43 protein-coding genes are annotated in these 42,480 nt (G+C 68.6%); 12 read left to right on the top strand and 31 right to left on the bottom strand.

The features are described from left to right. Positions 1 to 406 precede the first annotated feature (406 nt). Positions 407 to 1,024: a nuclease PIN gene (locus AC5RUH_RS12445; protein WP_494001951.1), complete on the top strand. Its 618-nt coding sequence runs from the start codon at positions 407 to 409 to the stop codon at positions 1,022 to 1,024. Then, on the top strand, positions 1,025 to 2,035 hold the full coding sequence (locus AC5RUH_RS12440) for an inorganic phosphate transporter (RefSeq protein WP_494001950.1): 1,011 nt from the start codon (positions 1,025 to 1,027) through the stop codon (positions 2,033 to 2,035). Between the two features lie 87 nt (positions 2,036 to 2,122). Here AC5RUH_RS12440 and pstB read toward each other — a convergent pair whose 3' ends face one another. The 4 genes from pstB to pstS all read right to left on the bottom strand — a co-directional run bounded on the left by pstB (position 2,123) and on the right by pstS (position 6,232). Continuing rightward, positions 2,123 to 2,902, bottom strand: coding sequence for a phosphate ABC transporter ATP-binding protein PstB (pstB, locus tag AC5RUH_RS12435; protein WP_494001949.1), 780 nt, complete (start codon positions 2,900 to 2,902; stop codon positions 2,123 to 2,125). A gap of 26 nt (positions 2,903 to 2,928) precedes the next feature. Next, complete coding sequence (pstA, locus tag AC5RUH_RS12430; protein ID WP_494001948.1) at positions 2,929 to 4,044, bottom strand: phosphate ABC transporter permease PstA; 1,116 nt, start codon at positions 4,042 to 4,044, stop codon at positions 2,929 to 2,931. After that, entirely contained in the window at positions 4,044 to 4,970 is a 927-nt protein-coding gene (pstC, locus tag AC5RUH_RS12425) for a phosphate ABC transporter permease subunit PstC (protein ID WP_493978329.1), read from the bottom strand. The genes pstA and pstC overlap by 1 nt, the downstream gene beginning before the upstream one ends. Before the next feature lie 149 nt (positions 4,971 to 5,119). Then, entirely contained in the window at positions 5,120 to 6,232 is a 1,113-nt protein-coding gene (pstS, locus tag AC5RUH_RS12420) for a phosphate ABC transporter substrate-binding protein PstS (protein ID WP_494001946.1), read from the bottom strand. A gap of 273 nt (positions 6,233 to 6,505) precedes the next feature. On the opposite strand from pstS, the gene AC5RUH_RS12415 reads away from it, so the two are divergent. The 3 genes from AC5RUH_RS12415 (at position 6,506) to disA (ending at position 10,207) form a co-directional block, all read left to right on the top strand. Continuing rightward, a complete protein-coding gene (locus AC5RUH_RS12415) occupies positions 6,506 to 7,633 on the top strand; it encodes an FUSC family protein (RefSeq protein ID WP_494013364.1) in 1,128 nt (375 codons plus the stop codon). Positions 7,634 to 7,662: 29 nt separating this feature from the next. After that, a complete protein-coding gene (gene radA, locus AC5RUH_RS12410) occupies positions 7,663 to 9,030 on the top strand; it encodes a DNA repair protein RadA (RefSeq protein ID WP_493978326.1) in 1,368 nt (455 codons plus the stop codon). A 103-nt stretch (positions 9,031 to 9,133) separates the two neighbouring features. Next, a complete protein-coding gene (disA, locus tag AC5RUH_RS12405; RefSeq protein WP_494001944.1) occupies positions 9,134 to 10,207 on the top strand; it encodes a DNA integrity scanning diadenylate cyclase DisA in 1,074 nt (357 codons plus the stop codon). Between the two features lie 16 nt (positions 10,208 to 10,223). Here disA and AC5RUH_RS12400 read toward each other — a convergent pair whose 3' ends face one another. Next, a complete protein-coding gene (locus AC5RUH_RS12400; protein ID WP_494049147.1) occupies positions 10,224 to 10,853 on the bottom strand; it encodes a hypothetical protein in 630 nt (209 codons plus the stop codon). 86 nt (positions 10,854 to 10,939) lie between these two features. On the opposite strand from AC5RUH_RS12400, the gene AC5RUH_RS12395 reads away from it, so the two are divergent. Then, positions 10,940 to 11,905 (top strand): HhH-GPD family protein, encoded by a 966-nt coding sequence (locus AC5RUH_RS12395; protein WP_494128727.1) that lies wholly within the window; start codon positions 10,940 to 10,942, stop codon positions 11,903 to 11,905. 105 nt (positions 11,906 to 12,010) lie between these two features. On the opposite strand, the gene AC5RUH_RS12390 is transcribed toward AC5RUH_RS12395, so the two are convergent. The 21 genes from AC5RUH_RS12390 to dacB all read right to left on the bottom strand — a co-directional run bounded on the left by AC5RUH_RS12390 (position 12,011) and on the right by dacB (position 33,575). Then, the gene (locus tag AC5RUH_RS12390; RefSeq protein WP_494128726.1) at positions 12,011 to 12,178 is read right to left on the bottom strand and encodes a hypothetical protein; all 168 of its coding nucleotides are present in this window, start codon (positions 12,176 to 12,178) and stop codon (positions 12,011 to 12,013) included. A 98-nt stretch (positions 12,179 to 12,276) separates the two neighbouring features. Beyond that, a complete protein-coding gene (locus tag AC5RUH_RS12385; RefSeq protein WP_493988474.1) occupies positions 12,277 to 12,786 on the bottom strand; it encodes an amino-acid N-acetyltransferase in 510 nt (169 codons plus the stop codon). 9 nt (positions 12,787 to 12,795) lie between these two features. Then, positions 12,796 to 14,916 (bottom strand): S9 family peptidase, encoded by a 2,121-nt coding sequence (locus tag AC5RUH_RS12380; protein ID WP_494128725.1) that lies wholly within the window; start codon positions 14,914 to 14,916, stop codon positions 12,796 to 12,798. A gap of 154 nt (positions 14,917 to 15,070) precedes the next feature. Then, on the bottom strand, positions 15,071 to 17,569 hold the full coding sequence (locus AC5RUH_RS12375; RefSeq protein ID WP_494001939.1) for an ATP-dependent Clp protease ATP-binding subunit: 2,499 nt from the start codon (positions 17,567 to 17,569) through the stop codon (positions 15,071 to 15,073). A 164-nt stretch (positions 17,570 to 17,733) separates the two neighbouring features. Continuing rightward, the gene (locus AC5RUH_RS12370; RefSeq protein ID WP_493978319.1) at positions 17,734 to 18,066 is read right to left on the bottom strand and encodes a histone-like nucleoid-structuring protein Lsr2; all 333 of its coding nucleotides are present in this window, start codon (positions 18,064 to 18,066) and stop codon (positions 17,734 to 17,736) included. A 222-nt stretch (positions 18,067 to 18,288) separates the two neighbouring features. After that, positions 18,289 to 18,447, bottom strand: coding sequence for a hypothetical protein (locus tag AC5RUH_RS12365; protein ID WP_493978318.1), 159 nt, complete (start codon positions 18,445 to 18,447; stop codon positions 18,289 to 18,291). Positions 18,448 to 18,449: 2 nt separating this feature from the next. Beyond that, positions 18,450 to 19,967: a lysine--tRNA ligase gene (gene lysS / locus AC5RUH_RS12360; RefSeq protein WP_494013370.1), complete on the bottom strand. Its 1,518-nt coding sequence runs from the start codon at positions 19,965 to 19,967 to the stop codon at positions 18,450 to 18,452. A 66-nt stretch (positions 19,968 to 20,033) separates the two neighbouring features. Then, positions 20,034 to 20,939: a pantoate--beta-alanine ligase gene (panC, locus tag AC5RUH_RS12355; RefSeq protein ID WP_494128724.1), complete on the bottom strand. Its 906-nt coding sequence runs from the start codon at positions 20,937 to 20,939 to the stop codon at positions 20,034 to 20,036. Next, on the bottom strand, positions 20,936 to 21,853 hold the full coding sequence (locus AC5RUH_RS12350) for a Rossmann-like and DUF2520 domain-containing protein (protein WP_494128723.1): 918 nt from the start codon (positions 21,851 to 21,853) through the stop codon (positions 20,936 to 20,938). The genes panC and AC5RUH_RS12350 overlap by 4 nt, the downstream gene beginning before the upstream one ends. Then, positions 21,837 to 23,480, bottom strand: a complete 1,644-nt coding sequence (locus tag AC5RUH_RS12345; protein ID WP_494128722.1) for a PH domain-containing protein — start codon at positions 23,478 to 23,480, stop codon at positions 21,837 to 21,839. The genes AC5RUH_RS12350 and AC5RUH_RS12345 overlap by 17 nt, the downstream gene beginning before the upstream one ends. Beyond that, on the bottom strand, positions 23,477 to 23,989 hold the full coding sequence (locus tag AC5RUH_RS12340) for a PH domain-containing protein (RefSeq protein ID WP_494013374.1): 513 nt from the start codon (positions 23,987 to 23,989) through the stop codon (positions 23,477 to 23,479). The genes AC5RUH_RS12345 and AC5RUH_RS12340 overlap by 4 nt, the downstream gene beginning before the upstream one ends. Continuing rightward, positions 23,982 to 24,479: a DUF3180 domain-containing protein gene (locus tag AC5RUH_RS12335; protein ID WP_494001933.1), complete on the bottom strand. Its 498-nt coding sequence runs from the start codon at positions 24,477 to 24,479 to the stop codon at positions 23,982 to 23,984. Before AC5RUH_RS12335 ends, AC5RUH_RS12340 begins: the two co-directional genes overlap by 8 nt. A gap of 22 nt (positions 24,480 to 24,501) precedes the next feature. Next, positions 24,502 to 25,011: a 2-amino-4-hydroxy-6-hydroxymethyldihydropteridine diphosphokinase gene (gene folK / locus AC5RUH_RS12330; RefSeq protein ID WP_494128721.1), complete on the bottom strand. Its 510-nt coding sequence runs from the start codon at positions 25,009 to 25,011 to the stop codon at positions 24,502 to 24,504. Next, positions 25,008 to 25,391: a dihydroneopterin aldolase gene (gene folB / locus AC5RUH_RS12325; protein WP_494049153.1), complete on the bottom strand. Its 384-nt coding sequence runs from the start codon at positions 25,389 to 25,391 to the stop codon at positions 25,008 to 25,010. The genes folK and folB overlap by 4 nt, the downstream gene beginning before the upstream one ends. Before the next feature lie 8 nt (positions 25,392 to 25,399). Further along, positions 25,400 to 26,305, bottom strand: a complete 906-nt coding sequence (gene folP, locus AC5RUH_RS12320) for a dihydropteroate synthase (protein WP_494128720.1) — start codon at positions 26,303 to 26,305, stop codon at positions 25,400 to 25,402. A gap of 25 nt (positions 26,306 to 26,330) precedes the next feature. Next, entirely contained in the window at positions 26,331 to 26,939 is a 609-nt protein-coding gene (folE, locus tag AC5RUH_RS12315) for a GTP cyclohydrolase I FolE (RefSeq protein ID WP_494001929.1), read from the bottom strand. Between the two features lie 10 nt (positions 26,940 to 26,949). After that, on the bottom strand, positions 26,950 to 28,989 hold the full coding sequence (gene ftsH, locus AC5RUH_RS12310; RefSeq protein WP_494001928.1) for an ATP-dependent zinc metalloprotease FtsH: 2,040 nt from the start codon (positions 28,987 to 28,989) through the stop codon (positions 26,950 to 26,952). 156 nt (positions 28,990 to 29,145) lie between these two features. Further along, a complete protein-coding gene (hpt, locus tag AC5RUH_RS12305; protein WP_494001927.1) occupies positions 29,146 to 29,697 on the bottom strand; it encodes a hypoxanthine phosphoribosyltransferase in 552 nt (183 codons plus the stop codon). Between the two features lie 15 nt (positions 29,698 to 29,712). Then, the gene (tilS, locus tag AC5RUH_RS12300) at positions 29,713 to 30,825 is read right to left on the bottom strand and encodes a tRNA lysidine(34) synthetase TilS (protein ID WP_494128719.1); all 1,113 of its coding nucleotides are present in this window, start codon (positions 30,823 to 30,825) and stop codon (positions 29,713 to 29,715) included. Then, positions 30,822 to 31,985, bottom strand: coding sequence for a zinc-dependent metalloprotease (locus tag AC5RUH_RS12295; RefSeq protein WP_494001925.1), 1,164 nt, complete (start codon positions 31,983 to 31,985; stop codon positions 30,822 to 30,824). The genes tilS and AC5RUH_RS12295 overlap by 4 nt, the downstream gene beginning before the upstream one ends. A gap of 174 nt (positions 31,986 to 32,159) precedes the next feature. Beyond that, complete coding sequence (gene dacB, locus AC5RUH_RS12290; protein WP_494001924.1) at positions 32,160 to 33,575, bottom strand: D-alanyl-D-alanine carboxypeptidase/D-alanyl-D-alanine endopeptidase; 1,416 nt, start codon at positions 33,573 to 33,575, stop codon at positions 32,160 to 32,162. 166 nt (positions 33,576 to 33,741) lie between these two features. Between dacB and AC5RUH_RS12285 the strand changes: the two genes are divergently transcribed. The 3 genes from AC5RUH_RS12285 (at position 33,742) to AC5RUH_RS12275 (ending at position 35,581) form a co-directional block, all read left to right on the top strand. Continuing rightward, positions 33,742 to 34,227 (top strand): inorganic diphosphatase, encoded by a 486-nt coding sequence (locus tag AC5RUH_RS12285; RefSeq protein WP_494001923.1) that lies wholly within the window; start codon positions 33,742 to 33,744, stop codon positions 34,225 to 34,227. A 200-nt stretch (positions 34,228 to 34,427) separates the two neighbouring features. Continuing rightward, a complete protein-coding gene (locus AC5RUH_RS12280; RefSeq protein WP_494128718.1) occupies positions 34,428 to 35,054 on the top strand; it encodes a hypothetical protein in 627 nt (208 codons plus the stop codon). Between the two features lie 101 nt (positions 35,055 to 35,155). Continuing rightward, a complete protein-coding gene (locus AC5RUH_RS12275; RefSeq protein WP_494001921.1) occupies positions 35,156 to 35,581 on the top strand; it encodes a DUF1761 domain-containing protein in 426 nt (141 codons plus the stop codon). A 94-nt stretch (positions 35,582 to 35,675) separates the two neighbouring features. Here AC5RUH_RS12275 and AC5RUH_RS12270 read toward each other — a convergent pair whose 3' ends face one another. Both AC5RUH_RS12270 and serS read right to left on the bottom strand, forming a co-directional pair. Continuing rightward, positions 35,676 to 36,581 carry an HAD family hydrolase gene (locus tag AC5RUH_RS12270; protein WP_494024890.1) on the bottom strand — a complete coding sequence of 302 codons (906 nt, stop codon included), beginning with the start codon at positions 36,579 to 36,581 and terminating at the stop codon, positions 35,676 to 35,678. A 124-nt stretch (positions 36,582 to 36,705) separates the two neighbouring features. Further along, positions 36,706 to 37,995 carry a serine--tRNA ligase gene (gene serS, locus AC5RUH_RS12265; RefSeq protein WP_494128717.1) on the bottom strand — a complete coding sequence of 430 codons (1,290 nt, stop codon included), beginning with the start codon at positions 37,993 to 37,995 and terminating at the stop codon, positions 36,706 to 36,708. Between the two features lie 98 nt (positions 37,996 to 38,093). On the opposite strand from serS, the gene AC5RUH_RS12260 reads away from it, so the two are divergent. Then, positions 38,094 to 39,188: a diacylglycerol/lipid kinase family protein gene (locus AC5RUH_RS12260; RefSeq protein WP_494128716.1), complete on the top strand. Its 1,095-nt coding sequence runs from the start codon at positions 38,094 to 38,096 to the stop codon at positions 39,186 to 39,188. 96 nt (positions 39,189 to 39,284) lie between these two features. On the opposite strand, the gene AC5RUH_RS12255 is transcribed toward AC5RUH_RS12260, so the two are convergent. The 3 genes from AC5RUH_RS12255 to AC5RUH_RS12245 all read right to left on the bottom strand — a co-directional run bounded on the left by AC5RUH_RS12255 (position 39,285) and on the right by AC5RUH_RS12245 (position 40,949). Continuing rightward, a complete protein-coding gene (locus AC5RUH_RS12255) occupies positions 39,285 to 39,614 on the bottom strand; it encodes a hypothetical protein (protein ID WP_494013383.1) in 330 nt (109 codons plus the stop codon). An 82-nt stretch (positions 39,615 to 39,696) separates the two neighbouring features. Next, on the bottom strand, positions 39,697 to 40,623 hold the full coding sequence (gene pheA, locus AC5RUH_RS12250) for a prephenate dehydratase (RefSeq protein WP_494024892.1): 927 nt from the start codon (positions 40,621 to 40,623) through the stop codon (positions 39,697 to 39,699). Further along, positions 40,623 to 40,949, bottom strand: a complete 327-nt coding sequence (locus AC5RUH_RS12245) for a rhodanese-like domain-containing protein (protein WP_494001915.1) — start codon at positions 40,947 to 40,949, stop codon at positions 40,623 to 40,625. The genes pheA and AC5RUH_RS12245 overlap by 1 nt, the downstream gene beginning before the upstream one ends. Before the next feature lie 131 nt (positions 40,950 to 41,080). Between AC5RUH_RS12245 and AC5RUH_RS12240 the strand changes: the two genes are divergently transcribed. Both AC5RUH_RS12240 and AC5RUH_RS12235 read left to right on the top strand, forming a co-directional pair. Continuing rightward, complete coding sequence (locus tag AC5RUH_RS12240; RefSeq protein ID WP_494023934.1) at positions 41,081 to 41,824, top strand: Type 1 glutamine amidotransferase-like domain-containing protein; 744 nt, start codon at positions 41,081 to 41,083, stop codon at positions 41,822 to 41,824. A 64-nt stretch (positions 41,825 to 41,888) separates the two neighbouring features. Further along, positions 41,889 to 42,480, top strand: a 592-nt coding sequence (locus AC5RUH_RS12235; protein ID WP_494128715.1) for an amidase, incomplete at its 3' end; no start/stop codon positions are given.

The raw sequence follows: 42,480 nt of genomic DNA, 5'->3' as shown, positions 1-42,480 counted from the left end.
GCGAGCTCGACCAGCCGGCCGTCGGCAACCCACCAACCTGCCAGCCGCCCGCGGCACCCACCCCGACCCCCGGCGGCCGTCGGCCCCGCGGTGGTGCCCGCAGCAGCAGGACCGTCCGGAGAAGATCCTCCCGGAACGACGCGCGCGTGTACCACAGATAGCCTCTGCTGACACGTTTTTCCCCGTATTTTCGCGGCTGTTGACATCCGCAGTGAGGCGTAGAAAACTGAAGGTGGTGTCGAACTGTGGCAGCCCCGGGCTCCAACTCTTAGCCGCCTCGAGCGGCCTTCCGCCGAGAGGCGCTCCCAGTTCGGCACCATTAATTTTTGTTCGCGAAGAGGCGCTAATCTAGGCACGGCGGATGCTTCCCTTCCGCCGTACGGACCAGTGAGAAACCGCCGGTGACATGAAGCTAAGCCTCTTCCCCCAGGACACCAAGAGCCTCGAATTGCTCGCCCTCACAGCAGCCGAGCTGATGGCGGGGGTCAAGACCCTCTCGGAGATCCTCGGGGCGCCTGCGGACGACTACGACAAGCTCTCCGAAGAACTGCACGACCGCGACGCGAACGTCTCCCGGCTGCGCAACGCCCTGCTGACCACGCTGCGGACTAGCTTCGTTAATCCACTCCCCCGCGAGGACATGTTCCAGCTCTCGCTGCACCTGGTGCACACCTTTGAACACCTCGACGGCGCCGCGGAACTGATCGCACTCAACCGGGTGAAGCGTCTGTCTAGCCGGGCCTCGGAGCAGCTGGAGGTCATCGGCCGGATGTCGGAGATGACCCGGGACGCCATGCCGCGGCTGAACTCCCTGGAGGACCTCGAGGAGTACTGCATCGAGATGGTCCGGCTGGCCAAGCGGGCCGAACGCACCCACCGCGTGTGGGTCTCGGAGCTTTTGTCGGAACACAAGGGCGCCACGCTGGCGCGGCACCGCGACGTGGCCGACCAGTTGATCGCCGCCACCAAGACGCTGCGCCAGGCTTCCCACCACGTAGGCCAGATTCTGGTCAAGGAATCGTAGGTGGAGCTGTTCCTCCTGGTGCTGGTGGTCGCTTTCGCCGGCTGCTTTGCCTTCATCAACGGCTTCCATGATGTCTCCAACGCCGTCGCCACCTCGGTCCGCACGCGCGCGCTCACCCCGAATGTCGCCGTCGTGCTCGCGTCCGTCTGCAACCTGGCCGGTGCGCTGATCTCCAGCACCCTGGCCCTGGTGATCAGTACCGGTTGGATCGGCCTGCCCGAGGGCCGGTCGGGGCTGGGCATCCTGTTGGCCGGGCTGCTGAGCGCCTGCGCGTGGGGAGTTTTCACGTGGTGGCAGCGGATGCCGTCGTCGTCCACGCATGCGCTGCTGGGCGGCCTGATCGGGGCGGGGGCGGCGTCCACCCTGCTGGGCGGCGAGAACATCAGTGCCACGGAGAACCCGATCTGGGGCCAGCTGATCCTGCCGCTGCTCTTGTCGCCGTTGGTGGCGTTCGTGCTCTCCTACCTGGCGATCGTCCCCCTGACGTGGCTGGCCCGCTACCGCACCCCGCGCGAGGTCGGCCGGACCACCAGGCTGGCCCAGGCGGTCTTTGCCGGTACCTTTTCGCTGGGCCACGGCCTGCAGGACGGGCAGCGCACCATGGCCGTGGTGCTGCTGGGACTGGCCGCGGCCGGTTATGCCTCCGGCGACCGGATGCCGCTGTGGGTGCAATTGTTCGCGGCGGTGCTGCTGGCCGTGGGCGCGCTCTTCGGCGGCTGGCGGATCTCGCACACGCTCGGGTCGCGGCTGGTGCGGATCGATCCCCTGCACGGCGCCACCGCACAGGGCGTCAGCTCCGCCATGCTGTTCGTCGGGGCCATCGGGCTGCACATGCCGCTCTCCAGCACGCACACCATGACGGCGGCCATCCTGGGCGCGGGGTCCACCCAGCGGATGCATGCGGTGCGCTGGCGGGTGGCCATCCGCGTGCTGGCCACATGGGTGCTGACCCTGCTGGCAACCTCGCTCGTCGGAGCCATCCTGCTGCTGGCCCTGGACCCGATGCTCTAGCCGGGCCGCCGGCCTTCCCTGGCGCCTTTTAACAGCGACGGCGGCGCCTCCCGCGAGGGGAGGCACCGCCGTCGTGCTGCCGCCGTCTTACCCGAAGCGGCCGGAGACGTAGTCTTCCGTGGCCTTCTGGGTGGGGTTGCTGAAGATCGACGGGGTATCGCCGTATTCGATCAGCTTGCCCGGCTTGCCGGTGCCGGCGATGTTGAAGAACGCCGTCTTGTCGGACACGCGCGCGGCCTGCTGCATGTTGTGGGTCACGATCACCACGGTGTACTCCGTCTTGAGTTCCTCGATCAGGTCCTCGATGGCCAGCGTGGAGATGGGGTCCAGCGCCGAGCAGGGCTCGTCCATCAGGATCACCTGCGGGGACACCGCGATCGCCCGGGCGATGCACAGGCGCTGCTGCTGGCCGCCGGAAAGGCCGGAGCCGGGCTTGTTCAGCCGGTCCTTGACCTCGTTCCACAGGTTGGCGCCGGTCAGCGACTTCTCTACCAGCGCGTCCGCGTCCGACTTGGAAATGCGCTTGTCGTTCAGCTTGACCCCGGCCAGCACGTTGTCGCGGATGGACATGGTGGGGAACGGGTTGGGGCGCTGGAAGACCATGCCGATCTGGCTGCGCACGGTCACCGGGTCCACGCCCTGGCCGTAGAGGTTGTCCCCGTCGAGCAGGACTTCGCCCTCCACCCGGGCGCCGGGCAGCACTTCGTGCATGCGGTTGAGCGTGCGCAGGAAGGTGGACTTGCCGCAGCCGGAGGGGCCGATGAAAGCCGTGACGGACCGGGCGTCGATGTTGATGTTGACGTCCTCCACGGCCCGGAAGTTGCCGTAGTAGACGTTCAGGTCCTTGACGTCGATGCGTTTGGACATGGGGGTTCCTTCTCTTTGGTTCTGGCTCAGCGGCCGGTCTTGGGGGCGAAGATGCGGGCGATCAGCCGGGCGATCAGGTTCAGCAGCATGACGAAGATGATCAGGATCAGCGCAGCGGCCCAGGCACGCTGCATGCTGGGGTCCACGTTGGTGGGCGAGGTCGGGTTCATCAGCTGCCGGTAGATGAACGTGGGCAAGGTGGTCATCCAGCCGCCGAACACGTTCCAGTTGATGCTGTTCACGAAGCCCGCGGTGACCAGCAGCGGCGCCGTCTCGCCGATGATGCGGGCGATAGCCAGGGTGACGCCGGAGGCGATGCCGGAGATCGCCGTCGGCACCACCACCTTCAGGATGGTGCGCCACTTGCGCACGCCCAGCGCGTAGGACGCTTCGCGGAGCTCGTTCGGGACGATCTTGAGCATTTCCTCGGTGGAGCGGACCACCACCGGGATCATCAGCACGGAGAGGGCGACAGCGGCCACGAAGCCGGTGCGGGTGCTGGGCCCGAAAATCAGCCCGAACAGTGCGGCAGCGAACAGGCCGGCGACGATCGAGGGGATGCCGGTCATCACGTCCACGAAGAAGGTGATACCGCGCGAGAGCGGTCCGCCCTTGCTGTATTCGACCAGGTAGACGGCGGTGAGCAGCCCGATCGGCACCGAAATGATGGTGGCCCAGAGGGTGATCAGCACGGTACCGACGATGCCGTGGTAGGCGCCGCCGAGCACGTCGGTTCCGTTGGCCGTCGTCTCGTTGTCGATCATGCCGGTCATGCCGTTCATCGACGTGAAGACCAGGTTGTAGCTGAGTCCGGCGACGCCGTTCTGCAGCACGGTCCAGATAACGGAGATCAGCGGCACGACCGCGATGATGAACGCCGCGAAGACCAGGTTGGTGGCGAAGCGGTCCTTGGCTTTGCGCGCCCCCTCGACGGAGAGCGTCACGATGTAGCCGGCAATCACGAAGATTACGGCCGAGAACAAGGCCCAGGAGACGAGGCCGAAACCGATCAGCGACGAGGCCGCGGCGCCCAGGATGAGCGAGCCGGCGGCGACGGCCCAGATGGCCCAGCCGGGCATCTGGTTTTTGGTGAGCGTGTTGCGCTTGGTCGGGGCGGGGGTTTCAGTGAGCAGTTTGGACATCAGTTGGCTCCCGAGAATTCCTTGTGCCGGCTGATGATCCAGCGGGCGACCATGTTCACGGCCAGGGTAATGACGAACAGCACCAGGCCGGCGGCGATCAGTTCGGACAAGCGCAGCCCGTACGCTTCAGGGAAGTTCAGGGCGATCTCGGCGGCGATCGTCTGGTTGCCCGACTTGATCAGGCTGGCGATGAGCCCGCCGCCGGAGAGCACCATGGCCACGGCCATCGTCTCGCCGAGCGCGCGTCCCAGGCCCAGCATCACCGCGCTGACGATGCCCGGCCGGGCGAACGGGAAGACGGCCATCTTGATCATTTCCCACCGGGTGGCGCCCATGGCCAAGGCCGCTTCCTCGTGGAGCTTGGGCGCCTGCAGGAAGATTTCGCGGCTGAGCGAGGTAATGATGGGCAGGATCATCACGGACAGCACGATTCCGGCCGTCAGCATGGTCTTGCCGGTCTGGCTGGCGGGGCCTTCGAAGATCGGGATCCAGCCGGCGTTCTCCGCCAGCCAGGTGTAGGGACCGACGAGCGCGGGAGCCAGCACGGTCATGCCCCAGGCTCCGTAGACCACCGAGGGGATGGCGGCCAGCAGGTCCACCACGTAGCCGAGGCCCTGGGAGAGCCGCCGCGGTGCGTAGTGGGAGATGAAGAGTGCGACTCCCACGCCGACCGGGGTCGCCAGCAGCAGGGCGATCGCCGCGGCGATCAGCGTGCCGATGACGATGGGCCAGATGTAGCCCCAAAAGCCGTTCCCGCCGGAAATGGCGGCCGGGTCTGCCCCGAACGTCGGCAGGGCCTGCCACAGCAGGAACGCCGCCACGCAGAACAGCACGAAGAGGATCAGGCACCCCGCGGCAAGCGCAAGGCCGGAAAAGACCTTGTCGCCGGCGCGGCCCTGGCCGGTCTCGGTCAATGTTTGGGACACTTCATAACCCTTCGGGTTCTGTACTTCGTCTAGCTGTTCTGCCAGTCTTGCGGCTTCGTTCCGTCCGGGCAATTTCGCCCCGGCCGGAACACGGCTGCGCCCCGCGCGTCAAACTGCGACGGCGCGGGGCCAACCGGACTTCGTGTGGGCTACGACTTCACCGAGATGGAGTCGATAGCCGCCTTGGCCTGCTCGCGCAGGGTCTCGGAGATCGGCGCGTTGCCGGCCGAGTCCTGCGCGGCCTGCTGTCCTTCTTCGCTGATCACGTAGTTGCCGAAGGCCTTCACCAGGTCAACGGTGTTCTGATCAGCATATGTCGAGCAGTAGATGTGGTAGGAAACCAGCACGATCGGGTAGGCCCCGGATTCGGTGGTGTCGCGGTCGAGGTCCAGGGACATGTCAAGCTCGCCGCGGCCCTCGACCGGGGTTGCAGCCTCAACGGCCTTGGACGCGGCCTCGGGGCTCAGTTCGACGTATTCCTCGCCGACCTTGACCTTCACGGTACCCAGGTCGCCGACGGCCGAAGCGTCGGCGTAGGTGATGGCCCCGTTGGTCGCGGTGGTGGCGGAAACCACACCGGAAGTGCCCTGGGCGTTCTCGGCCTGGAGCTTGGCGGGCCATTCCCCGGAGACTTCGTCGGTCCAGACGTCGCCGGCGGCGGCAGCGAGGTACTCCACGAAGTTCTCGGTGGTGCCGGACTCGTCGGAGCGGTGGACCACGGTGATGGGGGTGTCGGGCAGTTCCACGCCCTCGTTCTGCGAAGCGATGGCTTCGTCGTTCCACGTGGCGATTTCGCCGCGGAAAACCTTGGCGATGGTCTCGGCGTCCATGTTGATGGAGTCCACGCCTTCGAGGTTGAAGGCGACGGCGATCGGGGAGACGTAGCCGGGGATGTGCATGGCGCCGTCGGGGCCGCAGACCTCCTTGGCCTGCTCCCATTCTTCCTCGTCCATGTAGGCGTCCGAGCCGGCGAACTGCACGCCGCCGGCCAGGAAGGCGTCGCGGCCGGCACCGGAGCCGTCCGGCGAGTACTGCACGCTGGCCTCGGGGTTCTGCGCGCCGAAGCCGGCAATCCAGGCCTGCATGGCGGAATCCTGCGAGGAAGCGCCCGCGCCGGAGAGCGTGCCCGACACCGTTGCTGCGGTCTCGGTGCTGCCTGCGGCGGCCTGGCTGCCGGTGGCGTTGTCGGAGCCACAGGCCGTCAGCGCCAGCGCTGCAACGGAGAGGACGGCGGCCGCGCGGCCGATGCGAAGTGCCTTCACGTGTATGGTCCCTTTCAGGGTGAGAACGGATCAGGACGACCGGACGTGTTTTCGCCCTGGCGTCGTGCTCCCTCGAGGCTATGGGCGCCACGTAAAGAATGTGCACGGCCAAAGTGAACGCAAGGTGAACAAGACCGGACGGTTTACTAAGCGCCGCCGTGCAGGCCTTGCCTTTGTGAGCGCACTCATACTAGGGGCGGGGGCCCGGGGGCGGCCGTGCCGAGGCCGTGTGGGGCCGGTCTAGGCCGGGCGAGTCCCGCCTAGACTGGGAACATGAGCGCAGGCACCCCGTTGGCACAGGCCCGGTCGTTCCTGCGCAAACGCGGACGCGCCGGCTTCAGCCGCAGCAAGTCCTCCGTCATGCCCGCGGTGCGGATCACCTTCTGCGCCGTTGCCGCTTACGTCGTGGCCGAGCAGGTCCTGGGCCACGAAGGCCCGCTGTTCGCCGCCACCTCGTCCATCATTGCGCTCGGTTTCTCCACGGGGCCCCGGGCGCGCAAAGTGCTCGAAGTGGCCATCGGCTGCACACTGGGCATCGCGGTGGGCGATCTGCTGCTGCACTTCCTCGGGCCGGGCATCTGGCAGGCAGCCCTGGTGCTGCTGGTTTCCATCCTCCTGGCCCGGTTCCTGGACAGCGGCACCATCTTCACCACGCAGATGGCGCTGCAGTCGGTGCTGGTGGTGCTGCTGCCCGCCCCGGACGGGGGGCCGTTCACCCGCAGCCTCGATGCCGTCATCGGCGGCGCCTTCGCGATGCTCGTGACCATGTTGATCCCCGGCGACCCGCGCTCCGAACCGCGTTCCAAGCTGCAGACGCTCCTCGACGAACTTGCCTCGGTGCTGCGCGAGTGTTCCGTCGCCCTCGCCCACAGCGACTCCACCAAGGCCTGGCACGCCCTGGTTAGGGCGCGGGGCAGCCAGAACCTGATCGACGACGTCCGCGGCAGCTTCAGCTCGGCGCGGGAAGTGGCCCGGATTTCGCCCGCGCACCGCCGCCACCGGGACGAAGTGGGGGACCTGCAGGATGCTGCGGAGATGGCGGATTTGGCCATGCGCAACAGCCGGGTCTTCTCCCGGCGCCTGACATCCGTGATCAACCATGCGGCCATGTCCGACGAGGCGATCGCAAGCTTCTCCGAAGTGCTCCAGGAGACCGCCGACGCCGTCGAAATCCTCGCTGCCGGGCTTTCCGACCGGGACCCGGGCGCCCGCGAACGCCGGCTCTCCGGCGCCCGCAACGATCTGGCGGAGATTGCCACGCGCCTGCACCCCAAGACTCTCGGCGTTATCACCCTGGAAGGTGAGGGCCTGATCCTGGTCTTCCGGCCGCTCATGGTGGACCTGCTCAAGGCCGCCGGGCTGAGCCAGGACGACGCCACGTCCTACCTGCCCAGGCTCTGATTGTCCGGCACCCCGGTTACTGTGGGTCCATGAGCACCAAGACCCGTTCCAAGGCCCCCGCCTACCGCTGCGCCGAGTGCGGCTGGAGCACGGCTAAATGGGTGGGCCGGTGCGGCGAGTGCCAGGCCTGGGGAACGGTTGAAGAGGCCACCCAGGTGGTGGCGCGCACCACGGCCGCGGCCGCCGTCTCGCGGCCCGCGGAACGAATTGCCGACGTCGATGCCACCACCGCCGCCTTCCGGGCCACCGGCGTGGGCGAACTCGACCGGGTGCTCGGCGGCGGCTTGGTCCCCGGTGCGGTCATCCTGCTGGCCGGTGAGCCGGGCATCGGCAAGTCCACCTTGCTGCTGGACGTTGCCGCCCGGGTGGCCCGGCTGGACCGCGACGTGCTCTACGTCACCGGCGAAGAGTCGGCGGCCCAGGTGAAGCTGCGGGCCGAACGGATTTCGGCGGTGGCGGACAACCTGTACCTGACCGCCGAGACAGACCTCGGCATAGCGCTGGGGCATGTGGAGCAGCTGGAGCCGGCGCTGCTGATCGTGGACTCGGTCCAGACGCTCAGCAGCAGCGCGGTGGAGGGAGCCGCCGGCGGCGTGACGCAGGTGCGCGAGGTCGCCGCCTCGCTGATCAACGCCGCCAAGCGCAAGGGCATGACCACCATCCTGGTGGGGCACGTAACCAAGGACGGCTCGATCGCCGGGCCCCGGCTGCTGGAGCATCTCGTGGACGTCGTCTGCCAGTTCGACGGCGACCGGCACTCGCGCCTGCGGCTGGTGCGTGCGGTCAAGAACCGCTACGGCCCGACCGACGAGGTGGGTTGCTTCGACCTGACCGAGGCCGGCATCGAAGGCCTGACGGACCCGAGCGGCCTGTTCGTGTCCCGGACCAAGGATCCGGTTTCCGGCACCTGCATCACCGTGACGCTGGAGGGTCGGCGGCCGCTGGTGGCCGAGGTGCAGGCGTTGCTGGCCGAGACCTCCAATGCGCAGCCGCGGCGCGCCACCAGCGGGCTGGATTCTTCCCGTGTGGCCATGATGATGGCCGTGCTGCAGCGCCGCGCCTCCATGTCGCTGCACAAGGACGACAGCTACGTGGCGACGGTGGGCGGGGTCCGGCTCAGCGAACCCGCCACGGACCTGGCCACCGTGCTGGCCATCGCCTCGGCCAAGACCAACCAGCCGCTCCCGGCCCAGCTGATCGCCTTCGGCGAGGTCGGCCTGGCCGGCGAAGTGCGGCCGGTACCGGGAATCTTGCGGCGGATCCAGGAGGCCGAACGGCTCGGGTTCACGCACGCGATCGTGCCGGCGTCCCCCGACGGGGCAGGCCAGGTGCCGGCCGGCTTCACGGTCAAGGAAGTACACACGGTCTCCGAAGCGCTGTCCACGCTGTTCCGCTGAGCGCCGGGAGCGGATTAGCCGAGGTCCGGCCTTATCATGGACCCTGGGGCTGTCAGGACGGCGGCCTCGTCCCCATGCCCGCCGGCCCTAAGGAAACTCCCCCATGGTCAAGAGCCCCGAGGACGCCCTTAAGGCGACCCTGGCCCGTGTAGCTCCGGGAACCCAGCTGCGCGACGGGTTGGAACGGATTCTCCGCGGGCGCACCGGCGCGCTCATCGTGCTCGGCTACGACCAGCAGGTGGAAAAGATCAGCAGCGGCGGCTTCGACATCGGGATCGATTTCTCCCCCACCCGGCTGCGCGAACTGGCCAAGATGGACGGGGCGATCGTCTGCGACAAGGACGCGGCGAACATCCTCAAGGCCGCCGTGCAGCTGGTCCCCGACCCGTCGATTCCCACGCAGGAGTCGGGCACGCGCCACCGCACCGCCGAACGGGTCGCCATTCAGACCGGGCTGCCGGTCATCTCGGTCAGCCAATCCATGCAGATCATCGCGTTGTATGTGGAAGGCATCCGGCACGTGCTGGAGGGCTCGGAGCCGGTGCTCGCCCGCGCCAACCAGGCGCTGGCCACGTTGGAGCGGTACCGCGCCCGGTTGGACCAGGTCACGAGCTCCTTGTCCGCGCTGGAGATCGAGGCCATGGTCACCGTGCGGGACGTGGCGGTCACCCTGCAGCGGCAGGAAATGGTCCGCCGCATCTCGGACGAGATCTCCCAGTACGTGCTGGAGCTCGGCGTGGACGGGCGCCTGCTCTCCCTGCAGCTGGATGAACTGACCTCGGGGCTGGGCCCGGACAGCGAGATGATCCTGCGCGACTACGCGGACATCAAGGGCGGCATCGACGTCGACGCCGCCCTGCACACGCTGCGCGGTTTCACCTCGAACGACCTGATCGATCTGGGCCGCGTCGCCAGCGTGATCGGCATCCAGGTGGGGCAGGATTCCCTCGACGCCGTGGTCCAGCCGCGCGGCTACCGGCTGCTGGCCGCAGTCAAGTCGGTGCCGCGGGCGGTGGCGGACCGGCTGGTCGACCACTTCGGCGGACTGCAGTCGCTGATGGCGGCCAATATCGACGACCTGATGGCGGTGGACGGCATCGGCGAACAGCGGGCCCGCGTGATACGCGAGGGCCTGTCCCGCATCGCCGAAACCAGCCTGCTGGACCGGTTCCTCTGATCCCTTCGGGCGTGCGCTAGCGCAGTTCGAACACCGTCTTGTCGCTGGTCTTCTTGTCCAGCTTGGTGACCAGGACGTAGGTGCCCGGCTGCGGGTTGGCTTCCACCGGGGTGCAGCCCGGTGCGGTGCGGTTCCGTTCCCAGACGAAACGGGCCTGCTCGGCCTTGCCCGGTTCAAGGGTCATCATCAACGGCTCGGGGTCCACCTGGCAGTCCTTGGAGGAAAAGATCCGGTCTTCTCCGCTGGTGACCAGGAATTCCATGGCGTCGGTGCCGACGTTGACTTCGCACGGCCCCTTGCCCTCGTTGGCCACCTCCAGGATGAGGGTGGGGTTCTCCCCGCTGCCGTAGGCCGGGGCGTCCGTTTCCGCCCGGACGACGACGTCCTGGTCCTCGCAGCCTGCCGGCTCCGGGGATGCCGGGCTGGCGGACGCGGGACTGGAGGCCGCCGGTTCCGGCGCCTCCGCCGCTGCTTCGGGATCTCCCCGGCCCAGCAGGCCGGCGACCCACCATCCGGCGGCCACCAAGGCGGCCAGCAGCAGCACGGCCAGGGCCAGCACCACCAAACGACGGCGGCGGTAAACGGCAGGGCTGGGCCGCCGGACGGGAGCCTGCCCGCGGGTGCCGGATGTGCCGTTGCCTGCCATGCCTTAAGGCTAAGGACAGCGGCGGCCCGTGCCGTCACCACCACGCCGGGCAGTACAGTATTGGTTGGTCACACCGTAGGAGTTCCATGCCCCGCCCCGCCGCCGCACCGGCACCGTCCACAGAACCGGCAGAAGCCGAACTGCTGCATTCGCGTATCCGGACCTGGTTCGCGGCCAGCGCGCGGGACCTGCCCTGGCGCCGCGCGGACTGCAGCCCCTGGGGCATCCTCGTCAGCGAATTCATGCTGCAGCAGACCCCCGTGGTCCGGGTGCTGCCTGTCTGGGAGCAGTGGATGCGGCGCTGGCCGCGCCCGGCCGACCTCGCCGCCGATCCGGCCGGGGAAGCGGTCCGGGCCTGGGGCAGGCTGGGGTATCCGCGCCGTGCGCTGCGCCTGCATGCCGCAGCTGCCGCCATCGTGGACCGGCACGGCGGCCGCGTGCCGGATGACCATGCCAGCCTGCTGCAGCTCCCCGGCGTCGGAACCTACACCGCGGCCGCCGTCGCTTCCTTCGCGTTCGGGCTGCCGGAAACCGTGGTGGACACGAACATCCGTCGCGTGCACGCCCGGCTGGTCAGCGGAGCCGCGCTGCCCGCGCCGTCGCTGACTGCCGCCGAAATGCGCACGGCGCACGAGCTGATGCCGACCCAGGGCACCAAGGAGTGGAATGCCGGCGTCATGGAACTCGGCGCGCTGATCTGCACGGCGAGGTCGCCGCAATGCGATGCCTGCCCGGTGCTGGACCGCTGTGCCTGGGTCAGGGCCGGCTGGCCCGAGGCCCATTACGTGCCCAAAGGCCAGGCCTGGGCGGGCACGGACCGGCAGGTGCGCGGGGCCATGATGGCCGTGTTGCGCGAGGCCGAGTCCTCGGTTCCGCGCGAGGTCCTGCTCGGCAGCGTTGACCTGGCCGATCTGCCCGCGGCTTACCGGACGCCGCTCACGGCACTGCGCGCACTGCCTGCCGGGGACGAACAACTGGGCCGCGCCCTGGACGGGCTGATCGCGGACGGTTTGGCCGTCGCGTCGGGCGGGGGCGTCGGCCTGCCCGGGTAGGAAACCGGTTCCTGCAGCCGGCGGTGGGAGCGCAGCCCGCGCTGCGGCCCGGCGGGGCCGCTAGTTGTCCCCGCCGCCGGAAGGATCCTGCCGGCCCCCGACACTTCAGTCGGCCTGGCCGCCCGGTCCGCCGCTGCCGCCGCTCTGCTCCTGCTGGTCGTCGTCGGCATCACCGGCCTTGTCCCTGAGGCCGTCCAGCTTGTCTCCCTGCAGTTTGGCTGAGCCGTCCTGCTGCTCTGCCTTGCCGCCGCCGGGGACATCTTCCACACCCATGGTCATCCTTACCGTCGCGCCGGCGCGAGGGGCCGGCTGTTCCCTCCCCAACGCCTCCACCCTAGGGGCCCGGGCGGAACGTGTCGACGGACGGGCGATCAAAGCCTGCGGATCATCCGCGTGTTGCCCAAGGTATTGGGTTTGACCCGGGCCAGGTCGAGGAACTCCGCCACGCCTTCGTCCGTGGAACGCAGCAGCTCGGAATACACCTCGGGGTCCACCACCGACTGGTCGGCCATCACCTCGAAACCGTGCCGGGTGAAAAAGTCCACCTCGAAGGTCAGGCAGAACACGCGGCTGACGCCCAGGTCCTTGGCGGCGGCGATCAGCTCGTCGAGCAGGGCCCGGCCCACTCCCCTGCCCCGCCAGTGCGCCGCGGTGGCCAGCGTGCGGACCTCGGCGATGTCCTCCCACATGACGTGCACGGCCCCGCAGCCCACGATCTCGCCCGCCGGGGTCTCCGCGACCCGGAACTCCTGGATGCCTTCGAAGTACGCCACGGCCTCCTTCTCCAGCAGCACCCGCTTGTCGGCCAGCGGCTTGACCAGCCGGCGGATCTGGACGACGTCGGAGGTGCGGGCGGGGCGGATACTGAAGGCGTCGGTCACCCAGCCAGTCTAAAGCCCCAGTTCGGCCGGCAACTCCGTCTCCTGCTCCAGCACGTGGCGGGCGAGGAAGTTGCACACCACCGAATACCAGATCCGGGCATGTTGCGGTGAGAGCACCCAGTGGTTCTCGTCCGGGAAGTACAGGAACCGGTGCGGGGTCTTCCCGTCCGCTCCGGCGGCCAGCTGCGAGCGCGACAACAGTTCGTACCAGAGCCGCAGCCCTTCCCCGATTGGCACCCGGTAGTCCTTGTCCCCGTGCACCACCAGCATGGGGGTGTTGATGTTCTGCACGTGCAGGTGCGGGGAGTTCTCCAGGGCCATCTCCGGCGTCATCTCCCGCTCCCAGTACGGGGAGACGTCCGTCGTCGGCCCGAACTGGTCCAGCGCCCAGAGGCTGGCGTGGGTGACGATGGCCCGGAACCTGTCGGTATGCCCGGCGATCCAGTTGGCCATGTAACCGCCGAAGGAACCGCCCATCGCGGCCGTCCGCGTCCCGTCGATGTCATCACGCTGCACGGCGGCGTCGGTGATGGCCATCAGGTCCTCATAGGGCGCCTGCCCCCACTGCCCCCAGCCCCGCCGGATGAAGTCGTCGCCGTAGCCGGTGGACAGGGCCGGGTCCGGCAGCAGGACCGCGTACCCCTGCGCCACCAGCAGCCAGGGGCACCAGCGCCAGCTCCATGCGTTCCAGGAGCCGAGCGGGCCGCCGTGCACCCACAGCACCAGCGGCGCCGGCTTTTGCGCTGACGCTTCAGCGGGCAGGGCCAGCCAGGCGCGCACCGGAATGTTCGCGCCCCGGGCGGCCACCGTCGTCGTGATCTCTTCCAGCCTCCCGCCCACCTCCGGGCGGGGTGCGGGCGAGGGCAGGACCGTGGCCTCGCCGGAGGACAGGTCGATGCGCACCGGCTCGGGCGGAAACAGGTAGGAGCTGCGCAGCGCGTAGGCGAACTGCCCGTCCGGGCTGACCACGACGTCGGTGTAGGCCGCATCGTCGAGCGTCATCTGGCGCACGGCACCGGTGACGACGTCGATGCAGAACACCGGGGTGCGGCCGCCGTCGTCTGCGGTGACCAGCAGGCCCGAACCGTCGGGCAGCCAGGCTGCGGGGCTGGGCCAGCGGTCCCAGTCGGCTGCCAGCGGCCGCAACTCGCCGCCGGCCAGCGGGAGCAGGCCAAGGGTCACGGAAGGAATGGTCTGCGGCCCGGAGACGGTCTCGCAGACCACCACAACGGTGCGGTTGTCGGGGCTGACCGGGCCCGGCGCATAGTCGGTGTCCGGGCTCTCCAGCAGGATCCGCTGCACGCCGGTGGCCGTGTCCACGGCGGCCAGCACGCTGCGGGCGTCGCCCCGCGCCAGCGGCCGGCGGACGTTGACCACCAAGGTGGCGCCGTCCGGGCTCAGCTCGGCGGCGGTTTCCAGCAAGGCGTTTCCCGCCCAACCGGTGATGATGCGCAGCCGGCCTTGCGGCTCGTCGTCCACGGTTATGGTTCGGGCAGCCTCCTCCGCATTGTCCTCCAGTACGAAGTGCCGCTTCTGTCCCGGCCCCAGATCGTGGTCCCAGAAGCGCACCGGGTACCCGGAATGCAGGACCGCCGAGACCTTTTTGTCCTTCCGCGCGGCACGGCGGTCGGCGTCGTCCTCTTCGTCGACGGCCCCGCCCAACACCTGGGCGTCGACCACCACGGTGTCGGCCGCCCGCGCGCAGCGGACCGCCGCGATTCCGCCCGGGCGGGAGAGCACCATGCGGCCTTCGCCACCGGCGGCCGGCAAGCGCCACAGGGCCGGGATCGGTTCCTTCTCCGGGTCCTCGGGATCCGGGCGGGCGGACGTGAAGTACAGGTCGCCGTTGCGGGCAAAAGCCGCGCCGGACTCGCCCTTGGAGCTGCGCGTCATCCGGCGTGCCGGGCGGTGACCGGCCGGGTCGACCTCCCAGAGGGACGAGACGTAGTCGGTGCAGGCGGGGTTCAGCACGCTGACGCAGGTTACCAGGCGGCTGCCGTCCGGGCTGAGGGCCAGGGAGCCGAGCCGCGGCAACGCGATGAAGCGGTCCAGGTCGTGGAACGGGGTGGCGGCACCCTGCTGGAGGGGCAGCTCGGGCCGCATTTCGGAAGTGATTGCTTCAGAACGCATGGAGTAAGTAAACACTACTTGTGTGCCGGATCACAGGTGATGGCGGCAATTCGCGGCTTTGCTACGCCGCCTCCGGCCCCGGTATCAACACCCTCCGGTTAAGCGGGAGAACCCCGGCCGAAGCCGGGGCTCTCCCTGCGCAGTACGGTGCAGGCTACTGGGACAGTGCCGGGGTGTCCGGGACTCCCTCGATTGCCTTGGGCGCTCCGGTGCTGCTGAAGACGAACGTCGCGGCGTCGTCTTCGCCCTCGACGTCCACGTGGATGGTCTCGCCCGGGTGGAACTCGCCGAAGAGGATCTTCTCGGAGAGCTGGTCCTCGATCTCCCGCTGGATGGTCCGGCGCAGGGGCCGGGCACCCATGGTGGGATCGTAGCCGCGGGTGGCCAGCAGCACCTTGGCCGCGTCGGTCAGGTCGATCTTGAGGTTCTTCTCGGCGAGCCGCTTCCGCAGGCGCTCGACGAACAGATCCACGATCTGGACGATTTCTTCCTCGCTCAGCTGCGGGAAGACCACGGTGTCGTCGACGCGGTTCAGGAACTCGGGCCGGAAGTGCTGCTTGAGCTCATCCTGGACCCGGGCGCGCATCCGTTCGTACCCGGTCTTGGTGTCCGTGCCGGACTGGAAACCGGTCATGACGCCCTTCGAGATGTCGCGGGTGCCAAGGTTGGTGGTCATGATGATCACCGTGTTCTTGAAGTCCACGACGCGACCCTGGCTGTCCGTCAGGCGGCCGTCCTCGAGGATCTGCAGCAGCGAGTTGAACAGGTCGGCGTGCGCCTTCTCCACCTCGTCGAAGAGCACCACGGAGAACGGGCGGCGGCGGACCTTTTCGGTCAGCTGACCGCCTTCCTCGTAGCCCACGTATCCCGGAGGGGCACCGAACAGCCGCGAGACCGTGTGCTTCTCCGAGTACTCGGACATGTCCAGGGTGATCAGCGCGTCTTCCTCGCCGAAGAGGAATTCCGCCAGGGCCTTGGCGAGCTCGGTCTTGCCGACGCCGGTGGGGCCGGCGAAGATGAACGAGCCGGAGGGACGGTTGGGGTCCTTCAGGCCGGCACGGGTACGGCGGATCGCCTGCGAGATGGCCTTGATCGCCTCGTCCTGGCCGATCACGCGCTTGTGCAGCTCGGCCTCCATGTGCATGAGGCGGCTGGATTCTTCCTCGGTCAGCTTGAACACGGGGATGCCGGTGGAGTTGGCCAGCACTTCTGCCACCAGGTCCTCGTCCACTTCGGCGATCTCATCCAGGTCCCCGGACTTCCAGGCGCGTTCCTTTTCGGCCCGCTCGTCCTGCAGCCTGCCTTCCTGGTCCCGCAGCGTCGCGGCGCCCTCGAAGTCCTGGGCGTCGATGGCCGATTCCTTCTGCTTCTTCAGCTCGGCGATGCGCTCGTCGATGTCCTTGAGCTCCGGCGGTGCGGTCATCCGGCGGATGCGCAGCCGCGCCCCGGCCTCGTCGATCAGGTCGATTGCCTTGTCCGGTAGGAAGCGGTCGGAGATGTACCGGTGGGCCAGGTGCGCGGCGGCATCCAGGGCGCCGTCGGTGATGGACACGCGGTGGTGCGCCTCGTAGCGGTCCCGCAGTCCCTTGAGGATCAGCACGGCGTGCTCCACGGACGGCTCTTCCACCTGGATCGGCTGGAACCGGCGCTCCAGCGCGGCGTCCTTCTCGATGTGCTTGCGGTACTCGTCCAGGGTGGTGGCACCGATGGTCTGCAGTTCGCCACGCGCCAGCATCGGCTTCAGGATGGAGGCCGCGTCGATCGCGCCCTCGGCGGCACCCGCACCGACCAGGGTGTGGATCTCGTCGATGAACAGGATGATGTCGCCACGGGTCCGGATTTCCTTCAGGACCTTCTTCAGCCGCTCCTCGAAGTCACCGCGGTAGCGCGACCCGGCCACCAGGGACCCCAGGTCCAGCGTGTAGAGCTGCTTGTCCTTGATGGTCTCCGGCACGTCGCCGCGGACGATCGCCTGGGCCAGGCCCTCGACGACGGCGGTCTTGCCGACGCCGGGCTCACCGATCAATACCGGGTTGTTCTTGGTGCGGCGGGAGAGCACCTGCATGACGCGTTCCATTTCGTGCTCGCGCCCGATGACCGGGTCGAGCTTGGATTCACGCGCAGCCTGAGTGAGGTTCCGGCCGAACTGGTCCAGCACCACCGATCCTGCAGGAGTGCCTTCCTGCTGCTGGCCGGCGGTGACCGGCTCCTTGCCCTGGTAGCCGGAGAGCAGCTGGATGACCTGCTGGCGCACGCGGTTGAGGTCGGCGCCCAGCTTGACCAGCACCTGCGTGGCCACGCCTTCGCCTTCGCGGATTAGGCCCAGCAGGATGTGCTCGGTGCCGATGTAGTTGTGGCCGAGCTGCAGGGCCTCGCGCAGCGACAGCTCCAAAACCTTCTTGGCACGCGGCGTGAACGGAATGTGGCCGCTCGGAGCCTGCTGGCCCTGGCCGATGATCTCCTGGACCTGCTCACGAACGCCGTTCAGGGAGACGCCGAGGAACTCCAGTGCTTTGGCGGCAACGCCCTCACCCTCGTGGATCAATCCGAGGAGGATGTGTTCGGTGCCGATGTAGTTGTGGTTGAGCATGCGGGCTTCTTCTTGAGCCAGCACGACAACGCGACGGGCACGGTCGGTAAATCTCTCAAACATCTCGCACACTCCTAGCTACTGCGTACTTTGATGCTACGTGCCCGGATGGCTGTTGTGCGTTCTGTTCGCCCTAGGGGTAATGCCCCCTGCAGGACGGCAAACGGGGCGGACAGTTGCCTGTCCGCCCCGCCGATCGATCTGCCCGTGATGGAACGGGCCGCCCGTTATCCCCCGTGGGCGGCCTTGTAGGCCTCGATGATTTCAGATTGCACACGTCCGCGGTCGCTAACGTTGTAACCGTTCTCCCGTGCCCACGCGCGGATCGCCGAGGCGTCCTGGTTGCGTGTGCCGCCGGCCGGCTTGGCGGCCTTGGAGCCCCGGGCAGGAATCTTCCGGCCGGAAGAAATGTACGGCTTGAGCGCGTCGCGAAGCGCCTCGGCATGCGATGAAGAAAGATCAATTTCGTAGCTGCTGGAATCCAGGCTGAACCGGACCGTTTCATCGGCCGAGCCACCATCCAGATCATCAACCAGAATGATTTTTACTTCTTGCGCCACAGAAGGCTCCTTTTGGGTGGGTGGATCTATATGTCCGGTATAATCCGAACCATACTTATTATGTCCTACACTCCATTTCAAGGCAATACAGCCGGATTCGATCGTCCTGCAATCCAGCCATGGATCAGATCCGATTTGACCAGGTGGGAAATACCGGTATAGCGCAGTGAATGTGATTAAAGGAAAAACCCCGGACAATTGATGCTTGTCCGGGGCCTTCCCCTATTCCTCGCGGCCTTCGGCCGCGCGCCTTTCGGCCTCGCGTTCGGCCTCGGCCAGCGCTTCGCGTTCTTTCCGGTCGGCGTTGAATATGGCTTTCATCACGAAATAGAACAAAAGCCCGACACCCAGCGACGGCGCAAGTACCCACAGATATTCCATGCTCAGCCCAGCTCCGGCTTCAGCAGCGGGAACAGAATCGTTTCGCGGATTCCCGCCTGGGTGAAAAGCATCACCAATCGGTCGATGCCCAGTCCGATACCGCCCATCGGCGGCGCGCCGTATTCGAGGGCACGCAGGAAGTCTTCGTCCAGTTGCATCGCTTCCTCGTCTCCGGCCGCCGCCATTCGCGACTGCTCGGTCAGGCGTTCGCGCTGAATCACCGGATCAATCAGCTCGGAGAAAGCGGTGCCGCGTTCCATGCCCCCGATAATCAGGTCCCAGGCCTCAATCAACTCCGGATTGTCGCGGTGGTTGCGCGCGAGCGGCTGCGCTGCCGGCGGGTAGTCGTAAACGAAGGTCGGCTGCAGCAGCGTCGGTTCGACGATTTCACCGAACAGCTCGACGACCACCTTCTGGGTATCCCACTTCGGGTCGATCTTCACGCCGTGCTGTTCGGCAATGTCGCGCAGCTCTTCACCGCCCGTCTGCGGGGTGATTTCCCGGCCCACCGCTTCGGACAAACCGGGATAGACCCCCAGCCAGCGCCATTCCCCATTGAGGTCAATAGTGCCCTGCGGGGTTTCAATGACGCGCGTGCCGATGGTGTCGGCCACATTCAGGATCATTTCCTTCATGCGCTCCCCCATGACGAACTGGTCGGCATACGCCTCGTAGCTTTCCAGCGTGGTGAATTCGGGGCTGTGGGTGGAGTCAACGCCTTCATTGCGGAAGATCCGGCCGATCTCAAAGACCCGGTCTATGCCGCCGACCACCGCGCGCTTGAGGTACAGCTCCGTGGCAATGCGCAGGGTCATGTCCTGGTCAAAGGCGTTTAGGTGTGTCTCGAAGGGACGGGCCGTCGCGCCTCCGTGCACCAGTTGCAGCATGGGGGTTTCCACTTCCACGTAGCCGTGGGAGTGCAGGGTTTCGCGGATGGAGCGAATGACGGCGGCGCGGGTGTAAACCATCTGGCGTGCTTCGTCGCGCACCATGAGGTCCACGTACCGCTGCCGCACGCGGGTCTCTTCACTCAGGCCGGCGTGCAGCACGGGCAGCGGACGCAACGCCTTGGAGGCCATCTGCCAGCTGTCGGCCATCACGGACAGCTCGCCGCGCTTGGAGCTGATGACTTCGCCGCGGATGAACACATGGTCGCCCAGGTCCACGAGGGCCTTCCAGTCCGCGAGCGCTTCCTCGCCGATGTTCGCCAGGCTCAACATTGCCTGCAGGCGGACGCCGCTGCCTTCCTGCAGGGTCGCGAAGCAGAGTTTGCCGGTGTTGCGGATGAAGACCACGCGCCCGGACACTCCCACGACGTCGCCGGTGGTCTCGTCTGCCTCGAGGTGGCCGTACTTTTCGCGCACCTCGGCCAGCGTATGGGTCCGGTCCACGCCCACCGGGTACGCCTCGACGCCGCGCTCCAAGAGTTTGGCGCGCTTGGCCATGCGCACGTGCATCTGCTCGGAGGCGTCGGCAGCCTCGGCTGCGGGATGTGGGGTGGGGGAATTATCGCGGGTCACGGTAGTTAAGGGTACCGGTACCGGGGCCGGGCCAGCCAAACGTCCCGGAGCTTCCATCCGCGGACGTCAGTAGCCGAGCTGCGCGTTGTCGATCAGCCGAACCGGGCCGACCTGCGCGGCGACCAGCACCAGGGCCTCGCCGGTGAACGGGGTCTCCCTGCAGTTGAAGGCCAGCGGCTCGAGCGTGCGGGGATCCACCACTTCCAGGTAGTCCAGCCGGACGGGCGGCACCGACTCGATCATGGCCAGCGCGCCGTCCACGTCCAGGGGTTCGTGCCGGTCGGCCTGTCCGCGGAGGTACGCCAGGCTGCGGGAGAGCACCAGCGCCGCTTCCCGCTCGGCGTCGTTGAGGAAACGGTTGCGGCTGGAGAGTGCCAGCCCGTCGTCGTCGCGCACTGTGGGCACACCCACAATGTCCACCGGGAAGTTCAGGTCGGCCACCATCCGCTTGACCAGCACAAGCTGCTGCGCGTCCTTCTGGCCGAAGTAGGCGCGGTAGCCGGCCGCGCCGGCCGCCGCGGGCAGCCCGTAATGGAGCAGCTTGGCCACCACAGTGAGGGCGCCGTCGAAGTGGCCCGGCCGGGAGGCGCCCTCGAACTTCGCGCCCAGCGCACCGGCGTCGATCCTGACCAGCGGCTCGCCGTCCGGGTAGACCTCTTCGACTGCGGGGGCAAACACCACGTCCGCCCCGCACGCCGCCAGCAGGTCCAGGTCGGTTTCCAGGGTGCGGGGGTAGCGGTCCAGGTCCTGCTGCTCGCCGAATTGGAGCGGATTCACGAACACGGAAACCACGACGACGTCGCACGCCTGCCGCGCGGCCCGCACCAGCGCCGCGTGGCCTGCGTGCAGCGCTCCCATGGTCGGGACCAGCCCCAGCGAAGGCCGCCCGGCGGCCCCGGCTGCCGCCAGCAGGCCGGTCGTGGCGTCCTTCAATTCGGCACGGGTTTTCACCAGGCGGGGGCGGGTCGTCACGCGTTCTCCTCCGGACGGGACTGGGCAAGGATGTCCAGGATTTCGGTTGCGCGGGCCTCGTTCAGCAGGCCGCGCTGCAGGGCACGCTGGGCCGTCGCCCGGGCCAGCTCCTCGTAGGCCAGCCGGATGTCGGTGCCGCCCGAATCCACCTCGCGGCGCAGCAGCGCCTCGTGGTGGCTGCGGACGGTGCCGGCGTCGCCGCGGGCCACCGGCCCGGTCAGGGCCGCTTCCCCGGAGGCCAGCGCGTTCTCCAGGGAGGCCCGCATCAGCCCGCTGAGCACCCGGTCCGGCTGCTCCACGCCGGCCTCGGCCAGCAGTTGCGCCGACTGGGCCGCGATGGTCACCAGATGGTTCGACGCGTGCGCCAGGGCGGCGTGATAGAGCGTGCGGTCCTTCTCGGCGATGACCACCGGTTCGCCGCCCATCTCCACGACCAGAGCCTGGGCGATCGGCAGCACCGTGGCCTCGGCCGTCACCCCGAAGCTGCAGTCATTGAGCCGGGCCAGGTCCAAGCTCATGCCCGTGAACGTCATGGCCGGGTGGATGGCCAGCGGGATGGCACCCTTGGCCCGGGCCGGCCCCAGCACGGCGGTGCCGTAGCGTCCGGAGGTATGCACGACGAGCTGGCCCGGCTGCCAGACCCCGGCCGCGGCCAGACCGTCCACCAGTTCCGGCAGGGCATCGTCCGGCACCGCCAGCAGCACCAGTTCGGCCCGTTCCACGATCTCGGGGATCTGCAGCACCGGGACGCCGGGCAGCAGGTTCTCGGCCCGCTCCCGGCTGTCCTCGGAAACCGCTGACACCCCGACAACGGCGTGCCCCACGCCGCGCAGCGCGGCACCGAGGACGGCGCCGACCTTGCCGGCACCGATCACGCCGATGCCCAACCGTCCGGGCCTACTCCTGCCCGCCATCGCGGCCCTCCTTGCTTCCTTGTGGTTCGTCCTGCTGCGCCGGCCCGCGGACGCCGCCCGCGGGCCCCTCGTCCGCCCCGGGGACGGGACCGGCCCCGGACTCCCGGGCTTCCAGCCAGCGTTCCGGGACGCTGCGGCGCCGGGCCGCGGCGGCCCGGACCGACTGCTCGTCGAAGAGCCGGCGGGCGGTGTCGGCGTCGACCTGGTAGATCACCGGCGTGACCGGTCCGGCGGTCGTATGCAGGCGCAGGTCCGCCACGCGCAGGCGGCGGGCCAGCGGGCCCTGGTGCAGCGCGATGGACTGGGTCCGCTCGTGCGGCACCACCGAGAGGCTGCGCCAGAGCCGGCCGCTGCGGGCCAGCAGGGCGGTCCCGGTGACGGCGAAGCCGTTGCGCCGCCAGGTCAGCCAGGACAGCCACCGCACCCGCCGCGGCGAGGTGACGAATCCGCCGTCGGAGGCGCCGGCGTCGTCCCTGTCCTTGCCCGCGATTCCGTCAAGGCCCGCCCCGAAGACGGTGAACGGGTCCTCGGTGCCCGGGTCCGGGAGCACCAGCGCAAGCATCTGCATCACTTCCTGCTGCGTGCCCACCGGCAGCAACGTGGTGCGGGCGCCCGCGTTTTCCGCGCTGAGGCCGTAGCCGGCCACGTTCACGCGCATCCGGTACCAGCCCTTGAGGCGCCACAGCGGCGACTGCATGATCTCCACGGCCTGCACCCGGCCGGGCGGGACGGTCTGCGCCCGGGTCTCCAGCAGACCGTAGCGGAGCCGGATGCCGTCCGGGGAGATGGCGGCGCGGAAGTTGTAGCCGGTGCTGAACGTGGACCAGTAGCCGGCCACCACGCCGAACGCCGCGGGGACCAGGAAGGCCGGGCCGAACGCGGCACCGAACACAAAGGTCGAGAGCCCGGCCGCGATCAGCATGATGAGCAGGAACAGCGTGGTTCCGGACAGCAGCGCCGCGCCGAGTATACGTCCGCCCGGGATGGCCAGGATCTGCTGTTCGGGGGCTTCGGCCACCGCTTCCTGGGGGTGCGCGGGATCGCCGCGCAGGCCGGCCGCCCGGGCCAGGATGGTGGCGCGCAGCTGCTGCGCCGACGCCAGCGGCAGGTAGGCGAGCCGCACGGCCGATTCTCCGGCGTCGGCCACTTCGAATTTAAGTTCGGCCAGGCCGAAGATCCGTGCCAGCAGCGGCTGGATGACGTCGATCGCCTGCACCCGGTCCAGCCGCGCCTGGCGGTGCTGGCGGAACAGGACGCCGGAGTTCACCCGGACATGGTCGTCGGTGACCTGGTACCGGGTGAACCACCAGGAGAGGAAGAATCCGCCCACCAGCAGCACCGCGACCACGACCATGACCAGCACGGTCCAGACGGCGCGGCCGCCGCTCAGTCCCCAGAACTCGTCGCCCCGGAACATGGCCTCGAACCAGTCCCGGCCGAAGAAGTAGGCGATCGCCGCCAGCGCAATCCAGCCGCGGACCAGCGGCGAAACGGGGTGAACCCGGTGCCAGGTGCCGGTGGCGTCCGGTGCCAGGGGCACCCCTTGGGAGGCCGGCACTACTTCGCCGGGCGCATCCGGCCCCTGCCCGGGCAGCGGGGCCTGCCCGTTGCTGCCGGGTACGGTCATAGCCCGGCCAGCCTTGCCTGCCCGCGGTCGGAGAGTTGTTCGCGCAGCCGGGCTCCTTCTGCCGCCGGCACCCCCGGAATGCCGGCGTTGGTCTGCGGGCTGGCGGTGTGCAGCTTCACCGAGCACAGGCCGAAGGCCCGCTCCAGCGGCCCCACGCCAACATCCACGTACTGCATCCGGCCGTAGGGGACCACCATGACGCGCTGGAAAAACAGTCCGCGCCGGATCAAAAGGTCCTCGTCGCGTTCGGCATACCCGATGGCCCTGACCTGGCGCGGGATCAAGAGCCCGGCCCAGACGCAGAGCGTGAGCGTGCCCAGGCTCAGCAGCCAGCCGAGCCACGCCGGGAAGCCGGGCCAGAGGCCGGTCAGCGCCAGGACGAGCGGGGTGGACAGCAGGGCGACGGCGACGACCGTGAAAATGGCCCAGCTGACCAGTCGTACGGTGACGTACTTGGGCGAGACCCGGATCCAGCTGATGCCGGCCGGATCGATCGCTTCGCTAGGCATACTCCCCCTCGCCTTGGGCCTCGGTACCGTTGTCCTGGGCCGCTTCGGTGTCCTCGGGCGGAAGTTTGCAGAAACGCTCCACCACCAGCCCGATTACCACCATGACCAGGCCACCGCCCATCATAGCCAGCACGGCCGGCAGCGCCCCGAGGCCGGGCCGGTACAGCAGCAGCATGAGCTGGTCCACCATGATGCCGCTGTGCCAGCCGAAGATCAGCGACCCGGCATAGGCGCAGGCCTGCGCCAGCACGAGGGTGCGGGCCGCGAGTACCGGATTCAGCTCCTTGTCCCGGTTGCCGTTGCGCCAGCGGCGCACTTTGAGGCCGAGCACCAGGGTGAAGACGGCGATGGCGGCCATGGTCGCCAGCGAGGAGAGGTGCAGGACGGGCACCGGCAGCCCGCCGCGCCCGGCGAGCAGGTTGCCCAGCCAGCCCAGCACGGCCGTGACGACGGCGATGGTCGCCAGCCAGCGGTATCTGATGGTCCTCACGAAGCCCCCACCCCGCCGGACACTATTGACCGGCTTCGAACGGCTCGGATTCGTAGGGTTCCACGCCGTCCAGGTCGCCGGCCGCCTTGGCCAGTTCGCCGACCGGGACGCCGTTGAGCGTGGCGTTCGAGTCCATCCAGGCCCAGGGCGCCAGCACGAAGGCGCGTTCGTGCGCGCGCGGGTGCGGGATGACCAGGTCCTCGTCGTTGAGCACCAGGTCGCCGTAGGTGATGATGTCCACATCCAGCGTCCGCGGCCCCCACCGCACTTCGCGGGTGCGGTGGTGCTTGTTCTCCACGGCCTGACAATGGGCCAGCAACTGGTGCGGGTCCAGGTCGGTCTCCACCTCAAGCACCATGTTCAGGTACTCCGGCTGGTCCTCGGGACCGCCCACCGGCTTCGTCTGCACCACGGCCGAGACTTCGCGCAGCCGCACGTGGGGGGTGTCCACCAGGTCCGCCACCGCGTGCGAGAGGGTGTCGCTGCGTGCGCCGAGGTTGCTGCCCAGCGCCAGGACCGCGCGGACGCTCATGGCTGCTCCCGGTAGATGCTGACCGTGACATCGGAAAACTCCACCTGGATGGGTGCCTGCGGCTTGTGCACCGTGACCTCGACCGCCTCCACGGCGAACGTGCGCAGCACATGGTCGGCTATCCGTTCGGCCAGTGTTTCGATCAGCTGCAGGGGCTCGCCGGCGATGATCGCGTCCACCTGGTCGGCGAGCTCGGCGTAGTTTGCGGTCTTCGCCAAGTCGTCGTCGGCCGCGGCGGCCCGAATGTCGGTGTGGAGGGTGACGTCGACGACGAACGGCTGGCCGTCGCGGCGCTCATGCTCCAGCACGCCGTGGTAGCCCGTGGCCTTGATGCCGGAAACCCTGATGAGGTCCGGCCGTGCCGGAGATGCTGGCGTCACGTCCCGGCCTACTTGGTCCAGGCGGCGGCTACTTTGACCGCGTCCAGCGAGGCGCCGGCGTCGTGCACGCGCACGCCCCAGGCGCCGTTGGCGGCGGCCAGCGCGGAGACCGCCAGCGTGGCCTCGTCGCGTTCCTTGGGTGCGGCGGCCTTGCCGGCGGTGGTCAGCAGGGAACCGAGGAACCGCTTGCGTGATGCGCCGACCAGCACCTTGTGGCCCAGTTGCGCGATCCGGTCCGTGGCGCGCAGCAGCTCCCAGTTGTGTTCGGCGTTCTTGGAGAAGCCCAGTCCCGGATCCAGGATGATCTGCTCCGGCGCCACGCCGGCGGCGACGAACTTGTCCCGCAGGTCGGTCAGCTCCGCGAGGACCTCGGCCACCACGTCCTGGTAGTCCGCCTTGGGGTCGACCTCGCGGGCGTCCCCGCGCCGGTGCATCAGGATGTAGGGGACCTGGCGCTCGGCCACCAGGGCGGGCATGTGCGGGTCGTGGGTCATGCCGGAGACGTCGTTGACGATGGCCGCCCCGGCGTCCAGCGCCTTGGCCGCCGTGTCCACGTGCATGGTGTCCACGCTGATCAGGGCGCCGGCCTTGACCAGTGCCTCGATGACGGGGAGGATGCGCTTCTGCTCTTCCTCGGGAGTGATCGAGTCGGCGTTGGGGCGGGTGGATTCACCCCCGACGTCGATGATGTCGGCGCCGCCGTACAGCAACTTCAGCCCGTAGGCGATCGCCGCTTCCTTATTGGCGTGGTCGCCGCCGTCGCTGAACGAGTCCGGGGTGACGTTCAGGATGGCCATGACGACGGCACGGTCGGTGGGCAGGTCCGCGAACTTTTTCGGCTCGCGCGCCTTGCGCAGCACGGGCAGCGGCGACGTGGCGGGCCCGGTTCCGGGGACTGCGGCGAGTGAATCCATCTATCTGTACCGTCTCTTCTCTTCGCTATCGTCCGATAATCAGGCTCATGGCCTCGGCTCGGGTGGCCTGCTCGCGCAATTGGCCGCGCACGGCCGAGGTGACTGTCTTCGCCCCCGGCTTGCGGACCCCGCGCATGGACATGCACATGTGTTCGCATTCGACGACGACGATCGCGCCCTTGGGCTCCAGGTACTTGACCATGGCCTCGACGATCTGCGTGGTGAGGCGTTCCTGCACCTGCGGGCGCCGGGCGTAGATTTCCACCAGGCGGGCGAGCTTGCTCAACCCGGTCACTTTACCGTCATGGGACGGAATGTAGCCAATGTGGGCGGTGCCGTGGAACGGGACCAGATGGTGCTCGCAGGTCGAATAGAACGGGATGTCCTTGACCAGCACCATTTCCTCATGGTTGATGTCGAACGTGGTGCCGAGAATGTCCGCCGGGTCCTGATGCAGGCCGGCAAACACCTCCGCGTACGAACGGGCGACCCGCTGCGGGGTTTCCCGCAGGCCTTCGCGGTCAGGATCTTCGCCGACGGCGATGAGGATTTCGCGCACCGCCTTCTCGATCCTGGGCAGGTCGATCAGCGGGTCGAACTCCAGCTCGGCGACAACGTCATCGTATTCGGTCACGTCTGTGATCCTAGCTGCTGGCGCCGGGTACGCCGCTTCGGCCGTCATCCCCGGGAAGGTCTCCGCCGGCCGGATTCGGGTCCACGATCACGGCCCCGTGGCTTCCTTCCTGCTGCTGGCCGTTGGCGGCCGCTTCCCGCTCCCGGCGGGAGACCACCGGCGGGATGTTGTGTACCGGCCGGGTTTCCTTGGACAGCCACACGTCCCGCAGCTCGCGGCGGCGCAGGTCGTGGAAGATCTCGGCGATCTCACGCTGGTTCAGCGTCTCGCGTTCCAACAGCGCCAGGGCCAGCCGGTCCAGCACGTCGCGGTTCTCGGTCAGGATCGCGTAGGCCTCGTCGTGGGCGTCGTCGATGAGCCGGCGCACTTCCTCGTCCACCACGAAGGCGACGTGGTCGGAGTAGTTGCGTTCGTGCGACATGTCGCGGCCCAGGAACGGCTCGCCGCCGCCCTGGCCCAGCTTCACGGCACCCACGCGTTCGCTCATGCCGTACTGGGTGACCATCTGGCGGGCGGTGCTGGTGGCCTTCTCGATGTCGTTGGACGCGCCGGTGGACGGATCGTGGAAGACGATCTCTTCGGCCACCCGGCCGCCCATGGCGTAGGCGAGCTGGTCCAGCAGTTCGTTGCGGGTCACGGAGTACTTGTCGTCCTCCGGCACCACCATGGTGTAGCCCAGGGCGCGGCCGCGGGGCAGGATTGTGACCTTGGTGACCGGCGCGGAGTAACGCAGCGCGGCCGCGACCAGGGCGTGTCCGCCTTCGTGGTAGGCGGTGATCTTGCGCTCGTGTTCCTTCATGACGCGGGAGCGCTTTTGCGGCCCGGCCATCACGCGGTCGATGGCTTCGTCCAGCGCCCGGTCGTCGATCAGCTGGGCGTTGGACCGGGCGGTCAGCAGGGCGGCTTCGTTGAGCACGTTGGCCAGGTCGGCACCGGTGAATCCGGGCGCACGCTTGGCCAGGGAACGCAGGTCCACGCCCGGGGCCATGGGCTTGCCGGCGGCGTGCACCTGCAGAATCTGGTGGCGGCCTTCCAGGTCGGGGGCCTCGACGGCGATCTGCCGGTCGAACCGGCCCGGGCGCAGCAACGCCGGGTCCAGCACGTCGGGACGGTTGGTGGCGGCGATCAGGATGACGTTGGTCTTGACGTCGAAGCCGTCCATCTCGACCAGCAGTTGGTTCAGCGTCTGTTCGCGCTCGTCGTTGCCGCCGCCCACGCCGGCACCGCGGTGCCGGCCGACCGCGTCGATTTCGTCCACGAAGATGATGGCCGGCGAATTGGTCTTGGCCTGTTCGAACAGGTCCCGGACGCGGGAGGCGCCGACGCCGACGAACATTTCGACGAAGTCGGAGCCGGAGATCGAGAAGAAGGGGACGCCGGCTTCGCCGGCCACGGCGCGGGCCAACAGGGTCTTGCCGGTACCGGGCGGGCCGTAGAGCAGCACGCCCTTGGGGATCTTCGCCCCGACGGCCTGGAATTTGGCCGGTTCGGAGAGGAACTCCTTGATTTCGTGCAGTTCCTCCACGGCCTCGTCCACGCCCGCGACGTCGGCGAAGGTCACCTGCGGCATGTCCTTGGTGATCATCTTCGCCTTGGACTTGCCGAACTGCATGACCTTGGAACCGCCGCCCTGCATGCGCGAGAGCAGGAACCAGAAGATCAGGCCGATGATCAGGATGGGCAGGATCAGGCTGATGAAGCTCATGAACCAGTTGTTTTCCACCGGCTGGTCGGTGAAGGTGTCCACGTCGGAGGCGTTGATCGCGTCCACGATGTCCGGACCGCGGTCGCGACTGTAGAAGAAGGTGATCGACTTGCCCTTGTTGGCGTCGTCGATGACCAGGTCTTCGCGCAACGTCAGGTCGACGCTCTGGGCGCCGTCGTTCATCCGGGCCTGTTCCGCCTTGTTGTCCTGCAGCAGTTCAAGTCCCACACTGGTGTCGACGCGTGAAGACTGCGGACCGGCCAAATTGGGCACGGCGATCAGGAGGATGACCAGGACCAGGACAATCCAGATGATCGGTCCCTTGAAAAGGTTCTTCAATTTCATGCGACTTGGGGGCTTGCGCCCGTCCCTCCTGCTTGTCCGCGCGTGATGGCAGCCCTTCGGCTACTACAGCTATACACTGTCCGTCTTCCTTCACGCTCAAGGGAGGGCATTAGTTCCCTCTGGGCGTAGCCTAGCCTGCGGCGGACGGTGCGGCGGTTATTCGTAGATGTGCGGTGCCAGGGTGCCGATGAAGTCCAGGTTGCGGTAGCGCTCGGCGTAGTCCAGCCCGTAGCCCACCACGAATTCGTTCGGGATCTCGTAGCCGACGTACTTGACGTCGATTTCCACCTTGGCGGCATCGGGCTTGCGCAGCAGGGTGCAGATTTCCACGCTGGCCGGGCCGCGCGAAATCAGGTTGGTCTTCAGCCAGGACAGGGTGAGGCCGGAGTCGATGATGTCCTCAACGATGAGCACATGCTTGCCCATCAAGTCCGTCTCGAGGTCCTTCAGGATCCGCACGACGCCGGAGGACTGGGTGCCGGAGCCGTAGGAGGATACGGCCATCCAGTCCATCTTGACGTGGCTGTGCAGTGCCCGGGCCAGGTCCGCCATGACCATCACCGCGCCCTTGAGGACGCCGACGATCAACAGGTCGCGCCCTTCATAGTCCCTGTCGATTTCGGCAGCCAGCTCGGCGACGCGCTGCTGGATCTGCTCCTTGGTGTAGAGGACGTGCTTGAGGTCTGCCTGGACGTCGTTGGAATCCACCACATGCTCCCGGGTCTAGCGGTCTGTCTGGCCGGGGCTGCGGCCAGTTGTTCTCAACACAAGATTGCCATAGCCGGTGCCATCTTGGTGAACCGCGTTGGCAGCAGTCCGGCGGTAGACACTGACGAATCCGGCCAGCTGCACCGGGCCGGCCGAGCCTTGGCGGCGCAGCAGCGATTCGGCCGCCTGCAGCCGTTCGTAGCTGGGGTTTTCGCCGCCCAGTTCGGCGGCGGCCAGGGCGAGCACGCGGTGCTTCATGGCGGCCGGGAGTTGTTCCATGCCTTCCCGTGGCAGCTCCAGCCCGTCCGGTGTGACCACCCGCAGCCGGCGGTATTCCTCGGCCGCCTGTGCCTGCAGGTAGTCGGCGTCGGCGGCCAGAATCTGTGCCGACCGCCACAGCGCCTGGGCGACGCCGGGACCCATCTCGTCTTCCAAGAACGGCATCACCCGCATCCGGATGCGGGAGCGCATGTACTGCGGATCACTGTTGGCCGGGTCGTGCCAGGGCTGCAGCCCGGCAACCGCGCACACCTCCTCGGTGTCTTGCCGGCGCAGCGACAGGAACGGGCGCAGATACCGGCCCCGCTTCACCGGCATGCCGGCCAACGACCGCGTGCCCGAGCCGCGGCCCAGGCCCAGCAGTACCTGCTCGGCCTGGTCGTCCAGGGTGTGCCCCAGCAGCACCGCCGCGGCCCCGAGTTCCGCCGCGGCGGCATCCAGCGCCGCGTAGCGTGCCGTCCTGGCGGCCGCCTCCGGCCCCATGCCGGCCGATTCCACGGCCACCCGGCGGACCTGGACCGGGGCCAGCCCCAGCGTTTCGAGCTGCAGCCGGGCACCCTCGGCCACCGCCGCGCTGCCCTGTTGCAGGCCATGGTCGACGACGACGGCCCCCACCCGATAGGGACGGACACCGTTGCGGGCCGGCCGGTTGAAGAATTCCGCCGCGACGGCCAGGGCCAGCGAATCCGGTCCCCCGCTGCAGGCCACCAGCAACAGCTGCGGTTCGGCGCCCCCGGCGGTCGCTGCCGGCGGACCGAACTGTTCCAGCGCCTGGCGCAGCTGGTGCCGGGCGTCTGCCACCCGCGGATGCAACCGGGGCTTGCGCCGGTCCGCTGCAACACCGCTCATGCGCGGCTGAGGTCCATCCGGCTGACCCACAGGTCGGGGTGGTGGATCTCCTCTTCCGTGGGCAGGTTTTCGGGACGCTCCCACACCTGGTTAAAACCCTCCATGCCGATCTGCCGGGTCACCGCACGGACGAACTTGGCGCCGTCGGAGTACTGCCGGGCCTTGGCATCGAGGCCCATGAGTTTGCGGATCCAGTTTTCCAGCGCGCCGCGGCTCTTGCCGCGCGCGTTGAAACGTTGGCGGATGGTCTTGACCGTCGGGACCAGCGAGGAATCGACCGCGTCCATCACCACGTTGGCGTGGCCCTCCAGCAGGCTCATCACGGCGGTCAGGTGTGAGAAGACGGCCTTCTCCTCCGGCCCCTGGATCAGATCGAGGAGGGAACCCTTCAGCGCGGAACCCGGCCCTCCGCCGTCGTCCTTTCCGCTGTCCCTGGCCGCGGCGACGGCCGCCTTGACCGTCTGCTGCAGCCGCTCGCCGAGGGTGTCCGCCTTTTCCACCAGCGAGGACGACAGCCCGCCGATCTGCTCCATCATGTGGTCGCGCAGCCAGGGGGCCGCGGCAAACTGCACCCGGTGGGTCTGCTCGTGCAGGCACACCCAGAGGCGGAAGTCGGCGGGCACCACATTCAGTTCCCGCTCCACGGTCACGATGTTCGGCGCCACCAGCATCAGCCGCCCGGCGGCCGGGCCCCCGGGCAACAGGGAGCAGAAGGGGTCGTACTGGCCCAGCACCTTGCTGGAGAGGAAGGAGAGGATGGCGCCCATCTGGGTGCCGGTGAGCACGCTGCCCACGGCCGTGGTGGCGTTCTTGAGCTGATCCGGGCGCTTTTCGGCGAGCGCGGCGATAGCCGGGGCCAGCATGACCTCGAAACTGCGGGCGTTTGCCCTGGACCAAGCGGCGCGGTCCACGATCAGCACATCGGAGTCGCGCAGGTCGCGGGCGGCCTCCAACCCGGTGATGCGGTGCACGTGGTCCACCGACTCTTCCGCCAGCCGGCGCATCTCGGCCACGGCGGCGCGCATTTCCGCGGCCTTCATCCGGGGGCCGGCGGGGGTCAGCGTGGCTGCCGTGGACGCGGCCAGTTCCCAGTTGACCAACCGCGGGGCGGGGCCTGGGGTGGCGCCGGATTCACTGGGGGTCGGTGCGCTACTGTCCATGCGTCCCATCAGATCACATCAGCGGCGAGCCGGTCACTACCGGCGGGCATCGATTGAAGCGGCTCGGCGGCCGGGGCTCAGCAGCCAAGGTCGGCGGAAGAGTAGCCGGCGGCCGGGGCTCAGCAGCCAAGGTCGGCGGAAGAGTAGCCGGCGGCCGCGGCTTCCGGGCCTGGCTCAGCGGCAGCCGCAGCCGGCCAGCACGGTCGCCGCCCGGTCGGCGGCCACGCGCGCGGCGTCGGTCGAGCCTTTCAGGCCGTTGGCCACGAAGGCGAACACCAGCAGGCGTCCGTCGGCGCTGGCCACATAGCCGCTGAGCGACGTCACGGTGTTCAAGGTGCCGGTCTTGGCCCGGACCAGCCCGGCGCCGGCGGGGTTGTTTTCCAGGTAGCGCCCGGACAGGGTGCCGGTCAGGCCGGCGACCGGCAGGGAGCCGATCCCGGCCCGCAGGTCCGCGTCCTCGGAGGAGGCCATCAGCCTGACCGCCGCGGCCAGCTGGGCAGGACTGACCCGGTTCTCCATCGACAGGCCGCTGGCATCGGCCAGCACCATGCCCTCCACGGGAATGCCCGCCAGGCCCGCCGCCTCGCGGATGGCTTCGGTGCCGCCCGCGAAGGAGCCGGGCTTGCCCGCCGCCACGGCCGTGTTGCGCGCGAGGACCTCCGCCACATAGTTGTCCGAATGCTGCATCATGTAGGCCACCTGATCGGCCACCCGCGCGGAATCCGCCTCGGCCAACACGTCCGCGTCAGCCGGTGCCGCTTCCCGTGCCACCGCGGCCTTCACCGTGAGTCCCTGCCCGGCCACGGCTTCGGCCAGCGCGTCGCGGAACGCCGCCCCGGCCAGCGCGGCGGCGTCGGCCACCAGGTCGCCGCCGCCGTCGGCCTGTTCCCGCCCGGCGTACAGGGCGAGCGGGTACACGGCGGAAATTTCGCCGTTCTTCACGTCGCCCGGGTCCCAAGCGGCGCTGATGACGGCCCCGGAGTAGAGGGAATCGTCCACCGCCACCGAGAGTTCACCGGTGTACCCGTCGGCGGCCAGCTGCCCGGCCGCTTCTGCTGCCAGCGTTGCCAGCCCGGCTTCGCCCCAGACCGCGCCGGGCTTGGATTCCCCGGCACCCAGCAAGGCATCCCCGCCGCCGACCAGGTAGACCACGCCCGGCTTGCCGCCGCGCTTGACCGAGGTAGTGAACCGGTGGCCGGCACCGATGGTGTCCAGGGCGGCGACGGCGGTCAGCAGCTTCAGGTTGGATGCCGGCACCAGCGGCTCGCCGGCTGCCTCGTCGTACAGCACGTCGCCGCTGGCCGCGTCGGTGACGATCCCCGTGAAGCCGCCGGCGCCGTCGAACGCCAAGGCCCGGTCCAGGGCCGCATCCAGCACGGCCGGATCCGGCACCGGCGCCTCGCCGGCCGGCTTGAGCGGCTGCGGCTCCGCCAGCTCGGTGGGCGGCAATTGCGCCGCAGGGGTGCTGATAACCGGCTCTGGCTCCGGCCAATCGATGGCCTGGCCGAGGTTTAGGGCGGCGGGCACGGCCAGCACGGCGAAGACGACTGCCAGCAGCCCGGAGGTGAGCACGCGGAAGCCACGCCCCATGCTGCCCCTCCTGAGGATCTTGAAGTGTTGGGAACGCCCCGCGCCAACCCCGATGCCGGTACGGAAGGGCAAGACCTATATCGTTAAGCGTAGTCCGGCGCCGGGCCACGGCCGTGCATCGGCGGCGCCGAAGCCAATTTTCCGAACGTCTCCAAGGAGCGAAGCCATGCAGCATGACGTCACCATCGAGATCCCCAAGGGTTCGCGCGTCAAGTACGAAATCGACCATGAGACCCACCGCCTCCGCCTGGACCGGGTGCTGTTCACGTCCATGCAGTACCCCACCCACTACGGCTTCTTCGAGGACACGCTGGGCGAGGACGGCGATCCGCTGGACGCGATGGTCATGCTGCAGGACTACGACCTGCTGCCCGGTGTCGTGGTCGAATCCCGCCCCATCGCCGTCTTCAACATGACCGACGACGGCGGCGGCGACGCCAAGGTGCTGTGCGTTCCGGCCGACAAGCGCTTCGACCACATCCAGGAGCTGTCCGACGTGCCGGAGTTCCTCGTCAAGGAAATCGAGCACTTCTTCACCCGCTACAAGGACCTGGAGCCGGGCAAGTGGGTCAAGGCCGAGGGCTGGGCCGACCGCGCCGCCGCCGAGGCCGAACTGGAAGCCTCCATCCGGCGCTTCGCCGCCCAGGGCTAAGGCCAACCGGCGACGAACGGCCGGGCAGCCACGCCCGGCCTGAACCGAGCCTTGCCGCTCGAAACCGGCAGGAACAGCGACGGCGGTCCGGACCCTTCAGGTCCGGGCCGCTTTTGCCTTCCCCGGGGGCGACCGGCGGCAGGACACACCAGCCAACCGGAATCGGTTGTTCCTGCCCGGACGGGCGCAATACTGGTGCCATGTACGTGCTCACGATCAACCAGCGCGATTCCCGCGAGGCGGGCGACCAGGTGCCCGCCCTGATCAAGGCGCTGCGCCACCTGACCGCGGCGATCCCCTTTCAGCGGTCTGTCGGCGACGAAGCGATCGGCGCGGTCGAGAAGCCGTCCACGGCCATCGACGCCGCCCTGATCGCGCTGCGCGCCAGGCGCTGGCATGTGGGAATCGGCGTGGGCGAACTGCGGCCGCGGCTTCCGGAGGACATCAAGGACGCCGAAGGGTACGGCCTGGTCTACGCACGGCGCGCGGTGAACCGGGCCCGGAAAACCGGTGACCGCGTTCCGCTGGCCGTGTCCGGGCCCGATGCTGAGGTCGCCGCCGAAGCAGAAGCCGTGCTGCGGCTCATCGGCCAAATCGTCGCCACCCGCACCGACGCGGAGTGGAAGGTGCTGGACCTGATGACGCCGGGAGCGCGCGGCCAGCAAAAGTACGTTGCCGAAGAACTGGGCATCACCAGCCAGGCCGTGAGCAAGGCGGTGGTCCGCTCGCACTGGGTGGAGGAGTGGGCCTGCCGTCCGGCCGCCGCCCGGCTGCTGGACCTTGTCCACGGGCCCGCCTCCCCGGCCGCCGTCGCCCCGCCGCGCTGACGGCCCCGGAAGCTACGGCAATACCGGCGGGCGGCGTCTAGACTCCGAGGGAGACGGCGCCCGCCTCCGCCCGCGGGTCAACGACACAAGGAGTGTTCAATATGGTTCCGGAGATCAACATTTGGGCGGTCATCGTGGCCACCCTTTCGACCCTGATCGTCGGATCTGTCTGGTACACGCCGAAGGTCTTCGGCAACTACTGGATGAGGGTCGCCAACGTCAGCCCCGGCGACGGCAAAAGCGCCGTACGCCCGATCATCATCACGGTGATCGTCAGCCTGATCAGCGCGTGGGTGCTGGCGGGTTCGGCGGCCATCGCGCAGGATTTCTACGGCGGCAACTTCCTGTGGAACACGGTGCTGACCGCCATCATCCTCTGGGCCGGCTTCACCGCCGCCCGCTTCGCCACGCACGATGCCTTCGAGGGCCGGCCGGTCGGACTGACCGTCCTGAACATCGTGCACGAACTCGTGACGTTCCTGGTCATGGCACTGGTCATCGGCCTCTTCGGGATCAGCGGAGCCTGAGAACCGCAGCCCCCACTATCGAGGCAGCCGGCGGCAACAGGTGTGCCCGGGATTCACCCGGGCACCTCCTCCGGGTGGATCAGCCGGGCACGCCTCAGTCCAGCAGGCTGCGCAGCACGACTGCTGCCCCGTCTTCCTCGACGGTTCCCGTGACCTCGTGGGCGACGGCCAGGACCTCCTCGGGCGCCTGTCCCATCGCGACGCCCCGGGCGGCCCAGTCCAGCATTTCGATGTCGTTGCGGCCATCGCCCATGGCGACGGTATGCGACGGCTCGACGTCCAGCTTCCGGCGCAGGGATTCCAGCGCGCTGGCCTTGGTCACGCCGTTGGCCGCGATGTCCAGCCACGCGGTCCAGCCCACCGAGTACGTCACGCCCTTGAGCCCCGCCGTGTCGATGGCTTCCTTGAACTCCTCGGGAGTGTTTTCGGCGCTGGAGACCACCACGCGCACGGCCGTGGACTCCAGCAGCGCCTCGAAGTCGACGCCCTTGGCCTCGATGCCGAAGCTGGCGTCCTGGAAGCGCTCCGTGGCCAGGAAATTGCCCTCTTCGTCCTCGAGCGCAAACTTGGCGGTGGGCAGCTTGGACCGCATCACCCGCAGGGCCGGTCCGGGGTTGAACGTCACCCGGTCGATCACCTCGTAGCCGTCCTCCAGCGACGTGTCGATCCGAAGGGTGACACCGCCGTTGGAGCAGACGGCGTACCCCTTGGTGACGCCGATCAGTTGGATGATCGGCAGCGTTGCATTCAGGGACCGTCCGGTGGAGACGACCACCTCGTGGCCGGCGTCGACGACGGCGCGCGCTGCTTCGCGCACGGCATCGCTCATGTGGCCGTCGTGGTTGACCAGGGTGCCGTCCACATCCAGCGCCACGAGTTTGCGGGACCCGTTCTCCACGAAGTTGTGGCGCCGGGCTTCGTTTTTATTGTTTGTCATATCTTTCGTAGCAATCCGCTGGTCGTCGATGCCAGCGTTAGCCTTGTCAGCTGTAGTTGTCATGTCCCTAGTCAAACATGGGGGGCAGACACGCGGGTAGGAAATTTTCTACGGGCGAATGAAGTGCCGGTGAACGCGGCCCCGCCGCGACGGCACCGCAGTGCCGCCGGCGGGGCGGAACGGCGCGCTAGGAGAGCACCGGAAGGACGTCCATGCCGCCCAGGTAGGGCCGCAGCGCGGCAGGCACATTCACGGAGCCGTCGGCGTTCTGGTGGTGCTCGAGGATGGCGACGATCCAGCGCGTGGTGGCAAGGGTCCCGTTCAGGGTGGCCACCGCCCTCGTGCCCTTCTTTTCGCCGTCCGCCGAAGCCTGGCGTTCACGGATGTTCAACCGGCGGGCCTGGAAGGTCGTGCAGTTGGAGGTGGACGTCAGCTCCCGGTAGGCCTCCTGGGTGGGCACCCAGGCTTCGCAGTCGAACTTGCGGGCCGCGCTCATGCCCAGGTCTCCCGCAGCGGTGTCGATCACCCGGTAGGGCAGTTCCACCTTGGCCAGCATTTCTTCTTCCCAGGCGAGCAGGCGGGCGTGCTCGTCGGCGGCCTCCTCGATCTGGCAGTAGATGAACATTTCCAGTTTGTTGAACTGGTGCACGCGGATGATGCCCCGGGTGTCCTTGCCGGCGGCCCCGGCCTCACGGCGGTAGCAGGAGCTCCAGCCGGCGTAGCGCGTCGGCCCGGCGGACAGGTCCAGGATCTCGTCCGCGTGGTAGCCCGCGAGCGCCACCTCCGAGGTGCCCGTGAGGTACAGGTTGTCCCGTTCCAGCCGGTAGATCTCGTCGTCGTGCTCCACATCGAAGCCGGTCCCCTGCATGGTTTCGGGGCGGACCAGGGTGGGGGTGATCATGGGGATGAAGCCGTTGGACACGGCCTGGTCCAGCGCCATGTTCATCAGGGCAATCTCCAGCCGGGCGCCCACGCCCTTGAGGAAGTAGAAGCGGGAGCCCGAAACCTTGGCCCCGCGTTCCATGTCGATGGCACCGATCAGCTCGCCGATGGCCAGGTGGTCCTTCGGCTCGAACCCGTCCCGGGCGAAGTCCCGGGGCTCGCCGACCGTCTTGAGCACCGTGAAGTCGTCCTCGCCGCCGGCGGGAACGCCGTCTTCGATCCGGTTGGGGATGCTGCGCAGCAGCGATTCCTGCTGGTTCCGGGCGGCATCCGACGCGGCCTGGGCTTCCTTGACCGATGCTGCCAACTCCTTGACCTGGGCCAGGAGCTCTGCCTTCTCCCCGCCCGTGGCCTGGGCCACCTTTTTGCCGAAGAGATTCTGTTCGGCGCGCAGTCCCTCGTAACGGTTGATCGCTTCCCGGCGGGCCGTATCGGCGGCGATCACGGCATCGACCACCGACTCGTCGGCGCCCCGGGCGCGCTGGGAGGCACGGAAAATCTCTGGATTGGCGCGGAGTTCGTTTACATCGATCACCTGCTAAGGGTACCGAAAAAGGCCTTCCGGCCTCGCTCCGCGCCCGCCGCAGCCGGTAGCGGGCCTCAATGGGCCAAAGCGGCGGGGCTGGATAGTCTATGACCAACATGACTGCCGAATGGATGCCCGCCCTCATCATCCTGCTAGCGGTGGCCGCCTTGGCGGTGGGATGGCCGGGCCTTCGCGGCATGCTGGGGCGCCGCCGGACAGCGGTGCCGGCCGCCCTTGCGCCTTCCCCGGGCCTGCCCGACCAGCGCGTGGTCTTCATCCTGAACCCGGCCAAGAACTCGGCCGACGAGGCCCGCCGCGAGGTGGAGGCAGCCTGCGCGGCGGCCGGTTGGAGCCCGCCCCTGGTGTTGGAAACCACGCCCGAGGACCCGGGCCACGGACAGGCCAGGCGGGCCATCGCCGAGCGTGCGGACGTGGTGATCGCCGGCGGCGGAGACGGCACGATCCGGGTGGTGGCCTCGGAATTGTCCGGCACCCAGGTGCCGATGGGGGTGCTGCCGCTGGGCACCGGCAACCTGCTGGCCCGCAATCTGGGTCTGGATCCGGCGGCCCTGCGGACCAACATCCATGTGGCGCTGCACGGGATCATCCGCAAGATCGACACCGCCGACATCATCTTGGAGAACGAGGCGACCGGCGAACGGTCGCAGGACAGCTTCCTGGTGATCGCCGGCATCGGCGTGGATGCGGATGTCTTGGCCGACACCCGCGACGACCTGAAGCGCCGGTTCGGCTGGATGGCCTATTCCGAAGCCGGCGTCCGCCACCTTGCCGGCCAGCGGGAGCGTGTCATGGTCAGCATCGACGACGGGCCCGCCCGGCCCCGCCGCGTCCGCAGCATCCTGCTGGCCAACTGCGGGAAGTTGCCGGCGGGGATCGATTTCATCCCCACCGCGGAAATCGACGACGGCGAACTGGACATCGTGGTGCTCAGTCCGCGCAGCGCGATCGGCTGGTTGTGGATTGCCGCCAAGACGCTGGTGCGGCACAGCGCGCCGATTCCCGTGATCGAGTACCACCGCGGGCGGAAGGTCCGCATCACGGCGCACGAGCCGATGGGAAGCCAGCTCGACGGCGATCCCTCCGGGCCGGTCACGTCGCTGACCGTGCAGGTCAGGCCGCGGTCGCTGGCGGTGCGCACCGAGTCGCTCCCCTCCGCCGGCAGCCACCGGGCGGCCAACTAGGGCCTGCCGCGCCCGGGCGGCCACCTGGGCCGGCGGGCTTGGGTCTGCAGCGGCCGGGAGGCCACCTGGGCCGGCGGCCGCCCGGAACGGAGGTGTTTACGTGTCGTCGCCCCCGGTGTTGAGCGGATCGTCGCTGGCATCGGCCCGGTCGGTGTTGTGCAGTTCCTCGCCCGGAACGTCGATGGGTTGTTCGTCTGCTTCGAGCGCCGGGACATCCGCATCCGGCTGCTGCAGGTCTTCGTCCCGGGGAACCGGGAATTCGCCGGCCGCCTGCTGGTCGATCAACTGCTGCTCCTCGGCGAAGCGCAGGTCGTTGCCCTGGTCCCCCAGGTCGCCCGCGCGGTTTTCACTCGGAGTCTGGTTGAGCGCCTCCACCGGCGTCGGCTCCCCGTCCTGGTACTGGTCCCTGTCGTTCTGCTGCGTCATTGTGCTCCGATCCTTGGTTCGCAGGTGCGGTTTTCCTCAGCATACTGACCATAACCGCGGGTCGACAGTCCGGCAGGGCCGGTCAGCGGGCCGACAGCAGGTCCTGCACCCAGCGGTCGGCCTCCCGGAATGCCTCGTCCTGGTTGCGGCGCGGAACACTCAGTCCGCGGCGGTCGGCGCGCGGGTAGGAGCCCAAGAACCGGATGCCGGGGCTGATCCGGTGCAACCCGCGGACGGCGTCGGCCACCCGCTCCTCGGCGAGGTGGCCTTCGGCATCGAGGCTGAAGAAATAATCTCCCAAAAACTGGCCGGTGGGGCGGGACTCGATCCGGCTCAGGTTCACGCCCCGGCTGGAAAATTGTTCCAGGATTGCCCCCAGCGCCCCCGGACGGTCCTGCGGCAGCGGGACCACCAGGGTGGTCTTGTCGGCGCCGGTCGGAGCGGGCAGGACACCGGGGCGGCTCACCAGAATGAACCGGGTGACGGCGTCCGGAATATCGCCGATATCCTCGGCGAGCACGCGCAGCCCGCGCTGCCGGGCCACCAGCGGCGAGCAGATCGCCGCCTCGTAGCCGGCCCCGGGCTCCAGCAGTCCCACCGCGGACGCCGCCGTCGAGGACGCCGGCAGATATTCCGCTTGGGGAATGTTCGCGGCGGCCCAGGCACGGCATTGCGCCCAGGCATGCGGATGGGTGGACACCACCGCGACGTCTCCCGGCTCGGTTCCGGGCCGGACCGCCAGCACAAAGCGGATGGGCACGAGTTCCTCGCCGATGATGCGCAGCGGCTCGCCTCCCGCGATGGCATCCAGCGTGGCGCTGACGCCGCCCTCGACCGAGTTTTCGATCGGGACCATGGCCGCGCCGGCTTCGCCCGCGCGAACGGCGTCCACGGCGGCGTCGACACTCGCGGCCGGAATCCGGCGCGCGGCAGCCGCCCCGGGAACCTGGAGGAGGGCGGCCTCGGTGAAGGTTCCCTCCGGCCCCAGGAAGGTGTAGACGCCTGCCATTACTGGACCCGGGGCTCCTGCCCGTTCTCCGAGACGATCGGTTTGCCGGCATCCAGCCAGGCACCCATCCCGCCGTCGACGTTCACCGCCGAGTATCCGTTCCCGTTCAGCCATTCGGTGGCCCGGAAGGACCGACCGCCGCTGCGGCACACCACATGCAGGTCCACATCGGGGTCCAGTTCCTCCAGGCGCAGCGGCAGCTCGTTGAGCGGGATGTGCACGGCGCCCGCAATGTGTCCGGCTTCCCATTCATAGTCTTCGCGCACGTCCAGAATGGTGGCGTCGCCGCCGATGCTGTTGACATCCACATTCTCGATATCGCTCATGGCAACCTCCGTGATCCGCGGCGGGCCGTGCCGCCGCTGGTGAATTCCTGCTCCGGGCGCACCCGCGATTTGCCCCCTTTCCAAGCCTATAGTGGGATCGTCCGCCGCACCGTAATGAGACAGGGGTACCGATGGCCGCAGACCAGCCGACCATCCTTGCTACGTCCGGCGGAATCACGGCCGGCGTTCGCAGCCGGATCGCGTTCCACCACCTGGTGCACCACGCCGTCGAACTGGCGGGGCCCACGGGGCGGGCACCGCGGCTGGTCCACGTGGGCACCGCCGGCGGCGACCAGCGCTGGCTCCAGGCCGAGCTGGACGAGGCGGCCAGGGTTGCCGGTTACGGCCTGAGCCATCTGAACCTGTTCACCATGCCCAATGTGGCGGACATCGAGGAACACCTGCTGGGCCAGGATGTGGTGTGGGTGGGCGGCGGTTCGGTGGCGAACCTGCTGGCGGTGTGGCGGGTCCACGGCCTGGACGCCATTTTCAGGCGGGTCTGGCAGGCCGGCGTGGTGCTGGCAGGGGTCTCCGCCGGTTCCATCTGCTGGTTCCGCGGCGGCACTACCGACTCCTTCGGCCCCGAGCTGCGGCCGGTCACGAACGGGCTGGCGTTGCTGCCCTACGACAACGGCGTCCACTACGACTCGGAACCGCAGCGCCGGCCGTTGGTGCACCGGCTCGTGGCGGACGGCATCCTGGGCGAAACGCACTGCACCGACGACGGGGTCGGACTGGTCTACCGCGGCACCGAACTGGCCGAGGCGGTCAGCGAGACCGACGGGAAACTCGCCTACCGCGTGACAGCCCAGGCCGGGGACGGGCCCGACGCCATCGCGGTGGAGGAACCGATCGACACCAGGTTCCTCGGCTGACCCGGCGCGCCGGTGGGACGCGCGGATTAGCCCGCACCGCCGGGCGGGGCTACGCTTACGGGCGATGACTGCTTTGCATGACTTGACGGCCGTCGCCCAGCGCGACGCCGTGGCCCGCGGCGAACTGTCCGCCCTCGAACTGACGGAGCATTACCTCCAGCGCATCGATGCCCTGAATCCCAGGCTCGGCGCCTTCATCACCGTCACCGCCGACCAGGCGCTCAAGCAGGCACGCTCCGCGGACGACCACCAGGCACGCGGCGGGACCCTGGGCCGGCTGCACGGCCTGCCGGTGGCCTACAAGGACCTCACGGATGTGGCCGGCGTCCCGACCACCCACGGCAGCGCGGCCCTGGAGCATCGGCCCGCCCTGGCCAACCACCCCTTGGTGAACGTCCTCGAATCCGCCGGCAGCATCAGCCTCGGCAAGACCCAAGTCCCCGAATTCGGGCTGACCTCCTACAGCGAGAACCGTGTGGCGCCGCCGGCCCGCAACCCGCTGGACCCGGCGCTGAGCCCGGGCGGTTCCTCCGGCGGTAGCGCGGCCGCCGTGGCCGCCGGCCTGCTGCCCTTCGCCCCGGGTTCGGACGGCGGCGGCTCGGTCCGGATTCCGGCGGCCGCCACCGGGCTGGTGGGGTTGAAACCGGGGCGCGGCC

Source organism: Arthrobacter sp. Y3223166, assembly GCF_059090935.1.
This window is presented reverse-complemented; position numbering and strand designations above follow the sequence as displayed.

Bases quoted from the DNA above. Each gene is read 5' to 3' on its own strand.
- radA (WP_493978326.1), top strand. From the start codon at position 7,663: ATGAGCACCAAGACCCGTTCCAAGGCCCCCGCCTACCGCTGCGCCGAG.
- AC5RUH_RS12270 (WP_494024890.1), bottom strand. From the start codon at position 36,581: ATGACAACTACAGCTGACAAGGCTAACGCTGGCATCGACGACCAGCGG.
- AC5RUH_RS12415 (WP_494013364.1), top strand. From the start codon at position 6,506: ATGAGCGCAGGCACCCCGTTGGCACAGGCCCGGTCGTTCCTGCGCAAA.
- pstB (WP_494001949.1), bottom strand. From the start codon at position 2,902: ATGTCCAAACGCATCGACGTCAAGGACCTGAACGTCTACTACGGCAAC.
- dacB (WP_494001924.1), bottom strand. From the start codon at position 33,575: ATGGGGCGTGGCTTCCGCGTGCTCACCTCCGGGCTGCTGGCAGTCGTC.
- AC5RUH_RS12245 (WP_494001915.1), bottom strand. From the start codon at position 40,949: ATGAGCGATATCGAGAATGTGGATGTCAACAGCATCGGCGGCGACGCC.
- AC5RUH_RS12350 (WP_494128723.1), bottom strand. From the start codon at position 21,853: ATGGCGGGCAGGAGTAGGCCCGGACGGTTGGGCATCGGCGTGATCGGT.
- AC5RUH_RS12285 (WP_494001923.1), top strand. From the start codon at position 33,742: ATGCAGCATGACGTCACCATCGAGATCCCCAAGGGTTCGCGCGTCAAG.
- AC5RUH_RS12340 (WP_494013374.1), bottom strand. From the start codon at position 23,989: ATGCCTAGCGAAGCGATCGATCCGGCCGGCATCAGCTGGATCCGGGTC.
- AC5RUH_RS12295 (WP_494001925.1), bottom strand. From the start codon at position 31,985: ATGGACAGTAGCGCACCGACCCCCAGTGAATCCGGCGCCACCCCAGGC.
- AC5RUH_RS12400 (WP_494049147.1), bottom strand. From the start codon at position 10,853: ATGGCAGGCAACGGCACATCCGGCACCCGCGGGCAGGCTCCCGTCCGG.
- pstA (WP_494001948.1), bottom strand. From the start codon at position 4,044: ATGTCCAAACTGCTCACTGAAACCCCCGCCCCGACCAAGCGCAACACG.
- disA (WP_494001944.1), top strand. From the start codon at position 9,134: ATGGTCAAGAGCCCCGAGGACGCCCTTAAGGCGACCCTGGCCCGTGTA.
- folP (WP_494128720.1), bottom strand. From the start codon at position 26,305: ATGGATTCACTCGCCGCAGTCCCCGGAACCGGGCCCGCCACGTCGCCG.
- tilS (WP_494128719.1), bottom strand. From the start codon at position 30,825: ATGAGCGGTGTTGCAGCGGACCGGCGCAAGCCCCGGTTGCATCCGCGG.
- AC5RUH_RS12280 (WP_494128718.1), top strand. From the start codon at position 34,428: ATGTACGTGCTCACGATCAACCAGCGCGATTCCCGCGAGGCGGGCGAC.
- AC5RUH_RS12375 (WP_494001939.1), bottom strand. From the start codon at position 17,569: ATGTTTGAGAGATTTACCGACCGTGCCCGTCGCGTTGTCGTGCTGGCT.
- AC5RUH_RS12275 (WP_494001921.1), top strand. From the start codon at position 35,156: ATGGTTCCGGAGATCAACATTTGGGCGGTCATCGTGGCCACCCTTTCG.
- folK (WP_494128721.1), bottom strand. From the start codon at position 25,011: ATGAGCGTCCGCGCGGTCCTGGCGCTGGGCAGCAACCTCGGCGCACGC.
- AC5RUH_RS12395 (WP_494128727.1), top strand. From the start codon at position 10,940: ATGCCCCGCCCCGCCGCCGCACCGGCACCGTCCACAGAACCGGCAGAA.
- AC5RUH_RS12240 (WP_494023934.1), top strand. From the start codon at position 41,081: ATGGCCGCAGACCAGCCGACCATCCTTGCTACGTCCGGCGGAATCACG.
- pheA (WP_494024892.1), bottom strand. From the start codon at position 40,623: ATGGCAGGCGTCTACACCTTCCTGGGGCCGGAGGGAACCTTCACCGAG.
- ftsH (WP_494001928.1), bottom strand. From the start codon at position 28,989: ATGAAATTGAAGAACCTTTTCAAGGGACCGATCATCTGGATTGTCCTG.
- AC5RUH_RS12260 (WP_494128716.1), top strand. From the start codon at position 38,094: ATGACCAACATGACTGCCGAATGGATGCCCGCCCTCATCATCCTGCTA.
- AC5RUH_RS12390 (WP_494128726.1), bottom strand. From the start codon at position 12,178: ATGGGTGTGGAAGATGTCCCCGGCGGCGGCAAGGCAGAGCAGCAGGAC.
- AC5RUH_RS12345 (WP_494128722.1), bottom strand. From the start codon at position 23,480: ATGACCGTACCCGGCAGCAACGGGCAGGCCCCGCTGCCCGGGCAGGGG.
- AC5RUH_RS12380 (WP_494128725.1), bottom strand. From the start codon at position 14,916: ATGCGTTCTGAAGCAATCACTTCCGAAATGCGGCCCGAGCTGCCCCTC.
- AC5RUH_RS12445 (WP_494001951.1), top strand. From the start codon at position 407: ATGAAGCTAAGCCTCTTCCCCCAGGACACCAAGAGCCTCGAATTGCTC.
- AC5RUH_RS12365 (WP_493978318.1), bottom strand. From the start codon at position 18,447: ATGGAATATCTGTGGGTACTTGCGCCGTCGCTGGGTGTCGGGCTTTTG.
- AC5RUH_RS12255 (WP_494013383.1), bottom strand. From the start codon at position 39,614: ATGACGCAGCAGAACGACAGGGACCAGTACCAGGACGGGGAGCCGACG.